General features: G+C 36.5%; 44 protein-coding genes and 1 pseudogene (2 of these 45 cut by a window edge). 15 read left to right on the top strand and 30 right to left on the bottom strand.

The window, feature by feature from the left end:
- The 9 genes from CGC52_RS08240 to CGC52_RS08200 all read right to left on the bottom strand — a co-directional run.
- Positions 1-1,570: the 5' portion of a hypothetical protein gene (locus CGC52_RS08240; protein ID WP_095894070.1), read on the bottom strand. It extends 350 nt beyond the left edge of the window; the window shows 1,570 of its 1,920 coding nt (coding positions 1-1,570); the start codon lies at positions 1,568-1,570; its stop codon lies beyond the left edge, outside the window.
- 272 nt (positions 1,571-1,842) lie between these two features.
- Entirely contained in the window at positions 1,843-2,382 is a 540-nt protein-coding gene (locus CGC52_RS08235; RefSeq protein ID WP_095894069.1) for a hypothetical protein, read from the bottom strand.
- A gap of 15 nt (positions 2,383-2,397) precedes the next feature.
- Complete coding sequence (locus CGC52_RS08230) at positions 2,398-2,676, bottom strand: hypothetical protein (RefSeq protein WP_095894068.1); 279 nt, start codon at positions 2,674-2,676, stop codon at positions 2,398-2,400.
- Between the two features lie 72 nt (positions 2,677-2,748).
- On the bottom strand, positions 2,749-3,093 hold the full coding sequence (locus tag CGC52_RS08225) for a hypothetical protein (RefSeq protein WP_095894067.1): 345 nt from the start codon (positions 3,091-3,093) through the stop codon (positions 2,749-2,751).
- Positions 3,094-3,183: 90 nt separating this feature from the next.
- Entirely contained in the window at positions 3,184-3,456 is a 273-nt protein-coding gene (locus CGC52_RS08220) for a hypothetical protein (protein WP_157909129.1), read from the bottom strand.
- A 33-nt stretch (positions 3,457-3,489) separates the two neighbouring features.
- On the bottom strand, positions 3,490-4,566 hold the full coding sequence (locus tag CGC52_RS08215) for a hypothetical protein (protein ID WP_157909128.1): 1,077 nt from the start codon (positions 4,564-4,566) through the stop codon (positions 3,490-3,492).
- A gap of 136 nt (positions 4,567-4,702) precedes the next feature.
- Positions 4,703-4,942: an NVEALA domain-containing protein gene (locus CGC52_RS08210; RefSeq protein WP_157909127.1), complete on the bottom strand. Its 240-nt coding sequence runs from the start codon at positions 4,940-4,942 to the stop codon at positions 4,703-4,705.
- 14 nt (positions 4,943-4,956) lie between these two features.
- Positions 4,957-6,018, bottom strand: a complete 1,062-nt coding sequence (locus CGC52_RS08205) for a 6-bladed beta-propeller (RefSeq protein ID WP_095894063.1) — start codon at positions 6,016-6,018, stop codon at positions 4,957-4,959.
- 140 nt (positions 6,019-6,158) lie between these two features.
- Positions 6,159-6,503 carry an NVEALA domain-containing protein gene (locus CGC52_RS08200; RefSeq protein WP_095894062.1) on the bottom strand — a complete coding sequence of 115 codons (345 nt, stop codon included), beginning with the start codon at positions 6,501-6,503 and terminating at the stop codon, positions 6,159-6,161.
- Between the two features lie 447 nt (positions 6,504-6,950).
- Here CGC52_RS08200 and CGC52_RS08195 point away from each other — a divergent pair, with 447 nt between their 5' ends.
- From CGC52_RS08195 to CGC52_RS08180, 4 genes are all read left to right on the top strand, one after another.
- On the top strand, positions 6,951-7,808 hold the full coding sequence (locus CGC52_RS08195; RefSeq protein WP_198540561.1) for a peptidyl-prolyl cis-trans isomerase: 858 nt from the start codon (positions 6,951-6,953) through the stop codon (positions 7,806-7,808).
- The gene (locus CGC52_RS08190) at positions 7,801-9,168 is read left to right on the top strand and encodes a peptidylprolyl isomerase (RefSeq protein ID WP_042343446.1); all 1,368 of its coding nucleotides are present in this window, start codon (positions 7,801-7,803) and stop codon (positions 9,166-9,168) included. The genes CGC52_RS08195 and CGC52_RS08190 overlap by 8 nt, the downstream gene beginning before the upstream one ends.
- 72 nt (positions 9,169-9,240) lie before the next feature.
- Positions 9,241-9,957 (top strand): 16S rRNA (uracil(1498)-N(3))-methyltransferase, encoded by a 717-nt coding sequence (locus tag CGC52_RS08185; protein ID WP_095894061.1) that lies wholly within the window; start codon positions 9,241-9,243, stop codon positions 9,955-9,957.
- A gap of 28 nt (positions 9,958-9,985) precedes the next feature.
- Positions 9,986-11,068 (top strand): AI-2E family transporter, encoded by a 1,083-nt coding sequence (locus tag CGC52_RS08180; protein WP_095894060.1) that lies wholly within the window; start codon positions 9,986-9,988, stop codon positions 11,066-11,068.
- Positions 11,069-11,083: 15 nt separating this feature from the next.
- On the opposite strand, the gene CGC52_RS08175 is transcribed toward CGC52_RS08180, so the two are convergent.
- Positions 11,084-12,874, bottom strand: a complete 1,791-nt coding sequence (locus CGC52_RS08175; protein WP_042343451.1) for a chloride channel protein — start codon at positions 12,872-12,874, stop codon at positions 11,084-11,086.
- A 335-nt stretch (positions 12,875-13,209) separates the two neighbouring features.
- Entirely contained in the window at positions 13,210-14,223 is a 1,014-nt protein-coding gene (locus CGC52_RS08170; protein WP_095894059.1) for a LacI family DNA-binding transcriptional regulator, read from the bottom strand.
- A 150-nt stretch (positions 14,224-14,373) separates the two neighbouring features.
- Between CGC52_RS08170 and CGC52_RS08165 the strand changes: the two genes are divergently transcribed.
- The 3 genes and pseudogenes from CGC52_RS08165 (at position 14,374) to CGC52_RS08155 (ending at position 17,919) form a co-directional block, all read left to right on the top strand.
- The gene (locus tag CGC52_RS08165; RefSeq protein ID WP_095893404.1) at positions 14,374-15,624 is read left to right on the top strand and encodes an IS4 family transposase; all 1,251 of its coding nucleotides are present in this window, start codon (positions 14,374-14,376) and stop codon (positions 15,622-15,624) included.
- Between the two features lie 156 nt (positions 15,625-15,780).
- A pseudogene (locus tag CGC52_RS08160) lies at positions 15,781-16,922 on the top strand (IS4 family transposase).
- Between the two features lie 106 nt (positions 16,923-17,028).
- Entirely contained in the window at positions 17,029-17,919 is an 891-nt protein-coding gene (locus tag CGC52_RS08155) for an IS1595 family transposase (RefSeq protein ID WP_095894058.1), read from the top strand.
- 83 nt (positions 17,920-18,002) lie between these two features.
- On the opposite strand, the gene nqrF is transcribed toward CGC52_RS08155, so the two are convergent.
- From nqrF to CGC52_RS08100, 11 genes are all read right to left on the bottom strand, one after another.
- Positions 18,003-19,316 (bottom strand): NADH:ubiquinone reductase (Na(+)-transporting) subunit F, encoded by a 1,314-nt coding sequence (nqrF, locus tag CGC52_RS08150; protein ID WP_095894057.1) that lies wholly within the window; start codon positions 19,314-19,316, stop codon positions 18,003-18,005.
- Positions 19,317-19,319: 3 nt separating this feature from the next.
- Positions 19,320-20,030: an NADH:ubiquinone reductase (Na(+)-transporting) subunit E gene (gene nqrE / locus CGC52_RS08145; RefSeq protein WP_095894056.1), complete on the bottom strand. Its 711-nt coding sequence runs from the start codon at positions 20,028-20,030 to the stop codon at positions 19,320-19,322.
- 25 nt (positions 20,031-20,055) lie between these two features.
- Complete coding sequence (locus CGC52_RS08140) at positions 20,056-20,697, bottom strand: NADH:ubiquinone reductase (Na(+)-transporting) subunit D (RefSeq protein WP_095894055.1); 642 nt, start codon at positions 20,695-20,697, stop codon at positions 20,056-20,058.
- A 4-nt stretch (positions 20,698-20,701) separates the two neighbouring features.
- Positions 20,702-21,436, bottom strand: coding sequence for a Na(+)-translocating NADH-quinone reductase subunit C (locus CGC52_RS08135; protein WP_095894054.1), 735 nt, complete (start codon positions 21,434-21,436; stop codon positions 20,702-20,704).
- Positions 21,437-21,438: 2 nt separating this feature from the next.
- Complete coding sequence (locus CGC52_RS08130) at positions 21,439-22,665, bottom strand: NADH:ubiquinone reductase (Na(+)-transporting) subunit B (protein WP_095894053.1); 1,227 nt, start codon at positions 22,663-22,665, stop codon at positions 21,439-21,441.
- 60 nt (positions 22,666-22,725) lie between these two features.
- Positions 22,726-23,604, bottom strand: coding sequence for a hypothetical protein (locus CGC52_RS08125; protein ID WP_041913559.1), 879 nt, complete (start codon positions 23,602-23,604; stop codon positions 22,726-22,728).
- A 28-nt stretch (positions 23,605-23,632) separates the two neighbouring features.
- Complete coding sequence (locus CGC52_RS08120; RefSeq protein WP_095894052.1) at positions 23,633-24,982, bottom strand: Na(+)-translocating NADH-quinone reductase subunit A; 1,350 nt, start codon at positions 24,980-24,982, stop codon at positions 23,633-23,635.
- A gap of 263 nt (positions 24,983-25,245) precedes the next feature.
- Positions 25,246-27,393 carry a S46 family peptidase gene (locus CGC52_RS08115; RefSeq protein ID WP_095894051.1) on the bottom strand — a complete coding sequence of 716 codons (2,148 nt, stop codon included), beginning with the start codon at positions 27,391-27,393 and terminating at the stop codon, positions 25,246-25,248.
- A 108-nt stretch (positions 27,394-27,501) separates the two neighbouring features.
- Positions 27,502-30,618: a cytochrome c biogenesis protein CcsA gene (gene ccsA, locus CGC52_RS08110; protein WP_095894050.1), complete on the bottom strand. Its 3,117-nt coding sequence runs from the start codon at positions 30,616-30,618 to the stop codon at positions 27,502-27,504.
- Between the two features lie 10 nt (positions 30,619-30,628).
- The gene (locus CGC52_RS08105; RefSeq protein ID WP_042007852.1) at positions 30,629-30,946 is read right to left on the bottom strand and encodes a heavy metal-binding domain-containing protein; all 318 of its coding nucleotides are present in this window, start codon (positions 30,944-30,946) and stop codon (positions 30,629-30,631) included.
- Positions 30,947-31,157: 211 nt separating this feature from the next.
- A complete protein-coding gene (locus tag CGC52_RS08100; RefSeq protein WP_095894049.1) occupies positions 31,158-43,322 on the bottom strand; it encodes a T9SS type B sorting domain-containing protein in 12,165 nt (4,054 codons plus the stop codon).
- Positions 43,323-43,700: 378 nt separating this feature from the next.
- Here CGC52_RS08100 and pncB point away from each other — a divergent pair, with 378 nt between their 5' ends.
- The 4 genes from pncB to CGC52_RS08080 are packed head-to-tail and all read left to right on the top strand — an operon-like array spanning position 43,701 to position 46,418.
- Positions 43,701-44,885, top strand: a complete 1,185-nt coding sequence (pncB, locus tag CGC52_RS08095) for a nicotinate phosphoribosyltransferase (RefSeq protein WP_095894048.1) — start codon at positions 43,701-43,703, stop codon at positions 44,883-44,885.
- 17 nt (positions 44,886-44,902) lie between these two features.
- Positions 44,903-45,169, top strand: coding sequence for a hypothetical protein (locus tag CGC52_RS08090; RefSeq protein ID WP_052458218.1), 267 nt, complete (start codon positions 44,903-44,905; stop codon positions 45,167-45,169).
- 26 nt (positions 45,170-45,195) lie between these two features.
- Positions 45,196-45,729 (top strand): Smr/MutS family protein, encoded by a 534-nt coding sequence (locus CGC52_RS08085; protein ID WP_042008598.1) that lies wholly within the window; start codon positions 45,196-45,198, stop codon positions 45,727-45,729.
- A gap of 23 nt (positions 45,730-45,752) precedes the next feature.
- Positions 45,753-46,418 carry a carbonic anhydrase gene (locus CGC52_RS08080; protein WP_042008600.1) on the top strand — a complete coding sequence of 222 codons (666 nt, stop codon included), beginning with the start codon at positions 45,753-45,755 and terminating at the stop codon, positions 46,416-46,418.
- Between the two features lie 15 nt (positions 46,419-46,433).
- Here the strand turns inward: CGC52_RS08080 and CGC52_RS08075 are convergent, their stop codons facing one another.
- Both CGC52_RS08075 and CGC52_RS08070 read right to left on the bottom strand, forming a co-directional pair.
- Positions 46,434-47,219 carry an HAD family hydrolase gene (locus CGC52_RS08075; protein WP_095894497.1) on the bottom strand — a complete coding sequence of 262 codons (786 nt, stop codon included), beginning with the start codon at positions 47,217-47,219 and terminating at the stop codon, positions 46,434-46,436.
- A gap of 799 nt (positions 47,220-48,018) precedes the next feature.
- Entirely contained in the window at positions 48,019-49,269 is a 1,251-nt protein-coding gene (locus CGC52_RS08070) for an IS4 family transposase (RefSeq protein ID WP_095893404.1), read from the bottom strand.
- A gap of 379 nt (positions 49,270-49,648) precedes the next feature.
- On the opposite strand from CGC52_RS08070, the gene azu reads away from it, so the two are divergent.
- Positions 49,649-50,173 carry an azurin gene (gene azu / locus CGC52_RS08060; RefSeq protein ID WP_042008605.1) on the top strand — a complete coding sequence of 175 codons (525 nt, stop codon included), beginning with the start codon at positions 49,649-49,651 and terminating at the stop codon, positions 50,171-50,173.
- Between the two features lie 321 nt (positions 50,174-50,494).
- The gene (gene lipA, locus CGC52_RS08055; protein WP_042008607.1) at positions 50,495-51,379 is read left to right on the top strand and encodes a lipoyl synthase; all 885 of its coding nucleotides are present in this window, start codon (positions 50,495-50,497) and stop codon (positions 51,377-51,379) included.
- 736 nt (positions 51,380-52,115) lie between these two features.
- Here lipA and CGC52_RS08050 read toward each other — a convergent pair.
- The 4 genes from CGC52_RS08050 to CGC52_RS08035 are packed head-to-tail and all read right to left on the bottom strand — an operon-like array spanning position 52,116 to position 54,831.
- The gene (locus CGC52_RS08050; protein ID WP_095894046.1) at positions 52,116-52,814 is read right to left on the bottom strand and encodes a hypothetical protein; all 699 of its coding nucleotides are present in this window, start codon (positions 52,812-52,814) and stop codon (positions 52,116-52,118) included.
- Positions 52,801-53,193: a GntR family transcriptional regulator gene (locus CGC52_RS08045; RefSeq protein WP_042008612.1), complete on the bottom strand. Its 393-nt coding sequence runs from the start codon at positions 53,191-53,193 to the stop codon at positions 52,801-52,803. The genes CGC52_RS08050 and CGC52_RS08045 overlap by 14 nt, the downstream gene beginning before the upstream one ends.
- A 3-nt stretch (positions 53,194-53,196) precedes the next feature.
- Positions 53,197-53,985 (bottom strand): hypothetical protein, encoded by a 789-nt coding sequence (locus CGC52_RS08040; RefSeq protein ID WP_095894045.1) that lies wholly within the window; start codon positions 53,983-53,985, stop codon positions 53,197-53,199.
- Between the two features lie 9 nt (positions 53,986-53,994).
- A complete protein-coding gene (locus CGC52_RS08035; RefSeq protein WP_095894044.1) occupies positions 53,995-54,831 on the bottom strand; it encodes an ATP-binding cassette domain-containing protein in 837 nt (278 codons plus the stop codon).
- Between the two features lie 194 nt (positions 54,832-55,025).
- Between CGC52_RS08035 and trxB the strand changes: the two genes are divergently transcribed.
- Positions 55,026-55,970 (top strand): thioredoxin-disulfide reductase, encoded by a 945-nt coding sequence (trxB, locus tag CGC52_RS08030; RefSeq protein WP_095894043.1) that lies wholly within the window; start codon positions 55,026-55,028, stop codon positions 55,968-55,970.
- 214 nt (positions 55,971-56,184) lie between these two features.
- Complete coding sequence (locus CGC52_RS08025) at positions 56,185-56,613, top strand: DUF4268 domain-containing protein (RefSeq protein WP_095894042.1); 429 nt, start codon at positions 56,185-56,187, stop codon at positions 56,611-56,613.
- Positions 56,614-56,631: 18 nt separating this feature from the next.
- Here CGC52_RS08025 and CGC52_RS08020 read toward each other — a convergent pair whose 3' ends face one another.
- Both CGC52_RS08020 and CGC52_RS08015 read right to left on the bottom strand, forming a co-directional pair.
- Complete coding sequence (locus tag CGC52_RS08020) at positions 56,632-57,405, bottom strand: tetratricopeptide repeat protein (RefSeq protein ID WP_369800758.1); 774 nt, start codon at positions 57,403-57,405, stop codon at positions 56,632-56,634.
- 41 nt (positions 57,406-57,446) lie between these two features.
- Positions 57,447-57,671 carry the 3' end of a BatD family protein gene (locus CGC52_RS08015; RefSeq protein WP_095894040.1) on the bottom strand. The gene runs 1,539 nt beyond the window's last position, so only the last 225 of its 1,764 coding nucleotides appear in the window; its start codon lies off the right edge, out of view; the stop codon is at positions 57,447-57,449.

Below are 57,671 nucleotides of genomic sequence, written 5' to 3'. Positions count from 1 at the left end.
TTTCAGGTTTATAAAGGTCTATGCTCCTTGTAGGCTTACCATCACAATAAATTGTATCAAATTTTATTTTATTATCTTTATCATCAAAAAAATGAATTTCGGCCAATTGCAGACGTTTGTTTGCAGGTGCTTGATACCGAATACGTTGATATCCCGCAACTGAATTGATATTAATTGTTTCCACTTGTTTTATATCAGGAATGTGTACCTCACAAAGGGTATTTTCTCTTGTTGAGTTTTGAGGATTTGAACCTTTTATTTTTACGCCATTCATATGATCAATAAACTGCAATAAGTTTGCCTTTCGCATAGAATATTTTCTTGTTAGGGCTATTTCTTGTTTTTCATTTTCGGGAGTAAAAATATGAACTTTATCCTTTTTATACATAAAAGGGTATGTGATAGGAATCAACATATTATTTTTATAAGTTAATGGCTGATAAATCACGAAAGGCTCTATGCTTTCAAAATGAATAGCTTCTTTTTCTATTTTTCCTTGTCCGACAACAAACCAGCCATTTCTAGCAGTAAAAACTCCAATAAAAGTATTTTCAATATTTCCTTTGAAAGGAATAGAAACTTCATTTTTTCCAAAATATTCACTGGTAACATCTTTCATAAAAGGCTTCTGCAAGGACAAAGGAAGTTTTTTTATTTCTTTTACTGGAGATTGCAGTCCATAAGTCATCCGAAAAACTTTTCCTTTTTTACGTTTGTCGGTAAAATTTTCATCGCGAACAGCATTAAATTGCTCGTACCAAAAAGGCAAGTATTTTCCTGTAGTATCACGTACTACATTCCATTCATGATCTATTTGATATTCAGGAGAATACGGATACATATCAGTTGTCACTGGAATCCCCACTGCACGCATTACGTAAGTAGCTATATCACAAGCGTCTCGACAAGTACCAATTCTATTTTTAAACTGAAATTCAGCACCTTGTCGAGGAGTTCCAAAATCTGGGAAATAATAAAATTTTTCTGTTTTTAAATAATCAGACAGAATATTACAAGCTTCAACAACATCGGCTCCTTGATAAAGAGAATCTAAAATAGGAGTATATTTTTCGTAATACTTTTTACGCCAATTTGTTAAGGGTTCTTCTGCAATGCGGTAAGGAAGAATAAGTTCACAAAAATCTTCAAAAGAAAGATGCCTGTTCCAAGATCTTTCTTTCCAAACTTTAAAGGCATAATCAATGTTTTCGATGAGTAAATTTGCTTTGATTTCTTTGATGTCTTGTTTTATGGTAGGCGATGAAGTTCGTTGAAAAAGAATACCTTTTTGACGTTCTTTATCTGAAAAATCCCATTTTTCAAAGATGTCTGTCAATAAAGCCTTGGTGCTATCTATTTCAGAACTGACTTGATACGAATAGTAAGGCATATTTTCAATCAAAAACACAGCAGATTTATATTTTAAACTGTCGTTTTTGTAATGATTGAGTACTTTTTCAAGTTCGAGTCGGTTATTTTCTGCTTGTTGCAGGGCAAATTCTAATTTTTCGTTTCTGGAAGAGCAGGAAAATAAGAAAAAGAGAGATGAAAATGTGATTAAGTATTTCATTTGTTTAATTCTATTTAAAAAATTGTATTTTATCTGCACAATAAAAAACAAAAGAATATAACTTTGAATGTAGCCCCTGACAACTGAATAAATGCTACACGCTGTCCGACATAAGTTACGGATTACAAGCGAGTAGCACTTTCCTAAGTAACCTCGGACTAAAACAAAGTCCGCAAAATCCACAATGAACAAACGGAAACAAAACAAAGCATTATGCATATTTAAAGATTTGTATTCCAGTTTTTTAAGATGTTATAAACACACCTTAAATCTCATTCCTTTTGAATTTCAGAAAAATAGAGTTCTTTGACTTTGGTGTTATAAATAGGGTTGCCTACAATCTTGACCCGATTTTTCTCATCTAGCAAGAAGTAATGAAAATTTTCATTGTCAGAAAAATTGTTTAGTTTATCTAATTTGTTTTCTTCATCAACTACCACAGGAAGGTCGAAACCCTCGTTACGGAGTATTATATCTATTTCGTTACGCTTTTTATCTGCGAAATAAAATATATAACTCAAATTGCTACCATTAGGTAAGGCGTTTAATTCTTTGATTAATAACTCCCACGCTCCTAACTTTAACTTGCAAGGAGTACAACCTGTAGAATCTACATAAATTAACATCTTGTGTTTGTAATCTTGATATTTACAAGGTACAGTATCTCCCGTAAATTTTGTAAAAATCATACTATCAGGAAATATGATTTCTTTTCCTCGCCATTTTAGTAATTCTTCTTCTATTTTATTTTTTGGATTTTCTTGGCAGGAAAAAAGTAATATAACAATAAACAAAGTAAATATTTTAGTCATAACGGGAATTAAATTCTATTTTAGCTCAATTTTTAGTAACTCCAATTCAAATTCGTCAGGATTCAAAGCTATCGCAAACAGTAAACTCTTATTCTCATTAACACAAAAATACGACACAGGAACGTCAAGTTCTATAATTTCTTTTAGTGTGCCGTCCCAAGCAAAGACATGAACACTCGGAAAAACCTTTCCTTGTCCAACTTCTTTCTCATTACCATCCCAGCATAAGGCATAAAGAAATTCGTTGGTAGGATAAACGTATGTATAATACAATTTTCCGTTTTCAATTTTCATATTTAAATCATCTATAACCTTGATTTTCTCTATATTTTCATCATAATTTGGGAAAATTACATGTTTAACAATTTACCCTTTGGAGGTAACAAAATCTATTTGTTTGAGATTATTATATGCAATCGCTATTGTATCTGATTTGGAGGCAAAACAAGCTCCGTACACATTATTCGTCAGATTGAATTTACTAAGATTTATTTTCGGATTTGGCACATAATAATTCTCTCCTCTTACGCTTCCCGTTTTCTTGTCGTAAAAAACCAATTGATTTTCACCCGTTAGATTGGCAATAATAAGACTATCGTTGTTCTTTAGAATATAGTTATAACCAAGTAGTTGCCTTGGGATTTTTTCAACGATTCTGTTTTCACATTTTTTACACCCTCCTAATAAACTATCTACATTTACTGCGTACAAATTATTAGTATCCCCTAAAGCAAAAGTTCTATAAGGAGTTGATAATCTATATTCTACTAAAAAACGAACTTCAGAAAAATCACAAGGTCCTCATCCTATTCTGCCTGTTTCTTTAACGAGTTTATTTGAGTTTATATCATACATTTTGATGAAATTCTCCTCTAAATCAGAGTCATACACAACAAGCAAAGAATCAATCAGCAAACATCCTTTGGGGTATAGAGGTTCATTATCAAAATCGATTTTATGGCTAATCCCTTTTTGAACCCTTACCTCTGAAAGATTAACTTTTTCTTGCTTAACATCAGAACAAGCTAAAAATACAAGAAAACAACACAAAAAACACATACAAACTCTACTCATGTCATATTTAGTTTATTAAAGGAATTATATTTGTTATTCTAAGCTGTATTTCATCAAAATATCCGAATCTTCTCCTTCGGTTAGGGTGTACAAAATACTATTTTTGGCATCCCAGCTCAAATTATAACAAGGCAATTCCAATTCAATGTCTTTAATATGATTTCCTTCCCAATCAAATACTTGGAAAATATCATTATGAGAAAAGGAATAGCCTTTGTAATTAATATACTCCCAATTTTTGTTAAACATCGCACTATTAAACATAACATAGATGTATTTATGGGTTGGAACAACAAATTTTACCCCATTAGGCTTGTCAATTTCTGTTTTCTCTATTTTAAAGTCCAATCCAACGGGATAATACAATGGTTTTTCAGACAAAAAACAATTTCTTTTACTTATTTTATTGTTATTTATGGTAAATATTTCTACATATCGTCCAAATCCACATGCATAAATAAAAATATTTTCCAAAGGATGCTTGTATATTGTGCTATTGGATGAATACACAAGCTGCTTTGTAATAATTTCTGCAGGTATATCGTCCTCTATCCAAAAATCCAGAGATGTATACTTTTGATTTTCAACATTATAAATAGATAGTATATTTTCATTTTCCGCATGTCCTCCTATGAGCAACATTTCATTCGAATTTAACAAAATACAAGAATTTTTGTACATAGAAGGTTTTACAATATCTTCACCTAAGCTCATCGTATATTTCTGCCACTTTTCTTTATTAAATATATCTTTTTTATTCGTTTTTATTCCTTTATTTTTGGTAAAGTCGTACAAACACAGGGTATCTCCACTATTTGACGTTAAGAACGGTGCATACAGGTCATTTTCTCCTTCTCCTTTGAAAATGAGAGTTTTTCTTTCTTTTAGCGCATTATTAGAAAAACGAAAATTTTCTATCAATCGAACATCTGTTTTTTCTAATTTTGAAAATAAAAAAAGGGAGTCCTCTGTAAAAAACAAACGATCTCCAATAAAGTCTCCTTTGATTCTTTCTCCTTTAATTTTTTCATTTATTTTCTTTTGTTTCTTTTCTTCACAAGAAACAACACCTATCAACAAGATAAGAATTATTAATACATTCTTCAGCATATTTTGTTCGTTATTATTAAGATTGTAAAAAAACTGTCCGAAAACCAAATTTTGATGATTTTTTAAGACTTGAAAATCAGATATTCAAAATTAAAATTTATTTTTTCAGACAGTTAATTTGATTAGTTAATAAATCTTATAGGCAAATAGGACATTTAATCAAACCTGAAACCGTTATCGTTATTGATGTCCCATTATATAATTTTTCGGGATAAGTACACGTCCCCTCTCCTATTTGACAAGGAATTGTTTTGGTACCTCCCGACTCCCCATCAGCTAATGCTTCCAAGTTAGCCAATGTCAAATCACTAAGCGCTGCGTTACTATTATTCACACTTCTGCTTATTCCGTAGCTCGTAACTAAAGCTACAACCACTGAGACAATTACGCTTAAAAATTTAATTTATAAACTTTTATTCGTTCTTGTTCATCTTCGTTTGAATTATCTACTTCTAAAAGATATGTATCACTTCCAAACAGAGCATACCTATGCGTACCTCTCTTTTTACTTTCTTTAATAGCCTTTATGTTTTCAACATTTGGATGTCTAAAATCACACAAATAGTATTTATCAAATCGTTGATCGGTTTCCATTTTCCTCTTTTGAAAATCGATAACATATTTACCTATTTCAGATTTGATATAAAAGTTATCACCCACTTTTAAGAGATTGTCCACAATACTATTCTCAGCCATGTAGGTTAAAACACCTTGTGGGTCTGTATTAAACATAGAATGTGCATCTTGAACTTTTTTTACAATAAATTCATCGTCTTCAAAAAAAGCATCCTTACTTAGAGAAAATGTTTTTAAATCTACGTGATAAAGAGATAATTCACTTGGTTTGGTAAAATAAAGATTTCCTCCCTCTACAATCATGTTAGGTTTAGAAGCTACTGATAAAAGGAGTAAATCCTCATCAGTCAACTCTCCTTGAATAGATTTTATAATTTTATCTTCTTTTAGTGAATAAATTTCAATTATTGCATCTTTCTGTCCGTCACTTTTATAAAAACACACACTATTTTCATCTAAAAGTTTAAAGTTTTTTATAGCTTTTCTATAATTAAGATTTTCTCTAATAAATCTTCCTTTTCTGTCATATTCAATTAGTTTAAGAGTACTTGAACACCAAATATAAATAGACTCATTGTAAATATTTATTAACGTAGGGGTTACATACTCTCCAGGTCCTTGTCCCATTCTATTGAAAACATTTAGCTGTTCCCCTGTTACAGTGTACTCTATGATATTATTATCGGCAAGTACAAAAAAAGAAGAATTGTCATAAAAGCTAAAATCCTTAATGTTACCTACCAAATTAATATTTTCTTGTAGGTTACATACATGTTCTTTCGTATCTTTTTTTTCTTGTGTAATAACCGTGATTTTCTTATTTTTTTCTTGGCAAGATAGAAGAAGTAGGAGAAATAATGGAATTATGTGTCTCATAAAGTTTTTTTTATGTAATTAATTTCACTTAGCTGTTCGTAACTATTTTATGTTTATCTTTTGCAATCGAAATCTATATGTGAATCAGATTAAAACGCACAATATATTGTTGATTTACACGCTATTGTGCTTTATTAAATTTATTTACTACTACATTTATAGCATCCTCCTGTCGTACAAGTCATTTTTGGAAAAGCAACATTCCCTATTTCTACAGTTACATGCCAAATAGGATCACTAAGTTTTGCTAATCCTCCACAACCCTCTTCATCAGCCAACGCTTCCAAATTAGCTAATGTCAAATCACTAAGTGCTGCGTTACTATTATTCACACCTCTGCTTATTCCGTAGCCCGCAACCAAAGCTACAACTGCTGTGGCAATTACGCCTTTTAAGAATTTGTTTAAGCAAAAGTAAACAACAAAACGAAATAAAACAAAAAAAATGTAAATTTGTTTTGTTATTTTTTTAAGAATACGCTCCATCTTTAGTTTTGCCCGTGCAAGAGTAATTAGATACCCAAATGAACCACGCTTTTCACGCTATATACTATTCGGGTACTACCCCCCAATAACGCGAATCTCCAGAGTTTTCCAAATGGTCTACTCCCATAAATTCACTCCCGTCCGAAGGTTTCTAATTTTCAGATGAGAGTGAATTTACTTTTTAGGTTAAATCTAAGACATAAGTATATAGTTTTTTTTCAAAAATTCTACGCTTTCCATTATTCACATCTCTAAAAAGCATCAATAATTACACGAAATCCATAGTTTATTTTGGTATTAAATCATTATATTCAAAACAAAAATGACTGAAAATAAACAAATTAAGTATTTTAATATACTTTTATATTTCAGAATAATTATTAAATCAAAAAAAAACATTAAATTGCAACCCTTTTACGGTGCTTCCTATTTTTTAGGGATATATTTATGAAGATAAAAAAATACATATGGCTGTTTTTGGGTATTTTTATAGTTGTTTCCTGCGATTATTTCGTAAAGGAAAAACCCAAACACGCTATTGCTCGTGTAGGAGATGTATATCTCTATAAAGATGAGATAAAATCCATCATGCCAATAGATTACACTAAGGAAGACAGTATAAACATCGTCCAAAAATACATCAATAGTTGGGCAATAAAGGAATTGATGCTTTCCAATGCTGAACGTAATATTTCTGATGATGAAAAAGCAGATTTTGAACGTTTGGTAAATGATTATAGAGCGGATCTATATCTGAATTCATACAAACAAGGATTGATTAACAGCAGCATCGACACTTTAATCAAGGAGGAAGATTTACAATTTTTCTACGAGGCTAACAAGGAAACTTTTTTACTCAATGAATCTCTGATCAAGTTGCGTTATATACATTTATCATCGGCCGAAAAACAAAAAAGAATATCTGCTTTAGAAGAAAAATTAAAGCGTTTTAACGCCGAAGACCGTCACGAACTGGATTCGATAGGTTTACAATTCAATTCAATATATTTAGGTGATTCGATCTGGGTAAAAACGGAAAGTGTAGTAAAAAAACTTCCTTTTTTAGAGGAAAAATTAAAAGAAAATAGAATTTTCTTCACCAATCATAAAGATTCTACGGGAGTATATCTGGTACAGGTACGCAATGTGCTACGAAAAAACGAACAGGCTCCAATGGAATATGTAAAACCAACATTACGCCAAATCATATTGAATCAGAGAAAATTAGAGTTCGTAAAAGAACTTGAAGCAGACATAATAAATAGAGGAATTAAGAAAAAACAATTTGAAATTATTTATGAATAGAAAAATCATAACCGCTATCGGAATGCTATTTTTTGCATGTGGACTTTTTGCTCAAAATGAAGAAATTACATCTTCTCAAAAGCGAATCAAGGTAGAAGGCGTTGCAGCTGTTGTGGGTGATTATTTGATTTTAGAATCGGACATAGACAAAGCTTTTGCTGAACTACAACAGCAGGAGGTGGACATCAAAAACATCACGCGTTGCGAATTGCTTGGCAAATTAATGGAGGATCGTTTGTTCGCTCACCAAGCTGTACAAGATAGTATTCCTATGACAGATTCCGAGGTTCGTGAATCTGTAAACAAACGTGTTGCCTTTTTGGTAGAACGTATCGGAAGTATGAAAAAACTATTGGAATTTTACAATAAGGACAATGAACAGGATATGCGTGAGGAGTTGTTCAATCTTTTTAAATTGAATATGTTGAGCCAACGCATGAAAGGTGAAGTCGTAAAAAATGTAGAGGTTACGCCAGAAGAAGTGCGTTTGTTTTTTAACGCCATTCCCGAAGAAGAACGTCCTATTTTCGGAACCGAATTGGAAATCGCTCAGATAGTCATTGACCCAGTGGCACCCAAATCCGAAGTGCAAAAAGTGATTGACCGATTGAACGAAATCAAAGCGGATGTGGAGCAAACAGGAAGTAGTTTTTCTATGAAAGCAATTCTCTACTCTCAAGACCGTGGAACAGGAGGAGAAATGCTGACTTTCAACCGAAATTCACCTTATGATAAAACTTTTAAAGATGTAGCATTTACACTGCAAGAAGGAGAAATTTCTAAACCTTTTGAATCAAGCTTTGGATGGCATATCATTGAAATGGTTCGGATTAGAGGGAAAGAAGTGAGCGTTCGCCACATTCTGTTAGTTCCTGATGTCCCAAGAACTGCCTTGGTAGAAGCGAAAGAGAAAATCGAAAAAATCAAAGAACGTATTGACAATAAAGAATTTACGTTTTCCGATGCTGCACGTAACTTTTCCGATGAAAAAGAGACCAAAGGCAATGGTGGACAATTAGTCAATCCTGATGACCTTTCTTCTCGTTTTGAGCTAACCCGTATGGAACCAGTACTTTACAATCGAGTTTCTAAACTAGGCGACAACGAGGTCTCCATCGCTTATTTGGACGAAGATGCTAATGGTAAAAAACGCTACAAAATATACCAAGTAACCAATCGCCATGAGGAGCATAAGGCTGATTTTGTGAAAGATTATGTGAAAATTCAAGACCTCACACTGAAAGAAAAACAGTTGAAAACCATCGCAAAATGGATAAATGAAAAAGTTGAAAAAACACATATCGTTGTAAAGGGAACATATAAGGATTGTAATTTTTCGAACAATTGGTTGAAGAAATAAAACAAAATTTCTGACATGTAACCTTGTTCCGTGATACTAAAATCGTACAGCAAAACCTACAAAATACTAAAAATGCAACTTTTTTATAATGCCAACATTGACGAAAATGACCATAACTTCTATTTTGACAAAGAAGAAAGTCAGCATATTGTCAAAGTATTACGTAAAAAAGAAGGCGATCAACTGTACATTACCAATGGAAAAGGATATTTATTTGAAGGAGAAATAACCCTTGCGACTACCAAACGTTGTGAGGGTAACATTTTGAATGTCAAACATAAAGAAAAACATTTCTACAATCTTCATTTAGTGGTTGCCCCCACAAAAATGAATGAACGCTATGAATGGTTTTTAGAAAAGGCCGTAGAAATTGGCGTAGATGAAATTACACCCGTCATCTGTCAGCATTCCGAACGAACTGTTGTAAAAACAGAACGCCTTGAAAAGATCATTCTCTCGGCAATGAAACAATCATTGCAATTTCACCTACCGAAGCTCAATGAACCAATCAGTGCATTGGATTTTTTTCATAGATACAAAGATGAGAAAAGTTCTAAATATATTGCCCATTGTCAAGAAGAGAAAAAAGTATTATTCTCGAAAATACTCCATCCTTTTCCGCAAAAATTAATCGTGCTGATAGGCCCTGAAGGCGATTTTTCTAACGAAGAAATTAAAACAGCATTCAGCACTGGTTTTCAGGCTATTTCATTGGGTGAAAACCGATTACGAACTGAAACAGCAGCTATTGTAGCGTGTAATGTCGTTGCTACAATGGCAACACTTTAAAATAGAAAATCACTAAATAAAAAATAATATGAACTCAAAAATGATTGCTAACGGAATATTAAGAGCTGTGGGAATAATGGTCTTAGTAGTTTTATCTCTTTATGCTCTTTCCCTTTTGAAATCGATTCTGATTTACATAGTCTTAGCATTGATAATCACACTTTTAGGAAAACCATTCGTTTTCTTTTTTCACAGACGACTAAAAATCAGAAGCAAAAGCGTTTGTGTAATCCTAACGATGACCATATTCATCATCTTAAGTTTGGGGGTTTTCAGTTTGTTCATTCCTTTGCTAATTTCACAAGGTAAAAATCTTTCGGGACTTAACATTGACCTACTCCGTACAAATTTGGATAATCTTTTACTGCATTTTTTTAAATTGACAGGAGTGAGCAAGGACGAAGAAGAAACTCTACTCAGCGTATCAGATGCTTTAAATTTCATTGACATTCCAAACCTTATAAACTCGTTTATCTCATTCATAGGAAGTTTTGGCGCAGGACTATTTTCTGTACTTTTTATTACGTTTTTCTTCATGAAAAACAACACTTCACTAATGAAGTCAACGCTGTCGTTATTACCGAATTCGCAAGTAAAAAGAACACGCACATCAATTGTAAAAATCAACAGCTTACTTTCACGCTACTTTGCAGGGCTGATTCTACAACTGACTATTTTGTTTGTTATTTACACCATCGTATTACTTATTTTTGGAGTACAAAACCCTTTCATCATCGCGTTTTTATGTGCTTTATTAAATTTGATACCCTACATCGGGCCTATTATAGCCTTTGTACTAATGGCTTTACTGACGATGAGTAGCAATATCGACAATGATTTTATGTCGGTTACCTTGCCAACTACGATTTATGTTCTGATAGGTTTCCTCATTGGACAGTTCATCGATAATGTGTTCTCACAACCGCTTATTTTTTCTAACTCTGTAAAATCAAGTCCATTAGAAATTTTCTTAATAATTTTGATATGCGGTACACTTTTCGGGGTTATAGGCATGGTAATTGCCATTCCTGCCTACACTGTATTGAAAGTCATCCTGAAAGAATTCTTACCTAACAACAAAATAGTCAAAATTCTTACGAAAAATTTTTAAAGAAAGATACACGTTTTAATTGGAGAAATAAATCAATTTTCGGCGATATATCGTCAATAGTTTTGATTTGGATACAAAACCAATATAGGCACCTTCTTTCACCACGGGTAAATTCCACGCTCCTGTGTCTTGGAATTTCTGCATGATGTCAGGCATTTTATCTACTCCCAAACAGATGATTGCCGGAGGTTGATGCATGAGATCACCCACTTTTATTTGATCATATAACGCTTGGTTAAACATCATCTGACGTATATCGTCTAAAAGGATAATACCTTCAAAACTCTGATTTTGAGCATTTACCACAGGAAATATATTCCGATTAGATTTTGTAATAGCCTTTTCAATCAATTCTCCCAAGTTCATCTGTGCGGTTACGGGAATAAAGTTTTTCTCAATCACTGCATCAATATCCATCAGAGTGAGTACCTTATGATCCTTATCATGGGTGATTAGGTTTCCTTCTTGTGCCAAACGTTTTGTATAAAGTGAATGCTTTAAATAGTATTTCGACAAGGCAAAGGATACGGAAGCTACAATCATCAATGGTACAAAAAGCGTATGTCCTCCTGTAAGTTCTGCAATGAGAAAAATGGCTGTAAGCGGTGCGTGTAACACCCCTGCCACCAAACCCGCCATCGCTACGAGCGTAAAACTGGCTAACGGAACGGAATGCCCCAAAAACGGTAATTGATTAATGGTTCGTGCTACTAAATTACCCAATATTCCTCCTGTGAAAAGAGCTGGAGCGAACACTCCTCCCACCCCTCCTGCTCCAACGGTAGTTGCCATAGCAACCACTTTGAAGAGAACAAGCCCTAACATTAAAGCAATAATAGACCAAGGATTATCTACCTCCCAATTAAATGCATTTTGCAACACCTCTTTCGGGTTGCCACTAATGAGTTTATTCATAACCTCAAACCCTTCTCCGTAAAGGGGCGGAATGAAAAAAACTACCAATCCTATCATCAACCCACCAAAAAACAAACGTTTGATTAGACTATCAATTTCTTCAAAATAAGCGGTTATTCGTTGAAAAATTGTACAGAAATAAATAGACACTGCTCCAGTCAAAATCCCCAAAACAATGTAATAAGGGACATCTGCCAGCGTAAATTCTCCATCTAAATTAATAGGCATCAGAATTTCATTTCCAAGAAAAAAATAAGATGTAAGCACAGCTAACAATGAAGATGCCATCAGAGGCAAGAGTGACATCAAAGTCAATTCCAAACTAAATACTTCAATTGCAAATACGATAGCTGCCACTGGAGCCTTGAACATTGCAGCCATGGTAGCTGAACAGGCACAGGCTATAAGCAAAGTTCTATCAGATTGGTTTACGTGAAACAACCTGCTCAAATAGGAACTAAATCCAGCTCCTGAAATGACCATAGGGCCTTCCAATCCCACCGAACCTCCGAAACCCACTGTAAAAGGGGCTGTAACGAGACTTCCATACGTATGATAGGTAGGAATAATGCCTTTGAGTTTAGACATGGCGTAAAGGGTATAAGGAATGCCTGGCTCTAAACGTTTTCTAATGACGTACCTCAGTATAAAATACACGATTAAAAAACCTATGGTGGGAAAAACGAAATAAAAAGCTCGGTGATAAGAAGCTACCAATCCATTTTGCAACACAAATTGAATTAAAAGAGTTACTTTTTTTATGAATACAGCAAAAACCCCCGAAACAACACCAATAACAGCACACAAAATGAGAATAAATTGACGATTGGTAAGATTTTTTGCCTTCCAAAATAAAAATCTAACAAATAAACTTCTCTTTTTTAATCCCATTAGTCAGTTAATTAAGTTTCGGTTGCTTAAATCAAAAAACGGCATTAGTAAAATTTTTGTGGTGACCTTTCAAAAAAATAGTCCTTATAATTTTAGTGATTTTAGTTTATTGAAAGCATATTTGTGAAAATTTGTGTGTATTTGTGGTTTGAATTTGACCACAAATGTACAGAATGAACACAAATTTTTAAAAATCAAAAAATACAGATTTAATAATCTTCACAAAAATTTTAGTATAGCCCAAAAAACACAAAATACTCATCATCAATAACATAAAGCTCATTTTTTCGATAAGGTAAAGTATTTTTCTGATTGTATAATTTATTATATATTCATTACCTGGTTGACTCTCTTATTTGTAGTGATGTTTTTATAATTTCTGTTCTAAAATTACGGTCTTGATTAGTATTTTCGATACTTTCAACGAGTAATTCCATTGCTTTTTTACCAATTTCGGCTCCATGTTGATCAATAGCAGTAAGTTTCGGATACGAATACTTCGCCAAAGAACCATCGGCAAAAGTAATAATTCCTAATTCTTGCGGAATTTTAATATTTCGATCGTGAGCTTCACGTACTGCCCTAACTGCCAAAAACTCATTATTACACAACAATGCATCAAATTTACATTTGTCAAAAAATTCAGAAATGATTGTATCGGAATGTACATCTTCAACCGCTAAAATTAAACTTTCATCTATCGGAATTTGAGCATCTGAGAGCGCGTTTTTATATCCTTGTGTACGTAAATTTGCTACGCTAATGTAATTGGGAACAGTCAGTAGCCCTATACGATGGTATCCCGCCTGAATTAAGTGATTCACAGCCCTGTATGAGGCCATTGCATCATCTACAATTACCTTGTCGCAATAAATATCTTGAGCCACTCGATCAATAAGCACCAAGGAAAGTTCTTGATTTAAAATTTCACGCAAATGGTGGTAATCCTTTTTAGCTTCACTGCCTTTGGAAAGAGCCACTATAAATCCATCAATACCCGTTTGCATTAATGTTTCGATATTTTTAACCTCTTGCTCAAACAATTCATTTGAAAAACATGTTACAATATTGTAACCTTTCTCTTCAGCTACACTAGCTATACCACTCACAACAGTTGAAAAAAAATCATGTGCAATCTCAGGAATGATTACACCTACCGTTTTAGATTTTTTATTTTTTAAACTCAAAGCTATCGAATTAGGTCGGTAGTTATGTAACTTTGCAAAAGCCTTGATTCTTTCAGTAATCTCTTTACTAATCTCTCCACTGTTGTTAAGAGCCTTAGAAACTGTTGAAATACTAACATTCAATTCTCTGGCGATATCCTTTATACTTATTTTCTTTTTCATTATTCTTTCTATCCAATTTTCCGAGTAAAAATAGGCATATTTTCTCAAAAACCAAAACTTTTATAAAATTTCACAACTATCCGAAACTTTTAAAATAAAAGTTGCCTGAGAATGTCGTATATTTGAAAAATTCCCATTTTTTTTTCAATTATGGCACTCTTCAGGCGAAGCAAAAATACAAATAAACCCGTAATCAGACAAATTTTAGATCTCATTCCTGCGCATATTTTAAGAGCGGAAATCGCTAAACATCAGTCCGATAAGGGAAAGTCTACCTATAAAACTCGCGACCAATTGGTGGCACTAACTTTCGGACAGCTGAATAAATGCTATACGCTATCCGACATAAGTTGCGGATTATCAGTTAGTAGCACTTTCCTAAGCGATCTCCAACTCAAACAAAGTCCCGCAAAATCAACAATGAGTGATGGAAACAAAGTAAGACATTATGGAGTATTTAAAGATTTGTATTCTAGTCTTTTAAAGTATTACAAACACTCTTTAAAAGCCAAACATCAAAGTCATATCATCGATGAAATCCAAAACCACAAAATAAAAATCATTGACAGTACTACCATTAGCCTGTGTTTAAGCCTTTTCAACTGGGCAAAATATCGGACAGCTAAAGGCGGACTCAAAATTCACACCGTTTGGGACGATCAACTTGGATTGCCTGAAATGGTCAATATCACCGAAGCTAAAACACACGATAGCAAAGGATTACAACAAAATATCTATCCGAAAAACACCATCATTGTTGAGGATAGAGGCTATTTTGATTTTAGTTTGATGCTGGGCAGAATCCATTGCCAAAATACTTTTGTTACGCGAATTAAGTCCAACACGCTCTACCAAAGTCTCGAAGAACGAGACCTGCCTGATGAAAAAGACCACGACATCCTCAAAGATGAAATCATCGTTTTGACCTCAAAAAAGGCGGTAGAAAGTGGTATTGATCAAGAGAAATTGCGTTTGGTAAAGGTTTATAAGCAAGATGGCAACAAAACCATAGAAATCATCACCAATAATATGGATTGGACGGCGAGAACCATTGCGGATTTGTACAAAAAACGATGGGATATTGAGTTGTTTTTCAAGGCGATGAAGCAAAATTTACAGATAAAAACTTTTCTTGGAACGAGTGAAAATGCGGTGAAATCACAGATTTATGTATCTTTGATTTGCTATCTTCTGTTGGAGTTGATAAAGCGATTTTATAGCGATAAAAAGACGGCATTTAGTAATTTTTGCGAGAAAATAAGGGTGTGCCTTATGCATTATTTAACCTTGAATTATGTATGCAATGAGCTGAAACCGATTGTAAAAAAAGCAAAAAAACCACCTGAAAACACACTCTTTGACAGAGATAATTCCGCACAACAAACAAGTCTGCCCTTATAAATAAAGGGTTGACAAGGAATTTTATGAGTTTTCAAAAAACTTTCGGACGGCTGTGATAAAATTTAAATTGAGTTCCTCCACAACTATCCGAAACTTTTAAAATAAAAGTTGCCTGAGAATGTCGTATATTTGAAATTTTCCCAAATATTTTCAATTATGACACTCCTCAGGCGAAGCAAAAATACAAATAAACCCGTAATCAGACAAATTTTAGATCTCATTCCTACGCATATTTTAAGAGCGGAAATCGCTAAACATCAGTCCGATAAAGGAAAATTTGCCTATAAAACTCGCGATCAATTGGTGGCACTAACTTTCGGACAGCTGAATAAATGCTATACGCTATCCGACATAAGTTGCGAATTATCAGTAAGTAGCACCTTCCTAAGCGATCTCCAACTCAAACAAAGTCCCGCAAAATCAACAATGAGTGATGGAAACAAAGTAAGACATTATGGAGTATTTAAAGATTTGTATTCCAGTCTTTTAAAGTATTACAAACACTCTTTAAAAGCCAAACATCAAAGTCATATCATCGATGAAATCCAAAACCACAAAATAAAAATCATTGACAGTACTACCATTAGCCTGTGTTTAAGTCTTTTCAACTGGGCAAAATTTATTCACAAAATTTTATTTGTTTCAAAGGTGTTCATGATACGCTTCGCTTGATTCGGACAGCTAAAGGCGGACTCAAAATTCACACCGTTTGGGACGATCAACTTGGATTGCCTGAAATGGTCAATATCACCGAAGCTAAAACACACGATAGCAAAGGATTACAACAAAATATCTATCCGAAAAACACCATCATTGTTGAGGATAGAGGCTATTTTGATTTTAGTTTGATGCTCGGCAGAATCCATTGCCAAAATACTTTTGTTACGCGAATTAAGTCCAACACGCTCTACCAAAGTCTTGAAGAACGAGACCTGCCTGATGAAAAAGACCACGACATCCTCAAAGATGAAATCATCGTTTTGACTTCAAACAAGGCTATGAAGTAAAATTTACAGATAAAAACTTTTCTTGGCACAAGTGAAAATGCGGTAAAATCACAGATTTATGTAGCTTTGATTTGCTATCTTCTGTTGGAGCTGATTAAGCGATTTTACAGCGATAAAAAGACGGCATTTAGTAATTTTTCCGAGAAAATAAGGGTGTGTCTTATGCACTATCTGACGCTGAATTATGTTTGCAACGAACTGAAACCCACCGTAAAAAAAGTGAAAAAACCACCTGAAAACACACTCTTTGACAGAGATAATTCCGCACAACAAACAAGTCTGCCCTTATAAATAAAGGATTGACAAGGGTTTTTATGTCGTTTTCAAAAAACTTTCGGACGGCTGTGGAGTTCCTCATATAATTTCATATATTTGCAGTTCATAAAATCAGGTAGTTATGGAAATTTTTAACGGTCAAAATCTTTTAGAGTTCACTGAACGCTTCAAAACCGACTTAGATTGTGAAGAATATTTAGCTCATTGGAAGTGGGAAAAAGGCTTTGTTTGTCGTAAATGTGGGCATACAAAAAGCCAAATCCGCAAGGATTTTTCAAGAACTTGTAACATTTGTTCTGATACAGAAAGCCCTACGGCAGGAACACTTTTTCACAAAGTAAAATTCGGGCTTCGTAAGGCTTTTTTTATTTGTTTTGAGATGTGTGCAACCACTAAAAACCTATCAGCTTTACAAATGTCTGTTCGTTATGGAATTACCGAAAATACGGCTCGATTGTTTATGCACAAAGTTCGTGAAGCAATGAAATCCAATGAATTACATAAAATGAATGGTCAAGTTCAAGTGGACGAGTTTACTGTGGGAGGGAAAGAAGATGGCAAACAAGGTAGGAGTTACGATTCAAAGAAAAAAAAGATTGTTTGTGCCATAGAACTAACTGATGATGGGAAGGTTAAACGATTCTATGCCAATAAAATAGAAGATTATTCTGCCAAATCATTACGGACAATTTTTGATAAACATATTGATAAATCCGCCCAAGTGACCACTGATGATTGGAAAGGTTACAGACCTATTAAAGATTTCAATATCAAACAAATACCGAGTAATAAAGGGAAGAATTTTCCTATTTTACATACCATAATACACCAAGTAAAAAGTTGGTTGAGAACGATTTATTGTCGAGTTTCAGATTTCAATATGGATAGATATTTGGCTGAATTTTCATACCGAATTAACCGTTCTCAATCGAAAGATAATATATTCAATAATCTCATCAAACGAATGATTGAGAAGAAACCTGTTCATCACCGGAATTTGATATGTAGTTAAGTGTGGAACTCAAAATTTAAAATCCTCGCCGTCCAATGACAGCGAGGATTTATTATTTTGAAAAAAATCAAATCGTGAAAGACCTATCCACCGAAGTCGTCGAAGCGGATATTTTCATCAGGCAAGCCGAAGTCTTGCCCCATTTTTTGTACCGCTTTGTTCATCATCGGAGGTCCGCAGAAGTACAATTCGATATCTTCGGGGGCATCGTGTTTGCTCAAATATTGGTCAATTACCGCATTGTGAACAAACCCTGTAAATCCGTCTCCTTCGGTGTCGTGAATGTCTTTTTTCACTTTCCAATTATCCTCAGGAAGCGGCTCGGAAAGTACAATGAAGAACTTAAAGTTCGGGAACTCACGCTCCAATTCCCAGAAATGCTCCAAGTAGAACAATTCTCGTTTGGAACGACCTCCGTACCAATACGTTACCTTACGTCCTGTTTTCAATGTTTTGAACAAATGATACAGGTGCGAACGCATCGGAGCCATACCAGCTCCACCACCTACATACAACATTTCGGCGTTGGATTCGTTGATAAAGAACTCTCCGTAAGGTCCTGAAATTACCACTTTGTCCCCTTTCTTACGAGAGAAAATGTATGAAGAAGCTACCCCAGGGTTCACGCTCATCCAGCCGTTTTTAGCTCTGTCCCAAGGTGGCGTAGCGATACGAACATTCAACATAATTTCGCGTCCTTCGGCAGGATACGAAGCCATTGAGTAAGCACGCTCTACGCTTTCTGTATTTTTCATCACCAAAGGCCAAAGGTTGAATTTATCCCACTCCATTTTGAATTTGTCAGGCTCGCCAGGGTGTTCAGCAGGATGTGCTGTAATATCAATATCCGAATATTTGATTTCGCACGGCGGAATTTCAATCTGAATATATCCTCCCGGTTTATAATCCATATCCTCAGGAATTTCTACCACAAATTCTTTAATAAAAGAAGCCACGTTGTAGTTACGTACCACCACAGCTTCCCATTTTTTGATACCAAAAATTTCTTCAGGAATTGAAATTTCCATATCTTGTTTTACCTTCACTTGGCAAGCCAAACGAGCTCCTTCTTTCAATTCTTTTTTAGTGAAGTGAGGCGTTTCGGTAGGAAGTGCCTCTCCTCCACCTGAAAGCACGTGGCATTCACATTGGATACAAGAACCTCCACCACCACAAGCCGAAGGCAAAAATATCTTTTGATTTCCTAAGGTAGAAAGCAATGAACCTCCCGAAGGAACTTCAATTACTTTTTCTTTGTTGATGGTGATTTTCACAGGACCCGACGGGGCTAATTTCTGCTTAACTACCAACAACAAAGCTACCAACAATAACGTAATGACCAGCAAAGCAATCACCGTTACTGCTACTGTTACTAATATACTGCTTGATAATATCATTTCTTAAAAATCTTTTGTGTTATGGGCTAATTTTTCCTTTTTCTCCACTTTTTGCTCCATCATCGCTTTGGTTTGCTCGTCTTCAGCTTTTTTGGTACCGCCTGCAAGCATACCACCGAAACTCATAAACCCGATAGCCATAAGCCCCGTGATGATGAAGGTAATTCCTAATCCACGAAGTGCAGGCGGAACGTTTGAATAACGGATTTTCTCACGAATGGCAGCAATGGCAACAATTGCCAAAAACCAACCAATTCCCGAAGCCAATCCGTAAGTAGCCGCCAAACCAATAGACGGAATTTCACGAGATTGCATAAAAAGCGAACCTCCCAAAATCGCACAGTTTACAGCAATAAGCGGTAAGAAAATCCCCAAAGAGTTGTACAATGCAGGAGCAAATTTTTCAACAATGATTTCTACTAACTGAACCATTGTAGCCACCGTTGCGATGAACAAAATGTAGGTCAAAAAGCTCAAATCATAGCTTGCATACTCTTCGCCCAACCAAGCCAAAGCTCCTTCTTTGAGCAAATATTCGTTCAGTAGCCAGTTCATTGGAACAGTTACAGCCAATACAAAAATAACCGCTGCTCCCAAACCAACCGCCGTAGATACTTTTTTGGACACCGCCAAATAGGAACACATACCCAAGAAGGTAGCAAATACCATATTATCTACGAATATCGACTTAAAAATCAGTTCTATATATTCCATTTTCTAATCTTTATTTAGTTACTAATTATTCCTCAATTAAGGATTTATTACGTGTACGCTGAATCCAAATCACAATTCCGTAAGTGATAAGAGCCATCGGAGCCAATAACATAAATCCGTTATTTTCATATCCTAATGCATACAAACCTGTCTTTTTGATAGGATCGCCCAATACTTGAAATCCAAGAAGCGTTCCCGAACCTAAAAGCTCACGGAAGAAAGCCACAATGATAAGAGCCAACGCATATCCGCCTGCGTTTCCAATTCCGTCCAAGAACGATTTCCAAGGCGTATTTCCCAAAGCAAATGCCTCAAAACGTCCCATAATGATACAGTTTGTAATGATAAGCCCCACAAATACAGAAAGTTGCTTACTCAACTCGTACGAAAAGGCTTTCAGCACTTGGTCAACGATAATTACCAACGCCGCTACCACCAACAATTGTACGATGATACGGATTTTTGAAGGAATAATATTTCTAATTAAGGAAATTACCACGTTCCCTACTCCCAACACAAATATTACGGACAATCCCATAACGATAGCCGCTTTAAGCTGTGCCGTGATTGCCAATGCGGAACAAATTCCCAACACTTGCACGGTAATCGGGTTGTTATCCCATAGCGGGTCTGTAACCAATTTTACGTCTTTTTTTGATAGTCCCATAATATTAGTTTTTTAAGTTTTTAATATAATCAACGTACGCACCAACGCCCGTTTTTACCATCTCGTTTACTCCGTTTACGGTAAGCGTTGCCCCTGCAATGGCATCTACCTTGCCGTCTTCTTTGCGTTTGTTCTCAGGGTCGCCATTTGATTTTGAACCCTCTACGCTTTGGAAGTTGCCCGAAGCGTCCAACAAATGCTCTCCGATGAAGTCGTCCATAAAGAAACGCTCTTTGATGTTTGACCCCAACCCGGCAGTTTCTCCTTTGTGGTCGAAGAAAACACCTTGTACGATAAGATTCTTATCCACAGCCACATAGCCCCAGATAGCGTCCCAAAGTCCTTTTCCAAAAACGGGAATGATGTAAAACGTTTTGCCTTCTTTCTCACCTACAAAAAGCGGTAAGCCTTTTTCGGCAGTCCATTTCGGGTCTTCAATCAAATCGGCCTCAACGGCTTGATTTCCTTTTATAAAGTATTGCCCTTTGATGTACTTTTTAAACTCGGCAGTAACCTCGTTGGTCGGAACAAAAGTTACATCACCTTCGCCCAAATTGGTATTCTGATTGCGGTTTACGCCCATTGCGTAAAGTACGTTTTGTTGCTTTTCGAACTTCTTATTCTCGCTGATTCTATCGCTCAACGCCGAAGAAACCCCCGCAAGCAACGCTCCTACGATAATTACCATTATGATGGCAAAAATCACTGTATATGAATTACTTTCAGTTCTGTTTGACATATCTATGCAGTTTTAGCTTTTAGACGTTTTTTTCTTCTTGCCACATTTGCCTGAACCACGTAATGGTCAATGGTCGGAGCAAATACGTTCATTAGCAGGATTGCCAACATCACTCCCTCAGGGTAAGCAGGATTGAAGCAACGAATCATTATCGAGATGAAACCTGCCAAAAATCCGTAAATGTATTTCCCCGTATTGGTTTGCGATGCCGTAACAGGGTCGGTTGCCATAAACACCGTACCGAAAGCAAAACCACCCACCAACAAATGTTGCCAAGCCGGTAAGCTCCACAAAGTGAAGAATTTAGTACCTTCCATAGCAGGAGCAAAGGCATTGAAAATATACCCCATTGCCAATCCTCCAAGTACCATACTCAACATAATTCTCCAACTTCCTATTTTAGTGAAAATCAAGAATAAAGCTGCTAAAATAATTAGCAAAGTTGATGTCTCACCGATAGAACCCGGCGTAAATCCGAAGAACATATCCGAAACAGAAAACTTGTCTGTAATATCGTGTTGTTGAGCCAAATGCCCAAGAATAGTTTCTCCTGAAATAGCATCTAAATTCGCTCCTTTGGCGATTTCACCTGCTCTTTCAGTAGCTCCGTGTACCCAAATTTTATCCCCACTCATCGAAGTTGGATAGGCGAAGAATAAGAACGCACGAATGGTCAGTGCGGGGTTTAAGATGTTCATTCCCGTTCCTCCGAAAACTTCCTTACCGATGATTACCCCGAAAGCCACCGCTACGGCAAGCATCCAAAGGGGCAAATCCACAGGAACGATAAGCGGCACGAGCATTCCCGTTACCAAATATCCTTCCTCTACTTCGTGTCCGCGAAGGGTGGCGAACACAAATTCAATTCCCAAACCAACGGCGTAGGAAACCGCTACCAACGGAAGCACTTTTATAGCTCCGAAAGAGAAGTTTTGCCACGACCAAAATTCGGGACTAAAAAAAGGTAGCCCTACGGCGTGCGATAAAGTTCCCGTAGCTACATAATGCTGATACCCCACGTTAAAAATCCCGAAAATAAGACACGGAATCAGTGCCATAATCACGGTATTCATCGTACGTTTGAGGTCGTCAGCTGCCTTAATGTGCGTACCGCCGTGGGTCGTTTCATTAGGCAAATAAAGGAACGTATGCAAAGCATTGAACGTCGTTTCCAGCTTCGTTCCTTTATACTTTTCTTTTAACGTATGTAATTTACTTTTTAAGCTCATTTTTAAAAAGAATGATTGTTATATTTTATTATTTTCTGCAAGAGGTAAATCAAAAAAAATTTACGCTCTAACTCTTAATTTCAGTGCATCGTACGCTGTTTTGTCGATACGCATATACTGAATAAGGTTTTTGGTTTCAAATTTGATTTTGCCTTTATCGTCTTGTTGTGCCTTATTATTAATTACCGACACGTAATAAACACCTTCTAAGGCATATAAAACAAAAAAACTATGACTTTGCTTTTTATCAGACAAGGTTAATTCGGAGATTCGCTCATAATCACCTGATTCTAAATCACTTTTAAACGATTCTTGATCTTCAATGTAAGATAACAACGGAAGTTTTTCTTCCTTAAACCATTTGTCAGCAACTTCGCTAAAAGGTCGTTTCGCTTGGTTTTTAGTTCCCAAGAAAGCTGCGTAGAAAATCACTATAATCTCGGCTACCCATACTATCGAAAGAAAAATACCATTAACTGTCGAACCTTTCACTCCCCAAGTTCCTACGGAATTGATTTCGGCTATCAATGAAAACAAATCAGAAGGATTCAGTAACAAATGAAATAATTCTCCAAAATTGACGTTGCTGATTGCCACCCCAATACGATTATTCCCAATAGTATCGGTCGTATTCAATGCCAAATCTGCCCAAACTATCCATTGAGCATAATAAGCTACCAAAGCACCCAATAGAGTAAAGATAACCCCTAAGGCATAGTTACGAACCTTCCCTAATTTGATAACTAAATTTGCAATCACCCCAGCAATAGCAAATCCGAACATAATGGTAATCAACACATTAATATAAACCAACGGAATATACCAAGTTGCGTAAGCGTAGATACCTCCCAACAACGGAAGTACGAACAACGATACCAATAAAAAATAAACAAACGCAACGGGAGAATACTTCCCAGAAGGCTGATAATACTTTGTCATAATGTTTTTCAAATTAAAAATCAAACACCTATCCCAACTCCTGCATCATTAAATCCAAACCTTCACGGATAATCTTCTGATGGGGTTGTTTTGAAACACAAACAAATTCAGTAAGTGCAAAATCTTCAGGGGCAATTTCGTAAGCTCCCAAGTTTTCCAACTCGTCCAAATCTTTGTACAAACACGCTTTTAAAAGTTGCATCGGATAGATGTCCAACGGAAAAACTTCTTCGTACATACCCGTCATCACAAAGGCACGATGTTCGCCATTGGTGTTGGTGTTTAGGTTGTATTTTTTCTTCGGATTGAGCCAAGAGAAAGTCATTGCCCTCGTGGTGGAAACTTTATTAAAAATAGGTTTGTTCCATCCAAAGAACTCATAATCATCACCTTCTGGAATTGCTGTAATTTGGTCGTCGTAGTATCCTAAAAATCCGTCTTCTGACACCTTTTTACCTGTCAATACGTCACCACTGATTACACGCGTCCCACTTGATTTAACATTTCCATTCACTACGCTACTTACCTGAGCTCCTGCCACTACGGAAACGTATTGTGGTTTTTCAACACAAGACCCCGTTAGAGCTAAAGTACGTGTAATGTTGAAATGCCCCGATAAGAAAAGTTCGCCAATAACTACCAAATCTTGCGGAGTCACTACCCAAACCACTTCCCCTTTGTTAATTGGGTCAATTTTAGCAATTTGTGTACTGACATTTCCAGCTGGATGTGGCCCTGATACGTTGTGAAGCACAATGTCTTTGAAGTTACGGAAAGGAGACAAAGAACTGTCTTTAAACACCGAAACATGTACTTTTCCAGTGGTCAATTTCGCCAATGCAGAAAGAGCTACTTGCAACTGAACCTCTTTTCCTTTCAAGGCGTAGTCATAGTCGGGAGCAAGCGGATTAGTTTTACAAGCTGAAACAAAGATAGCCTTTGGTTTGTCATCAGGATTGGCAATGACGTCGTAAGGACGCTGTTTGATAAACGGCCAACACCCCGAAGCTAACAAATGCTCTTTGATTTGTTCTGCTGACAACTCTTGTACGTTCTTTTTTCCAAAATCTTTGAACTCTTGTCCGTTGGCCTCGATACGAATTTCCAAAATCCGACGTCTTTCCCCACGAACAATTTCTGTCACCTTACCACTGACTGGCGAAGGGAACAAAATACGCTCATCACTTTTCGAATGAAAAAGAGCCTCGCCTGCTTTCACTTCACTACCCTCTCTTACAATAAGTTTAGGGATGATTCTATGAAAATCATCGGGTTTTATACCATACGTTTTAGCCAGCGGAAGTTGCTTTATTGCCTTATCAGCCTCCCCTTCTAAGCGAATGTCTAACCCTTTTCGAATGCGGATGTCGTTTGACATATCTGTAATAATTGTTAGTTAGTTTTATTAAAATTCGGGTACAAATATACTACTTTATATTTATTTATGTAGTAAAATAGATAGTTTTTTCAGTGTTTTATGCTTCTTATATTTGATTTGTGGATAAACACATGTGGTCATGCTATCCTAAAAAGTTAAATATAACAAAATGTTACTATTTAACTTGTATCTGGGATTTGCCGAACCCTATGTTCCATATCAAGAAGAGACCGTTCAATACATTGAACAGCCTCTCTTACTACCTATTCCACAATAGTCATTTCATCAACAATATGTTTTGCTCCTGCATATTTGTCAATTATCCAAAGTACATAACGAATATCCACATTAATGGTACGTTGCAATTTAGAATCAAAGATTACATCTCCCGCCATAGCTTCGATATTTCCGTCGAAAGCGAGACCGATAAGCTCCCCTTTCCCGTTCATAACAGGTGAACCTGAGTTACCTCCGGTAATATCATTATCAGTCAAGAAATTAACATGCATTGTTCCATCTTTATCCAAATAGCGACCAAAATCATTTTTATCATACATTTCCATCAATCGTTTTGGCATATCAAATTCTGGATCGTTTGGTTTATATTTTGCTACCATTGACTTGAATGTTGTGTAGTTATTCAACGAAGCATCTGCGTTGCGAGGATCGGCAGGTAGCGATTTAACAGTTCCGTAAGTAAGTCGCAACGTTGAGTTTGCATCTGGATATTGAATACGACTGATACCTGATTTACGCAAACCATCTACATATTTTCTGTATGCCTTACTGTAAGCATCTTCCAACGCGTTTAATTCTTCTGAACTTTCTCGCAACTTGGCTATTAATGATTTAGACAACAAAATCAACGGATCATTTTTAAGTCTTTCTGCATTTGGATTGTCCATAAACTCTTGTACACGTTCTTTACTTGCTACCACGCTCACTGAAAAAGCTTCTTCAACAAAGCGGTCGAAATCACCTCGATATTCTCTATTAATTTTTTCAACTTCATCTGCTAAATTTTTGCCTTTCATCGCGTACAACTTCAAGGTTTTTGCTAAAATAGCTTTTTCCGCAGGAATATGCATATTATCGTAAACAGCTGAAAGCCTTTCATCTATAGATGCAGCCATTGTAATTCTCGCCATGTGTGGAGCTTCAACTAATTTCCCTAATTGGTTGTTCAACTCGAATGGAAGAACACTAAAGTTAGTGGCACGGAACAGTGTTTGTAAATAATTTCTATCAGCTGAACGCTCATTGGTACGCTCAAAATAGGTTGCAATGGTTTGTAGCACATCTCCGTAAGTGGCTCTATTAGCTTTTTTTCTTGCCCATTTTGCAAATTTTGCTTCGTAAGAACGTTTCACATCAGCAGTCTTGTGGAGAGTTAAAGCCTCAATCATTCCCTGTCTGTTTTTCCAGTAGTTCGCAATTTGAGCATATTTTGAAGCATACATCAAACGAACTGCAGGATCAGCATCCATAAACGGTTTCATACCGTCCATAGCCGCTTTTGAAGATTCAACCCATGCAGGGTAGGCATATTTCACATTTTGATCTACCCAATGCGATGGCACCCAACGGTTAGTACGTCCTGGATAACCTAAAATCATTGCAAAATCATTTTCTTTAACCCCTTTGATACTCACTGCCAAATGTCTTTTGGATTTCATTGGAATGTTATCAGCTGCGTATTCGGCTGCATTTCCATTTTTATCGGTATAGACACGGAATAAAGAAAAATCTCCTGTTTGACGAGGCCACTCCCAGTTATCAGTATCACCCCCAAATTTACCAATACTTTCCTCTGGCGTACCTACCAAACGTACATCTTTAAAATCTTGGTAAACAAAGTAATAGTACTCATTTCCTTGAAAAAACGGACGCACTGAAACCACATATTTTCCATTTTCACTATTTTCTTTAATAATCTTTGCAGTTTCGCGATTCAAAGCTGCTTCTCGATCTTTTTCCGACATTTGATCATTCACCACTGCCAACATACGTTCAGTTACGTTATCCATACGCACAAAAAAACGTACGTAGAGCGAGGAAGGTTTTATGTCGTCTTGGTCACTCTTTGACCAAAAACCATCACGCAAATAGTTGTTTTCGGGAGTAGAAACTTCAGCAATTTGACGATAACCACAGTGGTGATTTGTCAACACCAACCCTCTGGGAGAAATAATACTCGCTGTACACCCTCCGTTAAACTGCACAATAGCATCTTTCAAACTATTGTTATTGATGTCATAAATCTCTTTTGCCGTGAGCTGCAAACCTTTTTTCTGCATATCACGTTGGTTCAAACGTTCAATAAACATCAAAAACCACATCCCTTCATCGGCACGAATCACACTCGGAACGAATGTAAAAGCCGCAACAATTGCTACAATTATTTTCTTCATTTTACTGATAAATTTATATTAAAGGCTTAAAGGTAAATATTATCTGCAAATTAAATCATACTTTAAGATTATTTAACTTTTATCGGAGAGAATTCTTTACAAAATAAACTAATTACTATACAACTTATTGCGTTCCTCCTGAGGCATTTTTTTGTAGGAATACCACGCAAAAACACTTATGACCACTAACAACGCTACTACAAAATAAACCCATTTGGGAATAGGAATAGGATCCCCTGTAGCATAAGAATGAAGCCCTACTAAATAGTAATTCACCCCAAAGGAGGTCATTACGATAGTAGAAAATGCCCACATAGTCACAAGATAATAAACTAACGCATTTCTAAATTTTGGAATGAGTCGCAAATGTACCACCACACTGTACACAATAATCGAAATCAATGCCCAAGTTTCCTTAGGATCCCAAGCCCAATAACGTCCCCAACTTTCGTTTGCCCAGATTCCTCCCAAAAACGTCCCCGCAGTAAGCAAAAATAAACCAATAGTAACTGCCATTTCTTGTACAACAATCATTTCCTGCATGCCTCGCCACCACGTTTTCTTGGGTTGTAACGGCTTGAATATTAACAAAATCATGGACAATAAAGCAATAACAAAGGACAAGCCTAAAGGTGCATAGCTTCCAACAATCACAGTCACATGAATTTTCAGCCAATAGGAATAGAGTACTGGTTTCAATGTCGTAATTTCAGGATTAAGCCAGTCCAAAAAGCTCACTAAAAGCAACGTCCCCGAAAAAAGCAAACCTAAAGGCAAGGTAAACGAGGATTTTCGAACAAAGAGCAATCCAAAAAGCAAAATCCCCCATGAAACAAATAACAACATTTCAAATCCATCGCTCCACGGCGGATGTTTAGCGATATACCAACGTAACCCTAAATCAAAAGTAAATACCACCCAAATAATACAAGCCAAAATAGACCCTACTGTCAGTGTCTTTTGCAACCATTTAGCCGACAGAAATAAACTTAAAATATTAAAAATAAGAAGAACTCCTCCTAATAAAATACATATTCCAAAGAGATAATTCCCTATACGAGTACGAGTGTAAAAAATCTCAGCTTCTACTTCGTTCTTGGTGGGATATACATTTTTTCCTGCTTCTTTTTGATATGTTGCCAAATAAGAAAGAGCCTGATCGGCTTCGGAAAAATCGTTGGTTTGCATTCCTTTTTCTAATCCTGCAATGTAGAAATTATGTATGTTTTTCACAAAATCAGCATCTTGCTCTTCAAATTCTGAAAACTGGTCAGCTGTTAACCATTTATTGTTTTGAGATTTCGTATTAGGATATAGTCGTAAAAAATTACCTGTAAATACATTGTAGAGAATATTAAAACGTTCGTCTACTTTGAGTAATTCCTTCTGACTTTCAGAACGCTGGGCAGGTTTCAACCGATTGGTTTCTTCTACCACATCCTTGAGCAGATACGCACCACTGGCATCTAAGAAATCCGTAAACTGGAGCATTCTTTTTTGATTGACATTCAGAATATTAAATACAATGGCTCCTTTATCAGTATTTATGTTTATAAGTGGCTTTTCAGCAAAAGTTTCTGGACTTTTCTGTAAGGCTATCAAAAATTGTTCTGGCGATATTTGAATTTTTTTACCCTCATGTGTATTGAGGTTCACACTAGTTTTTCCTGTTAACTTTCTGGTAATTTCATAGGCTAAGGTAGTTAACGGCTTCATTCGTCCGTCAAAATCTTGAACAATCAAACGTCCATACTCTTGAGCTTTTTCTTGCGGGATAATATGTTCCTCTAAATAACCTCCGGACTGAGCAAACGAAGGCAACACAAAAAACATGAACAATACAGAATGCAACTTACCTATATCCAATGTTTTTATTTTTTTTAAATTACGATTTAAAAAACTAAAACGACTTCCATAAGCGAATAGTAACCAAAACATTGCAAAGAATAACACCCCATAACCTAAATAAGTGATTATAGTTCCTTCACGGTCTTTATTGAGTGACAATAACGTACCTTTTTCATCCTTGTCATAGGACGATTGATAAAATCTATACGACTGATAATCAAGAACATTATTCATAAAAATATTATACGAAAATGACTTATCTCCGTCAATGACCTCAACATAACTCGTATAGCTTTCGGCACTTTCACTTCCTGGATAACGTTTCAAATGAAACTTATTAAGTTTCAAAGCAAAAGGAAGATCTATTTGCTTGGAAGCGTATGTATAAGCGTATCTTTCACCTTGATAATCAAACCATTGCCATTCGGGAATATTTCTAGTAGCTGAAAAATAGCTCTCCGTGATTAATTTTCCTTCATTTCTGACTTCTAACTTAACGACACTTACCTCTTTTTCCGCTTTATCATCCTTACTTAAAGGTTCATAAACCAACTTTTTATTATCATGGATAGCTTCAATCATGAAAGAACCTCCCGACCAACGATAGACCGTATGTGGCATAACATTAGTCCATTGTTGTGGTGAGAAACTGGACATCTGCTGGGATTCCAAATGAATTGTATGCAGTGGAATAGCACTCCACAATTGCCAATTATTTTCGTTCTTTTGTATTTTAAACACATGCTCTTGATCAGATTGAAAAGCTAAAGAATAATTGTCAACCTTCTGGCTCTGTCCAGATTTCATTAAATGATAGCTACTTTCTTCATCTTTGTCCAACATGACAATTTCGAGAAATGACTCCTCCCCATCAACGAATTTTTGGACAGCTTTCGGTAAATACTCCGTAAGAACACATTCGAAGTGGTTATCATTGTCAGCAATTTGCATGGTTTCTTCCGAAAAAAAATATGGAATAGGTTGTGATTTTTTGTAGAAATAGGCATTTTCGGTTTGAAACTGAATATACTTTTCATTGGTAGTATAGGAAGTTACAGTTTGATTTTCACGGATATGCACCATCCCTTCTTTACTAAAATAACGGGTTACACCTGCTCCTATAATAATAAGAATAAACGCCAAATGTAGTAATCCTACAGGAAGTTTACTTTTTGAAAACAGCCTATACCTTTTGATATGAAAAAGAAAATTAATGGATAACCAAATCATTATAAGTTCAAACCACCATGCTTCATAGACGAAAGCTCGAGCTACAAGAGTACCGAAATCATTTTCAACAAAAGTAGCTACTGCCATCGACAACGCTAATAGCAGTAGCAATATAACAGACATCTTTATGGAAACCACGCGTTTCATAAGCTAAAGTTTAAATGACCACAGCAGTACCACTGGCGGTAACCATCAACATTCCTCCGTTATTTCCCAAGGTTTCATAATCCAAGTCTATACCTACAACGGCATTTGCTCCCATAGCCATGGCACGTTGCTGTAATTCAACAAGTGCAGTATTCTTAGCCTCTACGAGTACTTTTTCATAGGTTCTTGAGCGTCCTCCAAAGAAATCAGTCAACCCAGCCATAAAATCCTTTATAGCATTCGCCCCAATTATGGTTTCCCCTGTAACAATACCTTTGTATTCCTTAATAGGCTTACCTTCTAAAGTTGGTGTAGTTGTTAAAATCATTTATGTATATTTTTATGTATAGGCAAATTTAATGATTTTCTTTTTACTTTTCAAATTTTTCAAAAGAGAAAAGCTCCCGGGTTACCAATTCAAGGCCTTTTATCGTACTTACGGTTATCTGCTTTTGTCAACAACATTAGAAGATTCATTGTAATCTGAAATAATAAAGGCTGACCTAAAAAGATCAGCCTTTACTATTCTTTAAATTTTACTACCTATAAATGGTGAAGTTTCCTTTAAACTTACGTGGATCTATATCGCTATTAAGCTCTAATAGATACCAGTAATCTCCACTTGGAAGAGGTTTCCCGTTATAGATTCCATCCCATGACTCACCTACTTTAAGGGTTTTTATTTTGCGACCATATCTGTCGAAAATATGCGTTCGAGCATACGGATATTCATCAATATATTTCGGAGTCCATGTATCATTATTTCCATCTCCATCGGGAGTGAAATAATTTGGAATTGTAATGTCATGGAACAACTCTTTGATAGTAGCTGTAACGGTACAACCTACTGCATCATAGATAATCACATCAATCACTTTGTAACGTTTTCCATCTTCGCCAATCTCCTCAGGATCAGTTATTTTTAATTTATACACTCCGTTACCTCCTTGATTTTGTCCGTTGAAGACATAGGTGTACGGATATTGACCATCTTTTCCTGCTACTTGGATAGTGTTGATTTCATCATTTGCTACTCTTTTGACTTCGTCCAACTGCATTAAATTCTCTATCTTCACTGGGTCGCCCAAGGTGTAAGAACACAGTACAACCTGTCCTGTTGCTGCGATCTCATCTCTATGGAAAATAGTCAACACTTGCAAAGGTTGTGTTTGGTCAATTCCATTAGCATTGATTATTGCAACATTTCGTTTTGTGTCAAACCTTGCAAATACACGTTCTGATTTACTTCCTAACTTGTAGCTCAACTTCATTGGATCAACGGTATGCTTGAATTTCACCTCAATCCAAGTTGTGTACTTATTGTCTTGACAGTCGTGTACCTGAGTTGCAGTTGCTTCTAAATTCGGAGTTTCTTCCACTTCAAACTCATAAACTGGTGACATCGTACAGCCTTGTGCATCGGTAATATGTACCTCATATTTACCTTTTGATAAACCTCGAGCTACATTTCCAAGAAATGCCGTATCGGTGCTTATTACTGCCCCTGTAACTGCTTTTACAATACTTACTTCATAAGGAGCTGTTCCTCCATGTACCTCATAATTGATCCAAGCAGTAGCTTCACCATGGCACACCACTAGCTCAGCACTTACCACTTTGAGCGATAGCTCTTCAGGTTCAGTTACATTCAATTCGCCTATTTTCTGATCACAGTTCCAAGCATCCATGACCCATACTTCATACTCACCTGGAGCTAAGTTTTCAAATCGTGGAGATTCTTGAGTAATCACGGTGGCTGTTCCCTGACGTAATTCAAAGAAATAAGTAGGTGAACCTGAACCTCCTGCTACATTTGCGATTTCAATGATTCCGTTGGATGCATCTTTACATGTTACATTCTGAATCACAGTTGCTGTTGCCGTAATAGGTGTTGGATGTACCAAAGTAATGGTTACCGAGTTATCCTGACAACCGCTTCCATTTCTATCTATAACCTGAACAGTGTAGACTTGTGACGAGCCATTTGAAGTTAATCCTGTGAATAAGAATTCTCCTTCATTTGTGATAATATTTCCTCCTATTTGTGGCGACGAAACGTATCCACTCGAACCATGTAAAATCACCTGATATGGAGCTTCACCTCCAGTAACTTTGATCAAAATCTCTCCTTTATTATCCAAGCAAGTTACTCCATATGTTTGAGTAGCTGTAGCCGCTAACGGACGTTCACTTTGTAAGATTTCAAAAGCTACAGGTTCTGTTGAACATTGATTGCTCAATGCTTTTGCAATCATTTGATAATTTCCTGCTAACAAGTTTGTCACTGTAGTAACAGTTCCTCCAGTGACAGTTCCTGTTACCGTTGAACCTGCTGAACCTGTCACTGGACTGATGACAAATTCAAATCCTGCTGCGGCATGATTTCCATCACCTAAACGCATATCTGAGAAATTCAAAGTTACTGCTCCCGTCGCTTCTCCATAACATTTCACATTGACAATATTTGAAGCAGTAAATAAGAATGAATTCGGTTCATGAACGTCATAAACTGTTGTAACAAAACAATTGGTTGCTGGATTTGTGACCCTGATAGTGTAATTACCTATTGGCAAACTAAACACCTGTGTCGTAGTTGCTACACTTCGTGTAAACTCCGTAGTTTCTGTTCCATTGGCATTTCGTTTGATTACCTCATAAAGAAGTGTTTCTCCGTTATATACACTTGTTGTTACAGTTACGCTTACTACCTCTTGATTGGTTGTACAATCTATTTCAACAGAACGGGTAGCCGTTACACTCGACAATACCAAAGTTGGTGTTACGGTTACTGCTGGTGTGATTACCTCACAACCATTAGCATCGAATACTTTAACAGTGTAGGTTTGCGTAGCTGCAACATGGTCAGTAAGCGTATAGGTGTACGATGTTGTTCCTTGACTGATAACCTTTATATTGACAGGTATAACAGAACTTTGCTCATAGAACTCTACTCGTGTGTAGCTCTGTGTTCCTCCACTCACTTTTGACAAATCAAAAGTCAAGGTCGGTAACGATGTTGTATTTCCTACACATTGGTAACTTTCCATTGTCAAAGCATTTGGTGCTAAGACAAGTGGTGCTGGAGTTGTAACTACAACCGTTTTTGTTACCACACATCCATTAGTTGCTACTGCACTAACGATGTATGTCTCTCCTGTTAAAGAACCTGATAAGCCGTCAAACACAGCATAATCAACACCTGAACTTGTAGCTGGTAACACCGTACTTGTCGTTGGATTTTCAATAGTAAATGTATAAGGAGCTAATACACTCGGACTTACTTTCACTCGTGCGGAACCTGTTCCTGTGCTACAAGTTGGGTTAGTTAAGCTCAACACCTCCATCTCTGGAATTTCAGGAAGGTCAATCGAGAAGTTTCTTACCTCCGGACATACCGATGTCTGGCTACGGGTTGCCTCGTCATACAGACGAATAGCATATGAACCGACAAGAACTGCTGGTGAAATAGTCACCGTTACGGTACCTGCCGTTGTTGTTTTCACTCCTGTTATCGGCACAAAAATCTCCGAAGTGGTGTGATTGATAGGATCCAAAACAGTTTCCACCTTATTGATCGTATAAGCATATTTGCCTGAACCTCCTGTCAGATTTTTGATAACAATATCAGCCGACACAGCTCCACAGTGAATCAACGGTGTTACCACTTCATATTTCACCTGCGAATACAATTTAATATCCCCTGAGGTTGCACAACCATTAGCATCTTTCAACTCAATGGTATATGTTTGTGTAGAAGGCTGTAAACGTACTGGCAATGATACAGATGTAGCATAAGGAGACACACTCATAGGCATCCAATCTGCAGTAGGCGTTCCTCCAAGTTTCACTCGGTAGTAGTGTTGTCCTGTTCCTACTTTTGTTAGATTTAAACGCACTGAATATGCTGTTTTATCGCTTGTACAAGGATTATCCAGAACCACAGACGAAATCTCTGGAGCTTTATCTTGATCTACCGTAACAGAGCGAGTCTTGATACATCCATTATTATCACGTACAAACACATGCCATGTTCCTTTATCTAAACCTGAAACTGTATGTCCATCAGTGGATGCTACTATAAGTGCAGTCAATGTTGATGTTCCAATTGCTGGAGGAGTTCCTAAAGCAGATTCATTATGATAATAATATTTGTAAGGAGCTACTCCATGACGAGCATCTACCGAGATAGAACCTTGCCCTCCTGCGTGACATTGGTCATTGATAACCGACACATCTTGAATTACTAATTCCGTTGGAGCCTGTGGCACTATGACAGGTTCAGATGCTTTTCTACAATAAGTTCCTCCTCCACCTGTATTTTCTGTGAATACAATATATAACTTACCTGCAGGTAATCCTGTGATAGTTCCTGTCTGAGTGGTTGCTGGTGTTACAGGTCCAGTGATTGTTACTGATCCTACTGCACCAAGCACAAGCTCGTGAGTTGCATAATAATAAACTTGATACTCCAAACTCTTAATCGCAGAATTCATACCTTTGACCTCAAAATCAATTTTTCCATCGTTTGAACCTCTACATGTAGTGGTTGTTGGAGTCAATGTAATACTCAAAGTAGATGATGCTGTTGGCACTTGAGTCACTTCTTCTATCACATAACATTTTGTTGATGAGTCATATACGATAAATCGATATTTAGCCCCTGGTGTCAAACCTGGAATGGTAGCTGTTGTTCCTGAAACAGTTGTTCCCGACACAGTTGTTACATCAGTCACTGTTCCTGCATACCACGTGTTCCCTCCGTCTATCCAAGTTGACGATGATGGAGGCGTTCCTGAAGGAATTGTCATACCTTGTTTATAGATAGCTACCCAATGAGAACCTGCAGCAATGGAACTTCCTGCCGCACTACTGTAAGCAGACACCTCTAATGATGCCGTATCACACCCTGGTATAGTGGTTGCTTTTGCAACAATTCTATCTGATGTACCAAAAATCTCAAAGGTTTTTGTTGTTACACATCCATTAGCATCGGTAATCGTACCCACATATTCATGTGGAATTAAATTTGGTACAACAATTATGTCTCCTAAGTTCACATTCGATTGATTGTACAATGCTGTACCATGTGGCACATCTTTGTAATGCAATTCGATAGAGAACGGAGCTGTTCCTCCACTCACAAAATTAAATCTAGCCTCTCCATTATTCATTCCTCCTCCTAAAACTCTGTCACAACTAACATCTACTGTTGTTACTGCAACATTTAACTGAGGAGATTGTCCTATAGTAATATTCTGTGAGTCTGAAATACAGCCATTTGCGTCACGCACCGTCAATTGATAGGTAGCTGCTTTCAAATTGATGATGTTACCCACTGCTTGCGTTGTCGTGTTAGTTCCATCGAACAATATCAAATCGTACGGAGCTGTTCCTCCTTGAATGTCGGTCAATGACACGTTAATTCGACCTGTTGCCGAACCATAGCAGGCTGCATCCTCTTTGGTTAAAGTTGTTTTGAACTGAGGACGTGATATTTTCACTTCTTGTTTTGATGCTTTTCTTTCACAAGAACCTGCCGTCACTTTGAAGTAATAATCTCCTTCAACATTGGTTGTAAATGTAGCCGTATTTCCTGAAGCTGTTAGAGTGATGCCCGTAGCATTCGTGCTTTGGTAACTTACTCCATCGTTGCTCCACAAGAACTGTTTTGGCTGAGTTGGATTACCTCCTGTAGCGTTCAACACAAAAACAGCATTCGATCCTGTGGCACAAGTCAAGGCTCTTGTTGGTTGTACGTTCAAGGTCAATGGCTCTGGAATATTTACCGTAATGGTTGCTGAACAATTTGCTCCATCAACAACCGTAAAGACATGCACCCCTGGATTCACCTCAACCGTGTAATCTGGTGTCGATGATGGAGGAGTGAAATTCACGCCATCTTGACTGTATCGATAGTTTCCATTTCCATCAAGCACTTGAATGGTAACCTCAGCCTTTTCACCTGGCAACAAACAAGCATTATTACTATTCGCTTCTAAGGTCAGTGTTTTTGGTGCATCCACTTTCAAAGTTGAGGTAGTTACACAACCATTAGCATCGGTCAAACGTAACTCATATGTTCCTGGTGCTAATGCCCTTGCTCCGTCAAAAACAGCCTCATTATTTACCATATTTGCTACAGTTGAAATTCCTCCCGAAGGTACCGCAGTAACGGACTGATATGGTCTTGCTCCTCCAGTAGCCGTAACTTTAACATCTGCGTTCATCGGATTACAACTTGCCACTCGAAGCAATTGTGTAGTTATTGAAACGGTTTCTAATGCATTGATGGTATAAGTTAATTCCACCAAACAACTTGGTTCATTCTGTTTTCTGACATACACAGTACCGCTGGTTACTGCTGCTAAATTAGGAATCACAGCCGTATCAACATTGGACACGCTGGTTGCCGTCGGCGTTATTGTTGTCCAATTAGCATTATCAAGCGAATAAACAATATCACTTCCGTTTCTATTTTCAATTCTTAATTTCAGTTTGCCTAGTCCATCACAAGCAGCATCTTCTGCCGAACCTGTAACAGTGAATGCTTTTGCTGCCTCTATCACTACTGATTTTGCATCTGTTCGTGGGTTGCAAACCTTGGTTTCCTGCCAAATCAAAATATCATCAACTGCCACATCACTTCCAACACTGGTTGAAACAGGTTCTTTACTCACAATTTGGAAAATGACCTCAGTGTTTGTTCCTATGTCCGCACTGCTGAATGTAACAGCTCTTGAATGCCATTTCTCATCTGCTAATATCTGTCCTAAACTTATTCGTTTAAGTTCAACTCCTCCTGAGGTCAGTAGAACAAAATCTAAGTTTGGATTAACACCTCCTATATAAGTAGATTTCAGTAAATTATATAATTTCACACTTACCTTAACATCTTTTCCAGCAACAATATCTTTGATGTTTTTAGTATATATAACCCCTAAATTACCTTGGTTAGAGTTAGCATTTACTGCTAAATAGCGACCATTTACAACTCCTGAAGCATCGGTTGGAGTTGTCCACTCGGCTCTTGGCGTCACTTGTTTTGTAATAACATACTGACTATTTTGCAACTCCTCATTAGGTTTGCAAGTCATGTATATAATGGAGTTATTACAAGTATCATTTCCTGTTCCAAAATCTTCTTGGAACAAAACATTAGGGGTGGTCGCTGACGATGATCCCGATTGGTGGTACACATAAACAGAATAATTTCCTGCATCCAATGTGAACACTCCTGAAGTATTTCGTTCTGTAATTCCTCCGCCTACCACTTCGTACTCATACGTACCCGCAGGAGAGGCTGTTACAGTGAATGTACCTTTACCTAAACAACTGTACATCACGGTGCTAACATTAACTTCTGGAGATGGAATATCTGTTATCGTAACAGGAATTGCAATTTCACATTTAGCACTATCTCTCACATACACATTTCCTGAACCGGATAAATATACAACATTTGAAGTTGTATAGCTACCACCTTCTGACTTATACATATAGCCCGTACCAGTTCCTCCGCTGACGTTATTAATATGAACTTTGTATCGTTTTGGTGAATTGGTAGTGTCGCACGATTTGTCTTCCACCACTCCAGCAAAAGCTTTCAACGTATTTTCATCTTCTCCTATTTCAATTGGATTGACATATGTACAAACTCTTGAACCTTGTGTGATAATAACTTCTAGTTCATATTTACCTTGTACAATTCCCTGAGCATAGATTCCAGAAGCGTTCTCAAATGTTTGCACCCGAGTTCCACTTTGTAAACGATGTAATCGTGTGATTATGTCTTGAGGATGTGCTGTTGTAAACGTTACGGAAACAACTCCTGAAGTATCACCACAAGCTACGTTTTTCACATTAATAGTATAGTCCGTAATCCCCTCTGGTCTAATCATTTCCCCTGGAGAAACCGTCTCGGCATAGGCTCCATTTGCGTCTTTTACAACGAAAATATATCTTCCCAGCTGAGTAACATGTACATCTTGATCCACTTGCACACTTCCCTCTGGAATGGTAGCAATGAATGCTGTATCAGGAATAGAAGTGTAATCAGGATAACGTTGTACCCCATCTATTTTCCATATAGCGAAGCGGTACGGTGCTTTTCCTCCTTGTGCTCCAAAGCGAACTTTTACATTATTACAGTCACTCCATGAAAGCACCGTTGCTGTAGTTGTTAGATTTTTTCGTTCTTCAACTGTTGCTCTCAATGTTGTTGAGCAATTAGCTATACTTCCTGATTTCACTTCAATAGTATAAGTTCCAGGAACTGAAATTCCTCTTACTGTAATGTCATGACCTCCGTTATATTGGTCGTAAGTTATAATATTAGCAGCATTACTACTATCCATATACGTCTGCCCATTCGGATCTTTAATTGTATATTGATAAATTACGCCCTCAGTAGCCATCTTCACATTGAAATGTCCAGGTTGATAGTTGGTGATATGCCCCACAGGTTGTATCACTTCCCCTGACAATCCGTTCATAAACACCTCAAAATAATAGTGAGCTTCACAGCCATTGGCTGAAGAAACTTTCAATCGGTAGCGTCCAGTAGCATTAATTGTAAAAGAACTTCCTGTAGCTCCTGGAATAGACTCCCAACAATCGTTATCATAGTTCTGACATCTGCCATCATTTGGCGGTGAACAGGTTGCTCTAAAGCGTTGCCACTGAATGTTCGAATCGCGGAAATTTACGGTAATCACTTTGGAAGGTTCATTACATAGGATGAAATGACTTGTCCAACGTCCATCGGCGCCACAAGTAGCACCTCCGTTTGCCAATGCTCTGATAGGATCAGCCGTTAAATTTGAGCTAAACGACTCAAAACGAATAATTTCCTGACATATTACCGTAATGTTACCTCCAAGGGTAGGATCTGAACAGACCGTGGTTTTCTCCACCATGTACTCCGCTGCTTCAGTAGCTATATAGGAACTTCCTGTTGCTGATGGAATTTCTACTCCATTCTTGAACCATTTGTAGGAAGTAAAACCAGGTTTTGCTTTCAATTCTAACGAAGAACCAACACAGAATAACTCCGAACGAATGTCATTTTTCGTTGAAATTTCGATCGGATTAACTCCCGTTTTAGTTTGTATTCCTGCAGCACACAACTGATTATCTCTTTGATATTCAATTCGATACTTAGCTCCAAACATATTCATACAAGGCGCTCCGATTTCTGCATAAGTTGCATTCATCGTAAGTGGAATATAGATAGCTCTATCACCACTATTACCTTTTAATATCTCTTTTGGTAACACAAACGTGTAAATCCTACCAACATTGGTGTAAGTTGGCGTCTGGGGCAAAGTTGTGGGTTGATAGGTTGGAACACCTATATTAATATATGGATTAGCTGAAAAGTCGACTGTCAAAGTGGCGGTTGCCAAATCATCTAATCCCACATTTTTATATACTATTTTATATTGGAAGCCCTCATTCAATGCTAACTTACGATTCAATACATTTCCATTACCATCAATATAATCAGCTTGGATGTCTAACGCTAAAGCATTTGATTTAACCTCCACATTGAAAGTGCAAGTACTTGTATTCCCTGAAGTATCGGTGAAAACATAGGTTACGGTATGGACTCCAATCGTGAACCTATCACCGCTCTGATGGGTTTGCGTGTATGTGACCCCACAAGTATCGGTAGCAGTTACCGTTCCCCAAGTAACGACGGCATCACAAGCATTGGCTGGTGCGTTCACCACAATGGCTGATGCAGGACACCCTGAAATTACTGGAGCTGTTGTATCAGGAATGAAAGCTACAGTTACAGGAGGGGTTAAGCCTACAGCAACACCACAGATTGAAGTATCTTTTAAGGTGTATTCTGCCTGAAACTGTGTACTTGTCATCACCGTTTGAGTGATAGTAGCTCCGGTTCCTATGCTTTCAAGCGAACCATCGGTTTTAATTTTAAACCATTCAACATTGAACAGCACCTCTGAGCCACTAAAAGCGAGCCTCACTACATCTCCGTTACAAGGATTTTGACTCTCTGGAGAGGCTGTGATTCTCGGAGGAGCATATGTATCCGCTTTCACACGAACGTCATAAATACCCTCCGTACACTGATGGCTTACTTTTACGGTATAGTCTCCGTCAGGCAAATTTCTAAATATATGACTATCCGCCTCTGAATCAGCGTCATACGTGACAGATGCCACTTCTGTACCATCTTGTTTGTAAAGTGTGAAGGTCAAAGGATAACGAACATCTTCTCTGTTTTGAACATACATAATCGCCATACCCGTACCCGCTGCCGTTCCGCAAGAAGTTCCTATGGCACTCACTTGCAGAGGTTTCGTTCGGGGAAGTTCTAACTCTTTTTCAAGTTCTATTTGTAACACAGAACCTCGGTGAATCTCTTGACCACCAGGGCGTAACGCATTGAGGTATTCAGGAATCAACGTATATCCTGCCACTCCCATAACATTGGTAAGGTTTTCCAACACGTAGCCTGAACCACTTCTTTTCCACACGGCATGTTTGTCATACGAGAAACTATAGGCTCGCACACGATATTCACCCGCTTCCAATCCTACAAACGTTCCTCTTGGGTCATTCATATCCAAACGTTGAGATGTAATCGGTCCATAAGTTCCATCAGGTCTTTTCTTCTCCAAGACTATCGGAGCCCAAAGCACCGTTCCTCTACGTACGTTACTTCCTATAGCATAATGAATTTCTGAGGCCTCGCAACCCAATACGGGTTTTACGTAATTTTCGCCCAGCGTCATTCCTTCCTCAAAATCAATCTCTCTACTATCTGTATTTCCACATTCATCTTTTACTGTGATTCTATACTTCCCCTTAGGGAAATCACCATACATAACGTTGGAGTTTACAACCTCTGCATTAGGAACTATCTTTTTCACAGGAAAAACAATGCTTCGCTGATGTTGCACACCATTGTCAAGAGGTAAAGAAGTATTGAAAGTCATGGTAAACGTAGCTGTACCTGCGGGAGGAACTGAAGGAGTTGCTCCTGGAACAGAAATAGGCTCAATAGTTACCTCCAAAGGATAATTAAAACTTACCGCTGAAATCCATTTTCTGAATGAAACCGTGTTTTCAAACAGCCCCTTACCGACGTAGAGTCCATCGAAAAATTGGCTTATTTGATTCGCTATCGGTTGAAAATTATACATCCTTTTTGGCTCATAACAAGATTGTAAACCTGTTTTTTTATACACGACTTTATAATGACCATATCCTGTATCTGTCACATCAACAATGTCGTGACGGTCATTCCATTGAAGAGAAGGTATCACATCATGAGGCATGTACAGAGGATGTCCTGCAGGAATCGGGACTTGTGTTTTGCGTTTCCATCCTACTGTAGCATTAAGATTGGGTGTTCCCGTACCTTCCCATTTATAAATCTCAAAGTAGTATCCGTCCTTACCTTGATTGTACAACTCGTCATCTGTCAAAAACAGTGAAAAGTCTTGATACCATTCATACTTGTGATACCCCGCTGGATCGGATGGGTTCGCTGTGTTCGGAAACTCTACTTTTTGGTAGTAAGGTGCTGCGTATAACAATTTGCGATTTTGACATGACTCATCCAAATGAGAATAGTTAGCAATACCAATAGGTGTTTGATTGGGTGCTGCCGCTACTATCTGCATAGGATCCATTGGGGTCAAGGTAAATTTCTCTCGAATAGGTGTCATACCAATATTGATAGTTACCTCTACCTCATCGCCATCTTCAAACACATAATCTGACACAAAAGAATTATACTCTGCAACAATATTGTAATTAGCACTAAATGAAGAAGTAATGTCGTACTCAGCTTCTTCAATAATATTACCGAGTGCATCTCTTTTGGTACGCTTTACAATAGCTATCCCTGAATTATTTTCACTTATATAGCTATGTATGGGTGCCATATCATTCCTACCGTCTTTTCTCTGTATACGGAAAGAGATTCGGCGTTTACAATCCATATTGGTTTGGATACGGGATTGTCCGTCCATTTTCTCAATTTCAATACAATCCACAGAGGGGTTTATAGGAGGGATACTCACGCGTTCCTTACGAAGTTCACAATTGGGAGTTATTCCTGTCATATCTTGTACATTGACAAACACGTACTGATTTGCTGTCAATGGATGTGTTGCATTTCCTTGTACAGTGACATCTAAGTCTGTATTAGCGTTGGGACGCGTAAACGTCTGTGCAGGCACAAGCACATTTCCTGCATCGTCAGTAATTGACACCTCAAAGTTAGGCCCTTTCCCTGTGTTCCTTACTATGGTAAAAGATACCTTAGCGTCATTAGTATTATTACAAGACGAAGCCGTTACTTTCCATTTTGTCAACTGGGTACTGACGTAGGTCGTAGGTATCGTTACAACTTTAGGTTGGGAACGCACCCAACCATTTTCATTGATAACCGTGATGGTGTACGTTCCTGGTTGCAACGAACCAAAGATATACTCAGAAGTGTCAAACTCTTGCACTCGAGTAGATGGCAACCCTGGAGTGGGTGGCAACTGAATCTCTGCGGTCAGCTGTGCTGGGGCGTAATTCCCCGCCCCCAAATTCACCTTTATCTTGGAATTGGAATAGCAATCACCAGGTTCGGGCGTAACCGTAAAGTCATCTAAATTCTGCGACTTAGCGATACATACTGTGAATAATAAAACAATTGTTAGTAAAAATCTATTCATAAATATGATATAATATTGAAACAATTAAGCACACAAAGTTATATGTAAAATTCAGAATTACAAAAAAAATATTTCTACCAACTGACAATCTTACAAGAAAAAAATTCATAAATTGGACCACAAAACACATTAAATTCACACCTATTTCTGATTTTCATTGAATTAAAAACAATTTTGACACCACAAAAACTGATATTCATCAACAGAAAGCCCTTTCTATTTTTAACGTAGCTGACCTTTTTTTTAACATTCAATCTTTCCATTTTAACGAAACAGAAAATAGTTTTTTGCTTATTCTAAATTATTTGTATATCTTTGCTGGGAGTCTGCTACATTTCATTAAATTACACCATATTAATATTATATATACATAAAAATATGTCGCAAGAAAATTACCGAGTTTTTAACTCCATCTTAGATAACGATTTCTACAAATTCACGATGCAGTGTGCTGTCGTTAAGCTATTTCCTAACACTAAAGGACGCTACAAATTCATCAATCGTGGCAAACATGAATTTCCAGAGGGTTTTGCTCAAGCGATGCAACAATCTGTAAATCAAATGTCTCAATTGAAACTTACCAAAGAAGAAAAGGCTTTTTTGAAAGCATCATGCCCATACCTCAACCCTGCGTACATTGACTTTTTAGAGGGATATAGGTATGACCCTTCAGAAGTAAAAATCACCCAAAACGGTAGCGATTTTCAAATGGAAGTAGAAGGACTTTGGTATCGTACCATTCTTTGGGAAGTGCCTTTGTTGGCAATGGTTAGCGAACTGTACTACAAATTGACGAATGCCACACAATGGAGCGATGGTCAAATCATTGAAAACACCATCGAAAAGGTAAAATTCTACGAGAATTTAGGCGTTGTTTTTGCAGAATTTGGAACACGTCGGCGCCATTCGTACTATGTGCATAACTTGGTTATGCAAACGCTTACTAAATCACAAAAATACAACTTTTCAGGTTCAAGTAACGTACATTTGGCTATGAAATACCAAGTGAAACCTATTGGCACACACGCTCATGAATGGTTTATGTTCCATGCCGCTGAATATGGTTACAAAATGTCCAACGCCCTTTCATTGGAACATTGGGTAGATGTTTTCCGTGGCGACTTAGGTATCGCTCTTTCAGACACTTACACTACGGATGTATTTTTCAAACAATTCGACAAAAAATTCAGCAAACTCTTTGACGGTGTACGACACGACAGTGGCGACCCTATTGTTTTTGCTGAAAAAACCATTGAACACTACAAAAAATTCGGCATTAATCCTCTGTCGAAATACATTATTTTTTCCGACGGACTCAATCCAGAGAAAGTAAAATCAATCGCTGAAGCATGTAAAGGAAAAATCGGAATTTCATTTGGAATTGGAACAAACTTAACCAATGACGTAGGACTTCGACCGATGAACATCGTAATGAAACTTACGGAAGTATTGACACGTGATAACGAATGGGTATCGACTGTAAAACTATCTGATGAACCTAACAAACATACGGGCGACCCGAGAATGATTGAATTAGCTAAAGAGCTACTTCAAGTTAAATAATTAAAAATGAAATCACTATGAAAAATAAGTGGATTTATTTACTGATGGCACTCGGTGCTACGATGGCATTTACACGTTCATTTTTTAAGGGTTACGAACAGCTTCTACTCATCGGAGGGATGGCTTTACTGATGTTTGGAATTTACAATATTTCAAGAAAATTGAATTCAAAAACGTCTGATCCCTACCCTATGCCTCAGAAAGAAAAAACCATACCCTACCCTCACTCTAAAATAGAGAGTGAGGTAAAGACCGAAACACAGCAACAACAAGAAAAGAAATAAACGAACAGAATAAGATTAGCTAAAAATTGAATATAGGTGACCACATAGAAGTTTTAGACGATACTATTCGGGGAAAAATCGTTAAAATTAAAGATCAAGAAGCTACAATTTTAACTACTGATGGCTTTGAATTGACATTTCTACTTTCGGAATTGGTAAAAATCAATGAAAACAACATGATTCGCGTACCTATTTCAGATATGAATCATGATTTTCTAGCTAAGAATATCGAAAAAAAGAAAAAAATCATTCCACGGAAAGATAAAAAAATCCCACCAATGGAAGTAGATTTGCACATTCACCAACTCACCAATTCCACCAAAAATATGACTAACCACGACATGCTTACCCTACAACTAGAAACGGCTCGTCGACAACTGGAATTTGCTATTGAAAAACGTATTCAGAGAGTAGTTTTCATCCATGGTGTGGGCGAAGGTGTTCTACGTACAGAATTGGAATATTTATTAGGAAGATACCCCGTAAAATTCTACGATGCAGAGTATGCAAAATACGGCATTGGAGCCACGGAAGTGTATATTTTTCAAAACGCTAATTAACAATAGCTTAAAACCAAAAACAGATGCTAAATTCATATGACGATATTTTCAAAAACAACAAAAAATGGGTAGAAAAAAAACTGAAGGAAAACCCGAGCTTTTTTAAAGAATTAGCAGAAACTCAAAACCCTGATTATCTGTACATTGGCTGTTCCGACAGTCGTGTTACGGCAGAAGAACTTATGGGGATGAAACCAGGTGAAGTCTTTGTACATCGAAACGTAGGAAATATCGTTAACAATATTGACATGAATGTAGCTGCTGTGATTCAGTACGCGGTTGAGCATCTGAGAGTTAAACATATTATTGTCTGTGGGCATTATGAATGTGGCGGAGTGAAAGCTGCAATGATTCCACAAAACATGGGATTGCTAAACCCTTGGCTAAGAAACATTCGTGATGTTTATCGTTTACATCAAGTTGAACTGGATCGCATTGATGATGAACAACTTCGCTACGATCGTTTGGTGGAACTCAACGTACAAGAACAGTGCATAAATGTCATCAAAATGGCGTGTGTGCAAGAGCGATATATCATTGAAGAGTATCCAATTGTTCATGGATGGGTTTTTGATCTGAAAAATGGCAATCTAATCGACCTTCAAATTGACTACAAACGGATTATGAAAGACATCCAAAAAATCTATGATTTGACCAATTGCAAATGGATGATGCAACACAAAAAATAATTAAAACACAATATATCAACTAATTAACTCTAATATTTTCCGAGGAACTCCACTATCATTGTTATCATAGTCGGTAATGAAAGAAGCTATTTTCTTTACTTCTTCATGTGCATTTTTCATCGCATAACTGAATTTAGCTTGTGCCATCATTTCAATATCGTTCATCTGATCGCCAAAAACCAAGGTTTCTTCCGGAAGAATTCCCCACATTTTTTGTAAAATAGACACAGCAACCCCTTTATTTACCTCCTTGGCTGTAATGTCAAGCCACATATCCCCTGATATAACCACTTTAAAATCAGATTCATAAATTTTCAATTTAGGGTACGAATTCTGTTGTGAACCTTTTTCATCACAAACAGTCACTTTCAATATGTCATCATCTACCATATTAAAATCTGTAACATATTCAATAGCAGGATAGTGAAGGTTAATTTCCTCGTAAAGTCGGATATTTTCTGTTTTCACATAAGCCTTTCTTTTACCACAAAGAGCCACCGCAATCCCCTCTATGGATTCACAAGTTTCTAAAATTGGCTTCAACAAAGTTTTTTCAATTGAATTTTCGTGCAACACTTTATCTTGATATTTAACCAAAGCACCGTTGTCAGAAGCAAAAGCTATCTGTTGTTGAATCGGTGCAAACAACTGCTCTAAACTCTGTATTTGTCGCCCACTTGCCGCACAAAATCGTATATCTTTTTGTTGAATCAATTTAAAAACTTCCCAAAAAAGAGGTGGAATTTCTTTGAATTTATTAACCAAAGTTCCGTCAATATCGGATACAATTAATTTTATCATCATTTATTTTTTTTTGCAAATATACTATACAAAAGAGATTATTACCAACACTTCGTTAAGAACGAACACAAATTATTGATTTTCAGAAAAATAATGACAATAAAATATTAAAGAAAGGCTTTGTTTTTTTACCCAAGTATATACCTAAGTCAAGAAAGTAGCTCCAAGGATTGACTATTTTTGGTCGGGATACGAAAGGGGGATTGGGACAGAAAAAGAGCATTTCATTTGGACACTTTTCAAACTATCAATAATAAAGAAGGAAAACCATTGTTGATGATAAATGAACAAACGAATCACTCTTTCGTTTTCTTTCTTAAAAACAAAAAAACGTAAAAAATATTTTCTCCGTTAACTCTTTATGAATTCGACATTTTTTCTCATAAAAAAAATAGACATTTCTTTTTTATTTAACACACACTCCGTAAAAACAACAACATAACTAATTGAAATTTAGGAAAACATTTCACTGTTTATTTGTTTTTATAAAAAATATTCTATACGTTTGTAACTGAAAAATCACAACATTAGTCAAGAAACGGACTTACCCTCCAAAAATCGGAAATGTGAAAGTCGAAACCGAATTAAAATAAAAAGTAAACCGAGTTACGAAAATCGAAAGAGTAGAAAAATATTATTAATCAGAAAAATCTGCAAAAACAAAAGGTTTTTCTAAAAACATTTTTTTTAATTTATATTATGCCAATCGTTATACTAACTATATGTGTTGTTTTTATCGTATATCACAGCCGTCCGAAAGTTTTTTGAAAACTCATAAAATTCCTTGTCAACCCTTTATTTATAAGGGCAGACTTGTTTGTTGTGCGGAATTATCTCTGTCAAAGAGTGTGTTTTCAGGTGGTTTTTTTGCTTTTTTTACAATCGGTTTCAGCTCATTGCATACATAATTCAAGGTTAAATAATGCATAAGGCACACCCTTATTTTCTCGCAAAAATTACTAAATGCCGTCTTTTTATCGCTATAAAATCGCTTTATCAACTCCAACAGAAGATAGCAAATCAAAGATACATAAATCTGTGATTTCACCGCATTTTCACTCGTTCCAAGAAAAGTTTTTATCTGTAAATTTTGCTTCATCGCCTTGAAAAACAACTCAATATCCCATCGTTTTTTGTACAAATCCGCAATGGTTCTCGCCGTCCAATCCATATTATTGGTGATGATTTCTATGGTTTTGTTGCCATCTTGCTTATAAACCTTTACCAAACGCAATTTCTCTTGATCAATACCACTTTCTACCGCCTTTTTTGAGGTCAAAACGATGATTTCATCTTTGAGGATGTCGTGGTCTTTTTCATCAGGCAGGTCTCGTTCTTCGAGACTTTGGTAGAGCGTGTTGGACTTAATTCGCGTAACAAAAGTATTTTGGCAATGGATTCTGCCCAGCATCAAACTAAAATCAAAATAGCCTCTATCCTCAACAATGATGGTGTTTTTCGGATAGATATTTTGTTGTAATCCTTTGCTATCGTGTGTTTTAGCTTCGGTGATATTGACCATTTCAGGCAATCCAAGTTGATCGTCCCAAACGGTGTGAATTTTGAGTCCGCCTTTAGCTGTCCGATATTTTGCCCAGTTGAAAAGGCTTAAACACAGGCTAATGGTAGTACTGTCAATGATTTTTATTTTGTGGTTTTGGATTTCATCGATGATATGACTTTGATGTTTGGCTTTTAAAGAGTGTTTGTAATACTTTAAAAGACTAGAATACAAATCTTTAAATACTCCATAATGTCTTACTTTGTTTCCATCACTCATTGTTGATTTTGCGGGACTTTGTTTGAGTTGGAGATCGCTTAGGAAAGTGCTACTAACTGATAATCCGCAACTTATGTCGGATAGCGTATAGCATTTATTCAGCTGTCCGAAAGTTAGTGCCACCAATTGGTCGCGAGTTTTATAGGTAGACTTTCCCTTATCGGACTGATGTTTAGCGATTTCCGCTCTTAAAATATGCGCAGGAATGAGATCTAAAATTTGTCTGATTACGGGTTTATTTGTATTTTTGCTTCGCCTGAAGAGTGCCATAATTGAAAAAAAAATGGGAATTTTTCAAATATACGACATTCTCAGGCAACTTTTATTTTAAAAGTTTCGGATAGTTGTGATCGTATATACATTATTTGATTTAATCAAGAATGTGCAATTGGATAAAAGACAGAAAGTGACTTTTGCTTTTTTGATTTGTGCGTTTCCTCTATTAGGTTCGTTCATCTATGTATATTCAAAATTTTTATTCATTAAGACGTAAATCAAAAAAGAGAATGGCAGATGCCTTGCTTCCTTATAAAAATTTTGACGCTTGGCAGCTTAACACGCAATTTAGAATTGAAATAAATTACTTTTGGGTATATCAAAAAAAATCATTATCTTTGTACCTAAATTTTAACGTTAAATTCTATCTCAAATGAAAAAAGTATTATTGGTAGCTCTTATGGGGGCATTGGCAGTTTCTTGCGGAAACACAGAAACAAAGAAAAAAGAGGAGTCTTCTGTAACTCACAATCATGAGCATGTAGCTCCTGAAACACCTTCAAATTCTACAGCTAAACATGTTGAAAATGGGACAATTGTTTTGGAAGGTACGGATCAAATGACGTTCAACCTTTCTGAAATTAAAGCAAAAGCAGGAGAAAAGGTTACACTAACCTTAAAACACGTTGGTAAAATGCCTGTAACGGTTATGGGACACAATTTTGTATTGCTAAAACAAGGCACTGACGTGGCGGCTTTTGCAGCTGAAGCATTGAAAGCAAAGGATAGTGACTATGTTCCTGCGGGAAGTGATGCTGTAATTGCACACACAAAAGTAATTGGCGGTGGAGAAGAAACTACTATCACTTTTGACGCTCCTGAAGCTGGAACGTATGATTTTATCTGCTCGTTCCCTGCTCACGCAGCTATGATGAAAGGTAAATTCATTGTTGAATAATTTACTTATTAAATAACACACATTTAGGACGCTGTCCGAAAAGTAAACAATTGCAAGATTCAGCCATTTGATCTGGCTGACGAGGCAAGGTTTTCTTGTTACATTCAAGATACGTTTATATGTTTTTTAACTTATAAATTCTTCTTTCATGCAAAACAGTAAGGAGTTATTCGTTAAGTGCATATACAGGTATACTGAAAATATCACAACAAGATTATAACTTTTCGGACAGTTTCTTTTATTTGTAAATAACCGATACTATTTTGTCAATTTCGAAAAAAAGTGTACTTTTGGGCATTATTTCCATAAGAGAATAACTTTATGAGTGCCGAAACAATGACAGTAGAAAACAATGTACTTCCGCCAAAAGGCAAACCGAAATGGATTCGTGTGAAACTTCCCACAGGAAAAAAATATACTGAACTTCGAGGGTTAGTTGATAAATACAGTCTTAATACCATCTGTACCTCAGGAAGTTGCCCAAACATGGGAGAATGTTGGGGTGAAGGAACGGCTACGTTTATGATTTTAGGAAATATATGTACACGTTCTTGCGGGTTTTGTGGCGTAAAAACAGGACGTCCTGATTCTTTGGATTGGGAAGAACCAGAAAAAGTGGCACGTTCAATCAAATTGATGAACATAACACATGCCGTTATTACCTCCGTGGATAGAGACGATTTGAAAGATATGGGTAGCATCCTATGGGCAGAGACCGTAAAAGCCATCCGAAGAATGAGTCCAAAAACTACTTTAGAAACCTTAATCCCTGATTTCCAAGGCGTAGAAAAGAATATTGATCGTATCGTAGCCGTAGCTCCCGAAGTAATTTCACACAACATGGAAACAGTTCGACGATTAACACGTGAGGTACGTATTCAAGCAAAATATGACCGCAGTTTGGAGGTACTTAAATATCTTAAAAGCAGTGGAGCTCATCGCACAAAATCTGGAATTATGTTGGGATTAGGCGAAACGGAAGAAGAAGTAATCGAAACGTTACACGATTTGAAAGCAGCAAATGTGGATATAGTTACAATTGGACAATACTTACAACCTTCAAAAAAACATTTACCTGTAAAACAATTTATTACACCTGACCAGTTTGCGAAATTTAAACAAATAGGCGAATCATTAGGTTTCCGTCATGTGGAAAGTGGTGCTTTAGTACGCTCTTCGTACAGAGCTCATAAACATGTTTTATAAGAATCATATAATTAAACTAAGCAGGAAAGAGCTACTGACATCCCTTCAAAAAAATACAAGATATTGTATTTCAAATAATTGAAAAGTTATAAAGAATAGTTTCTTTTTCATCTGGCTATTCTTTTTACACTTACCACACTAGTTAGAAGAGAGAGTAAGCAATACTGAGGAGTAATTCGTTAGAAATATAATCAATGTTCAAAACAATGGTTTTAAGAGTGTTTTTTAAACATACTTTTTTATTAAATCTACGGAAGAACACTATCAATAAACGGTATTACACCCTTGACTTTTGTATTTTTAAAAGAACCTCTTTACAAACTTCTTTTAATCTCAGAACGAAGCTATCTGTATAGAACTAACTTTTCTTTTAAATACGTAAAACAGCTTCTAAGTGATTGATGCACAATATTTCCATTATCTTGAAAATAGGTAAATGTATTAAGTAAAAAACTGATGATATAGCAAGTAGCTAAGCGTAACCTGTTATAACAAAAAACTTTGAAATGGCGTTCGTTTGTTGAGTCTAATGATACATAAATCGAAAGCGTTGCTCACCATTTCTTGTCTCATTTTTTACAATATGGTTAGATTATATGCTTGACATTTTTATTCGTTTTGGATATAAAACAAGGGTTATAGCGAAATTAATTCCACTAAAACCCTTAGTAAGTTCATAACTCACAATATTTTACACAGTTTTTAAACACAATTCCACCCATTGCGTGAATTATAATCAAGTCTTTATTTGAATAAAATCATTTAAACTTTCGGTAGCCTTGACAGTTGTTTCCGAACTGACAGTAGCTGAAAAATTATCAATGTCAAGATGTTTGACCATTAAGAACGATTTTCCCGATAATGTAATATGCATATTTTCAACTTTTGTTGGAGTATCTACTAAGATAGTACTTTTCGTACCTTCAATAGTTATATTTTTATAATCTCTTGTTTTTCGTTCTTGTTGTAATGTGATATGAGATTCGTTCATACATATGTCCAACGAAGCGTTTTCTACGGAAGGGTAGGCATCCAGCGTAAAGTTGCTTTTATCTAATGTTAATGACTGTAAATCAAGGGTGTGAACTTGAAAGAAATAAGTGTATTCCAAGTTTTTTTCTGTTTTTATATTCTCATAAGAAACTATAAGTGTATCCTGATGATAGATAAATTTAGGTCGGGGAGCTGATTTGTCCTGAGGAACGAACGCAAAGGCAGAATCCGAGGATGCGAATGCTAATTGCATGTTGTGATAACTTCCTACAACTTTCAGATGTTTGAAAGGTGGTAGCTTTTCAGGAACATAGTCATACGTGTATTTATTGAATACTTTCGGAGCTTTTTTATTTTCTACATTTTTGAGCAGTGTCAAAAAAATAGGAAATAGCAATAGCGTTACTCCAAGTCCCATAAGAATTTTATTACTGGTTTTCATCTTGTTTAGCTTTTAATTGTTGTTTAAATACTTGAAATTTAGGTTCTAAATCATTTAGTTCTATTCCCAAAGTGTGCAATGTGTTGAAAAAAGTAGGTAATTCATTCTCAAGAAAATCCGCTTGTCGGAAGTTTTTAGCTTGTTGCTTTCCTTCTTTTTCAACGAAGTAGCCAATCCCTCGCTTATCGATGATAATTCCGTTAGTTTTTAGTACTTCGTAACTTCGAGCTACTGTATTGGGGTTTACAGTCAATTGTACTGCTAACTCTCTAACACTCGGTATTTTAGTTTCAGGGAGCCATTCATCTAACAGAATTTTCTTGCAGACAAATTCTGCTATTTGTAAATAAATGGCTCGTCCAGTATCTCTAATTTCCATAGGCTATCGTATTTCTTTTTCCTTAAATTTAAAATAAGATAATGTGTACAACATAAAAATTCCGATATAAAATAACAAGGTTAATAACAATTTTATATTTTCTGAATTTTTGTGAATAGCATAATAGCCCATTCCTTCATCTGCTTCCACCCCCAATACAGTATCAAAAAAAATACTGCCATATTCTCCTAAAATTGAATTCAAAGCTATCATAAAACAAATCCATAAAAAGAAAGAAAAAGTAGTGAAAAACATGGAAAATTTATTAAAAAACAGTACTCCTGCAAAGAAAATAGACTGTGCCATCAGACAAATAACTGTTCCCATTCCAATAAAATGGCTAAATGAAGGTAGTCCAAAATCTTCTGGAGCATACGTATTTACAAAGTCCAATTTATCCACTATTTGAGCTGAAATATAATACAAAAATCCATACAGGATTGTGAAAAAGATAAAGAACAAAACACAATAGATAAACCATTTAACCAACCATTTCTGAGTTGGAGTAGCAGGAATTAACCATTCGTAAATAGCTGATTTTCTTTTCTTAAAATCCCTAAAAGCGATGTAGGGAGAGATGATAGCCCACACAAATATTGTGACTATATAGGGCATCATAAAAGCCTCTGTAGAGAAAAAGAAATATCCTGTATCTACTGAATTTATCCAACTGACATAACAATAGTAGGATATCACACCTATACTTATGAGTAATGCTACTATTGTAAAAAATATAAAAAACGTACGTTTTTCCGTCCATTCCTTGCGGAGTAATAGTCCAATTTGTTTCATGGGATGTTGTTATTTTGAGTTAAACCATTGATTTATTTGTTCAGAATTAGTAGTTACGGCTTTGTAAAGCAATTCCAAATCCACCCGATTTTCGGTATTCTCATGATTGGGAAGTACCATTACATTGCCAAAGAAATTGGTTTCAGCATAAAAAGCCTTGCTCAGCTCAGCTTTATTTTCTGAAATTTTAAAATTTAGTTTCTCAGAAATCGTTCGTACAGATTGATTGAATAATATTTTTTCATTATCCAATACTATCACGCGGTCGATAAGATTTTCTAAATCTTTAGCTTGATGTGTACTGATGATAAAATAGCGGTCATCATTCATCTGTTCAGCAAGTATTTTTTGAAATTGAGTTTTACCCATAATGTCGAGTCCGTTCGTAGGTTCATCCATCAGTACAATAGCAGTATTCGTTGCTAAGGCAAAGCTAATCAGGACTTTTTTGCGCTGTCCAAGGCTCAGTTTATTAATCTGACTTTCTGAGGGAATTTCAAATCTATTTAAAAATTCAAGGAATTGTACCGTATCAAACTTTGGATAAAAAGGAGCGATGGTTTTTTCATATTGCCGAATCGACATATCAGGCAGATATACTTCATCGGTAATTAGAAAAATTTCCTGTAGGAATTCCGTCTGTCGCTTCTTAGGTTCAAATCCCAAGATCTCCACTTTTCCTTTGTGAGGAAACAATAACCCTGTGAGGTTGTACAACAACGTGGTTTTCCCGACCCCATTTTTTCCAAATAATCCACAAATTTGTCCTGCTTCAATCTGCAAGTTCAAATTTTGGAATACAACTTTCTTGTGGAAAGAAAAATCTAAATTTTGAATTCGTATCATACATAAACTGATTTAGTGTTCTACTTAACTAATACACCGCAAAAGTATATTGAAAAAATGAAACCTCCAAATATTTTGAGATTTATTTTAAAATATTTTCAAAACACCTCACCGTTGTACCATTCGATAAATAATTGTTTAATTCATTTAAAATATGTATTTTTGTGGGGTTAACTATAAAAAACAGTAATACAATGGCAAACATAGAAAAAGTAAAATGCCTAATAATTGGCTCAGGTCCAGCGGGATACACTGCGGCAATCTATGCCTCACGTGCCAATATGTCTCCTGTTTTATACCAAGGAGAACAACCTGGAGGACAGCTGACCACTACCAATGAAGTTGAAAATTTTCCTGGATATCCAAAGGGAATTACAGGTCCTGAAATGATGATTGAACTGCAACAACAAGCAGAGCGTTTTGGTGCTGAAATAAGAAACGGATGGGTGACAAAAGTCGATTTTTCGCAAACACCTCATAAAGTTTGGGTAAACGAAACACACGAAATCCACGCTAAAACTGTTATCATCGCTACAGGAGCTTCTGCAAAATATTTAGGTCTGCCTTCCGAACAACATTACTTAAAGATGGGAGGTGGCGTTTCTGCTTGTGCCGTTTGCGATGGATTTTTTTACCGAAAACAACAGGTCGCTATCGTAGGAGCTGGGGATTCGGCATGTGAGGAAGCTTTGTATCTATCTAACATATGTGAAAAAGTAACCATGTTAGTGCGTCGTGATGAGTTTCGTGCGTCGAGAATCATGAAAGAACGTGTGCTAAAAACGCAAAACATAGAAGTGCTTTTCAATACCGAAACAGAAGAAGTTTTAGGTGACGGTCAGGTAGTTACGGGGATTAAAGTTCGTAATAATCAAACGAATGAAATCTCTGAAATACCTGTAACAGGATTTTTCGTTGCAATTGGACATAAGCCAAACACCGATGTTTTCAAGGAGTTTATCACTTTAGATGAAGTGGGGTACATTAAAAATGTGCCAGGAACTTCTGAAACCAACGTAAAAGGAGTTTTCGTAGCAGGAGATGCCGCTGATAGTCGCTATCGTCAAGCCATTACAGCTGCTGGTTCAGGGTGTATGGCAGCTTTAGATGCCGAACGCTACTTAATGACCTTAGAATAAAAATCTCTTCGGATTATTTTCCTGAGATATGGATTTACTTCGGTAAGAGAGTGCAAATTAATTCTTTGATACGAAGTAGGTTATGTAAAAAAAAGCAATACTTAATTGAAATAGAAACTTTGTCAAATTCTTTTCCGTTTTTCAAAATTGAGAAAAAATTGACAAAGTTTTTTAGTGCTTTAATCAGCCTCACCACAGATTTAAAAACCAACACATGTTTAGCAGAGCAGAAGCAAAAAAACTACGCGAAGAATTTTGGATTTCTTTTGGCAAGTCATTTCCTCGAAAATGGGTGCTTTATGACACTAAAATTAAAGATTTCAGTTTTAAATTCTATTTTGACCAAAAAAAAGCAATGGTAACACTTGATATCGAAGATAACAATTTAGAAAACAGGTGTTTATACTACAATAAAATGCTTTCCCTGAAACAGATTCTTTTAACAGAATATCTGCCTGATGCTATTTTCGAAGAAACTCATATACTTCCTAATCAGAAAGAAATCAGTCGAGTTTACGTCCAAAAATACGGTGTGAATATCCATAACAAGGAAAGTTGGCGTGAGACTATGGAATTTTTGTATCGTACAATGAGTCAATTTGAATCCTTTTGGTTTGAATATGAAGATGTTATTAAAGAGTGATATTGTTTACTTAAAGTATTATAAAACTCGTAACACATTTTCCTTCACCCATCCTATTTTTCCATCTGCCAAACGGATTTTTATCCATTCGTTAAGGGTTTCGATAATTTCTACCTTTGTACCTTCATGCAGAATAAATACTTCTGAGCTATACGCATTGGGTTCAGCAAAAACACGGATGGTTTTCTCGAATAGAATTGCATATTTCTCATTCACATAGTTTTTATAGTGGAAATTTGCTATGAAATAGGTGCCTACAGCAGTTACTATGCAAACAAGAGTAAGTGTGAAAAATATGCGTTTCAAGATTGTTGAAGGGGTGAAAAAGTAAATCAAAAAGCATATTACAAAAGCAAAAACACTCAAAATAGGAAAAATAGCCCATGTACTGAGTGAAAATAATGAAGTAATACGGTTTGATAACTGTGTGTACCACGTTTTGGGTAATGGAGTGATAACATCAACCGTCATTTGGTTGGCGAATACTAGATTGTTACGAGCATCCTCGTTGTCAGGATTGAGCTTAAGAGCTTTTTCGTAGTAGTAAATACTTCTTCCTACTTGATTCAGCTTGTAATGAGCATTTCCTAAGTTGTAGTATAGTTCTGAGGATTCATATCCCGAATCTAAGATACTCATGTACGATTCTATAGCTCCTTTAAAATCGTTCGTATTGTAACTTTCTGTAGCCTTAGAAAATAACTTTTCATTGTCCTGTGCAAGGCTCGTTCCCAGTCCTAAAATAAAGAAACTAATGTTCAATATGTATCGTAATTTCATAGTATTTTTTATGTTATTTCTTTAATATTTTTGTTTTATTCGAACACAATATCTTACTTTATCTGCTTATCAAGCTCAGAGAGTACCTGTACTGATAGCTCATAATCTTTCTCCAATGAAGCAACAGAATGAGCCTGTGAGTAACGGGCTAATTCGCAGTTTTTCAATAAGCTAATAAATGTTTCCAGCGTAGAGGCTTTCACTTGTTTTTCTTGTAGCAGTGAGCTGATTTTTTCCTTACTCATTTCGTAGGTTTCAATTTTCAGTTTAGCTTTCAA

This window comes from Capnocytophaga sp. H2931 (assembly GCF_002302535.1).
GTDB classification, from domain to species: Bacteria; Bacteroidota; Bacteroidia; order Flavobacteriales; family Flavobacteriaceae; genus Capnocytophaga; species Capnocytophaga canis.
This window is presented reverse-complemented; position numbering and strand designations above follow the sequence as displayed.

Bases quoted from the DNA above. Each gene is read 5' to 3' on its own strand.
- CGC52_RS08235 (WP_095894069.1), bottom strand. From the start codon at position 2,382: ATGACTAAAATATTTACTTTGTTTATTGTTATATTACTTTTTTCCTGC.
- CGC52_RS08230 (WP_095894068.1), bottom strand. From the start codon at position 2,676: ATGAAAATTGAAAACGGAAAATTGTATTATACATACGTTTATCCTACC.
- CGC52_RS08220 (WP_157909129.1), bottom strand. From the start codon at position 3,456: ATGAGTAGAGTTTGTATGTGTTTTTTGTGTTGTTTTCTTGTATTTTTA.
- CGC52_RS08215 (WP_157909128.1), bottom strand. From the start codon at position 4,566: ATGCTGAAGAATGTATTAATAATTCTTATCTTGTTGATAGGTGTTGTT.
- CGC52_RS08205 (WP_095894063.1), bottom strand. From the start codon at position 6,018: ATGAGACACATAATTCCATTATTTCTCCTACTTCTTCTATCTTGCCAA.
- CGC52_RS08200 (WP_095894062.1), bottom strand. From the start codon at position 6,503: ATGGAGCGTATTCTTAAAAAAATAACAAAACAAATTTACATTTTTTTT.
- CGC52_RS08195 (WP_198540561.1), top strand. From the start codon at position 6,951: ATGAAGATAAAAAAATACATATGGCTGTTTTTGGGTATTTTTATAGTT.
- CGC52_RS08190 (WP_042343446.1), top strand. From the start codon at position 7,801: ATGAATAGAAAAATCATAACCGCTATCGGAATGCTATTTTTTGCATGT.
- CGC52_RS08185 (WP_095894061.1), top strand. From the start codon at position 9,241: ATGCAACTTTTTTATAATGCCAACATTGACGAAAATGACCATAACTTC.
- CGC52_RS08180 (WP_095894060.1), top strand. From the start codon at position 9,986: ATGAACTCAAAAATGATTGCTAACGGAATATTAAGAGCTGTGGGAATA.
- CGC52_RS08175 (WP_042343451.1), bottom strand. From the start codon at position 12,874: ATGGGATTAAAAAAGAGAAGTTTATTTGTTAGATTTTTATTTTGGAAG.
- CGC52_RS08170 (WP_095894059.1), bottom strand. From the start codon at position 14,223: ATGAAAAAGAAAATAAGTATAAAGGATATCGCCAGAGAATTGAATGTT.
- CGC52_RS08165 (WP_095893404.1), top strand. From the start codon at position 14,374: ATGGCACTCTTCAGGCGAAGCAAAAATACAAATAAACCCGTAATCAGA.
- CGC52_RS08155 (WP_095894058.1), top strand. From the start codon at position 17,029: ATGGAAATTTTTAACGGTCAAAATCTTTTAGAGTTCACTGAACGCTTC.
- nqrF (WP_095894057.1), bottom strand. From the start codon at position 19,316: ATGATATTATCAAGCAGTATATTAGTAACAGTAGCAGTAACGGTGATT.
- nqrE (WP_095894056.1), bottom strand. From the start codon at position 20,030: ATGGAATATATAGAACTGATTTTTAAGTCGATATTCGTAGATAATATG.
- CGC52_RS08140 (WP_095894055.1), bottom strand. From the start codon at position 20,697: ATGGGACTATCAAAAAAAGACGTAAAATTGGTTACAGACCCGCTATGG.
- CGC52_RS08135 (WP_095894054.1), bottom strand. From the start codon at position 21,436: ATGTCAAACAGAACTGAAAGTAATTCATATACAGTGATTTTTGCCATC.
- CGC52_RS08130 (WP_095894053.1), bottom strand. From the start codon at position 22,665: ATGAGCTTAAAAAGTAAATTACATACGTTAAAAGAAAAGTATAAAGGA.
- CGC52_RS08125 (WP_041913559.1), bottom strand. From the start codon at position 23,604: ATGACAAAGTATTATCAGCCTTCTGGGAAGTATTCTCCCGTTGCGTTT.
- CGC52_RS08120 (WP_095894052.1), bottom strand. From the start codon at position 24,982: ATGTCAAACGACATCCGCATTCGAAAAGGGTTAGACATTCGCTTAGAA.
- CGC52_RS08115 (WP_095894051.1), bottom strand. From the start codon at position 27,393: ATGAAGAAAATAATTGTAGCAATTGTTGCGGCTTTTACATTCGTTCCG.
- ccsA (WP_095894050.1), bottom strand. From the start codon at position 30,618: ATGAAACGCGTGGTTTCCATAAAGATGTCTGTTATATTGCTACTGCTA.
- CGC52_RS08105 (WP_042007852.1), bottom strand. From the start codon at position 30,946: ATGATTTTAACAACTACACCAACTTTAGAAGGTAAGCCTATTAAGGAA.
- CGC52_RS08100 (WP_095894049.1), bottom strand. From the start codon at position 43,322: ATGAATAGATTTTTACTAACAATTGTTTTATTATTCACAGTATGTATC.
- pncB (WP_095894048.1), top strand. From the start codon at position 43,701: ATGTCGCAAGAAAATTACCGAGTTTTTAACTCCATCTTAGATAACGAT.
- CGC52_RS08090 (WP_052458218.1), top strand. From the start codon at position 44,903: ATGAAAAATAAGTGGATTTATTTACTGATGGCACTCGGTGCTACGATG.
- CGC52_RS08080 (WP_042008600.1), top strand. From the start codon at position 45,753: ATGCTAAATTCATATGACGATATTTTCAAAAACAACAAAAAATGGGTA.
- CGC52_RS08075 (WP_095894497.1), bottom strand. From the start codon at position 47,219: ATGATAAAATTAATTGTATCCGATATTGACGGAACTTTGGTTAATAAA.
- CGC52_RS08070 (WP_095893404.1), bottom strand. From the start codon at position 49,269: ATGGCACTCTTCAGGCGAAGCAAAAATACAAATAAACCCGTAATCAGA.
- azu (WP_042008605.1), top strand. From the start codon at position 49,649: ATGAAAAAAGTATTATTGGTAGCTCTTATGGGGGCATTGGCAGTTTCT.
- lipA (WP_042008607.1), top strand. From the start codon at position 50,495: ATGAGTGCCGAAACAATGACAGTAGAAAACAATGTACTTCCGCCAAAA.
- CGC52_RS08050 (WP_095894046.1), bottom strand. From the start codon at position 52,814: ATGAAAACCAGTAATAAAATTCTTATGGGACTTGGAGTAACGCTATTG.
- CGC52_RS08045 (WP_042008612.1), bottom strand. From the start codon at position 53,193: ATGGAAATTAGAGATACTGGACGAGCCATTTATTTACAAATAGCAGAA.
- CGC52_RS08040 (WP_095894045.1), bottom strand. From the start codon at position 53,985: ATGAAACAAATTGGACTATTACTCCGCAAGGAATGGACGGAAAAACGT.
- CGC52_RS08035 (WP_095894044.1), bottom strand. From the start codon at position 54,831: ATGATACGAATTCAAAATTTAGATTTTTCTTTCCACAAGAAAGTTGTA.
- trxB (WP_095894043.1), top strand. From the start codon at position 55,026: ATGGCAAACATAGAAAAAGTAAAATGCCTAATAATTGGCTCAGGTCCA.
- CGC52_RS08025 (WP_095894042.1), top strand. From the start codon at position 56,185: ATGTTTAGCAGAGCAGAAGCAAAAAAACTACGCGAAGAATTTTGGATT.